This is a genomic window from Amycolatopsis pittospori (genome assembly GCF_013870525.1).
GTDB lineage: Bacteria > Actinomycetota > Actinomycetes > Mycobacteriales > Pseudonocardiaceae > Amycolatopsis > Amycolatopsis pittospori.
In genome coordinates, this window is record NZ_JACBXD010000070.1 from 1 (window position 1) to 41,505 (window position 41,505).

A 41,505-nucleotide genomic window follows, 5' to 3' on the forward strand; every position below is an offset into this window, starting at 1 on the left:
GAGACCGTCATCTTCGAGCCGGTCGGCGGCGGAACCGCGACCGAGGAACGCCCGCCGCCGGAACTGGGCAAGGGCGGCGTCGCCATCCGGACCGTCGGTGAACTCCTCATCACAGCGGGGCTCGTGGTGCTGCTGTTCATGGTCTACGAGGTCTACGTGACCGACCTGTTCTCCGCGGGCAAACAGTCCGAGGCGAGTTCCGAACTCGACGGCGACTGGTCGAAGGACCGTCAGGTGCAGCCGGAACTGGTCGACGGGAAGGCGTTCGCCCGGATCCACATCCCGACCTTCGGCGCCGACTTCAACTTCACCATCCAGGAAGGCACCACCGAGGCCGCGCTCGAGGTCGGCCCCGGTCACTACAAGGGCACCGCGCTGCCGGGCGAACCGGGCAACTTCGCCGTCGCCGGCCACCGCGTCGGCAAGGGCGCGCCGTTCAACGACCTCGACAACCTCAGCTCGTGCGACCAGATCATCATCGAGAACCAGACCGACTTCTACGTCTACAAGGTGCTGCCCTACAAGGACGAGGTCGAGGGCTGGGCCACCGGCAAGGGCGCCGACCCGAAATGCGCCCGGGTGGGGACGCTGCGCGACCCGAACGCCGTCGACGGCGGTGCCTACGGTGAGACCAACGGCCGCCGCATCGTGTTCCCGACCAAGGGCGACACGGTGAACCCGGTGCCGTACAAGGATCCGGAGATCCTGCCGAAGGCCGAGCAGGTCTCCCTGCTCACGCTGACGACCTGTCACCCGCAGTTCTCCGCGCGGGAGCGGCTCATCATCCACGCGGTGCTGACCCAGCAGGTGCCGAAGAACCAGGTCGCCACCTACAACGAACTGCTGCCCAAGCTCTCGGAGGCGCGCTGATGTACGGCTGGATCTGGCGGAAGCTCCCCGGTCCGTTCGCGGTCAAGCTGACGACGTCGATCGTGCTGGCACTCGGGATCGTGGCCCTGCTGATGTTCGTCGTCTTCCCGTGGCTGGAACCGCGCCTGTGGTTCAACGAAGTCGCGGTCCAGTAGAACGGTGCGATTCGGAGTATTCCTCGTCTCCGGCCGGTTCCCCGGTCAGGAGGACGCCGATGTCCTGCGCCGTTCGGTCGACGCCGCCATCGCCGCCGAACGGGCCGGATTCGACGACGTCTGGTTCGCCGAGCACCACTTCATGCCGTACGGGGTCTGCCCGTCGGCGATCACGCTCGCCGCGCACGTACTCGGCCGTACCGAACGGATCACGGTCGGCACGGCGGTGAGCGTGCTGTCGGTCGCGCATCCGGTGGCGCTCGCCGAACAGTGGTCGATGCTCGACGCGGTCTCCGGCGGACGGCTGCGGATCGGTGTCGGCCGCGGTGGGCCTTGGCAGGACCTCGAGGTGTTCGGCACCGGGGAGGCTCGCTACGAAACGGGGTTCGAGGAGAGTCTCGATCTGCTTCTCGCGGCGATGACCTCGAAGACCGTCTCGGCCTCCGGAGAGCACTTCGCGTTCCGTGAGGTGCCGATGGTGCCGCGTCCGCAACGGGCCCCTCGCCTGGTCGTGGCCTGCGGTGACGCCGGCTCGCGCGCGGTCCGGCTCGCCGCCGATCGCGGGCTGCCGATGCTGCTCGGCCTGCATGCCGACGACGACGTCAAGATCGAAACCCTTGCCGCGTACGGGGATTCCGCGGCCGAACACGTCTCGACGGTGATGTGCCAGGTCGGCGACGACGCCTTGGACGTCGTGCGGTCGGCGTTGCCCGGCTCCCTCAAGGAGGGTTTCGCCGGGCACGTGTACCTGAACGGCAAGCGGGGCCTGGACAAGGATCCGGTGTCCTACACCGACCGGCTGTGCGAGATGCACCCGATCGGCGGCGTCTCGTACTGCGTCGACAGGCTGGGAACGAGCATCCGGCGTACCGGGGTCTCCCACGTGATCATGATGGTGGAAGCGTCCGGTACGCCGGAGGGAACGCTCGAGAACATCGCGCGGATCGGCGCCGAAGTGCTGCCCGCGCTGCGTTAAGCCTCAGCAGTCACGCAGTTCCGGGCTCTGGTTCAGCAGTTGGCCGCGCACCGAGACGAACGCGCGGTAGCGGTCACTGTCCAGTTGGGACGTTTTGAACACGGCGACGCGGTGGCAGTTCTGGAACGCCAGCTTCACACCGAAGTGTCGTTCCAGCCCGCCGCGGATCGCGTCCGAGGCCAGCGCCCGCAGCAGCTGACCACGTTCGGCCTCGCTCGGCGGCGGCGTCTCGTTGTCGGCGAATCCGTCGGACGCGCCCTCGGCCTCCGCGATGACACCGGTGATCACGGTCCAGGCGTACGGCAGGGATTCCCGGACACAGGCGACGAATTCGGCGTCGGAGACCTCCCCGCGCTCGGCCTTCTCGAGCAGGGCGGGCGATACATCCAGAGACATCGAACCTCCGAGTGAGACACAGGTGAACGTGGGCCGTCTACCTGACTACCCACCCGCGGCCCGCGCCACAAGAGAAAACGATCATCATCACCACTTTGGCGGAAACGGCGGTCACTCCCAGCGAAAAACCTTGGCCGCCACTACACAACTGCCCACCGCGAAAGCCGCCAGTACGGCGAGCTGCAGCGGCTGGGCGCCGGTACCGGTCCAGGCGTCTTCGAGGGCTTTGACACCCGGCGGGACGTACGCGCCGATGTTCCGGATGACCTCGGGAAGCAGCGGACGCGGCAGCCAGACGCCGCCGAAGAACATGACCGGGATGTAGGCGATCACCGCGATCCCTCCCGCGGCGCGGCTGGTCTTGGCGACCGAGGCGGCGATCAGGCCGAGGCCGAAGATCGCGGCGGTACCGAGCACGAACGTCAGCAGGAAGCCGAGTGGGTCACGCGGGCTCGGGACGTCGAAGACGACACCGGCCGTCACGAGGAGGATGCCGACCCCGCCGACCGTCACGGCGACGTTGATGATCAGCTGTGCCACCAGCAGTTTGGCCGGGTGTACCGGGGTGGTGGAGAAGCGGCGGAGGATGCCCTGTTCGCGGTAGGACGCGATGATGCCGGGGATCGACTGCAGGCCCATCATGGCCATGGTGAGGACGATCATCGACGGTACCCAGGCGTCGAGGAAGCGCCCGCCATCCGCTGTTTCGCTCTGCGCGCGAATGGCGGGGATCGCCCCGAGCACAGCCGTGATAGCCGTCGGCAGGAGCAGTCCGGAGATGACGAGACCCGGCGTGCGGAGGGCGAGTTTCGTTTCGGTGATGGTGATCTTGGCGAGTGTGTTCATTTCTCGTCTCCCGTCTCAGTCGCGGCCGGTCAGGGTCACGAAGGCATCGTCCAAAGTGGATTTCCCGGCGCGGTCGCGGAGTTCGCCCGGGCTGCCGGTGGCGACCACGCGCCCGGCGTCGAAGATCGCGAGCCTGTCGCAGAGGCGTTCGGCTTCGTCCATGAAGTGCGTGACGAGCAGGACGGTGACGCCGGTGTCGCGCACCGCCTCGACGAGCTTCCAGGTGTCGCGGCGGGCATGCGGGTCCAGACCGGTGGTCAGCTCGTCGAGGACGGCGACCTCGGGGCGGCCGACCAGCGCGAGCGCGATCGAGACGCGCTGCTTCTGGCCGCCGGAAAGCTTGCCGAAGTACTTGTTCCGCTGTTCGGCGAGACCCAGCTTCGCGAGCAGGTCACCGGTGTCGGCGGGGTTCGCATAGAAGGAGGCGTAGAGGTCGAGTGCCTCGTGGACCTTGATCTTGTCCGGCAGGCTGCTCTCCTGCAGCTGGGAGCCGAGGCGCTGCCGGAGCACCGCGTGGTCCTTGCGCGGGTCGAGGCCGAGGACCGAGATGTCGCCGGAGTCCGGCGTGCGCAGCCCCTGGAGACATTCGACGGTGGTGGTCTTGCCGGCGCCGTTGGTGCCGAGGATCCCGAAGATCTCGCCCTGTTCCACGTGGAACGAAACGTCGTCGACCGCGACGTGCTCTCCGTAGGCCTTGCGGAGGTTGGTGACTTCGATGAGTGGCATGCGAAAAACGTTATGGCGCAAGGGATGTCGTCCAGAATGGCGCTGGAACCACAGGTCGGGTGGGCTTTTGCTCCCTCGGGAGTGGTGCTGGACCCACCCCGATCGGGAGCCTGCGGTCACTGTGTTCCGCCTGGTCGGTGGGGAAGACTTCTCGCATGATCCGGAAGTACCTCACCTCGGTGCGCCGCGGCTTCGTGCTCGCGGGGCTGGCGCTGGTCAGCTGGCTGGACCTGCTGCTCGTACTGGTGGGTTTCTGCCTGCTCTGCGTCGGTCTGGTCTTCGCCTTCACGCTGGCGCTCGAGGGAACGCGGCCGCGGGCCGCGCTGACCCGGCGGCTCGCTGGACGCTGGTGCGGGATCGAGGTCGCGTCGCCCTACCGGCCCGCCCCGCCCGCCCCCGAACGGGAGCGCGACGGCTGGTACCGCGACGGGAACAGCCTGTTCAAGCGGTCGTGGTTCCTTCGGCTGACGAAACGATTCGAATGGATCTCCGACGACCCCGCGACCGGCCGCGATCTCGGCTGGCAGCTGTGGAATCCGTTCGCCGGCCTGCTCCTCGTGCCCGCCGTGCTGCTGACCGGACCGCTTGCGCTGCACGCGTACGGGAGCTGGACGCGCTGGTGGCTCGGGCCTCGCGAAGCGCCTAATGGTGGAGAGGGCCGGCTCAAACGGCATCTGAAGGCTCTGGGATTCCAGATGGGCTTGTTCGGGCTTTCGGCCGCCCAGCTAGGGATGGCTGTCCCGATGCTGCTCGCCTTGATCTGGCCCGCGCCGCTGTTCCCGACGCTGGTCGTGGCGGGCCGGACCGTCACGGACACCTTGCGTCGCGAAGCCAAGAACTGGACCGGTGTCCGCATCGATCGCCCGTACCTGCCGGAGCCGCCGTTCCCCGCCCCGAGGGCGGACGGGATGTACCAGCACGGACGGCAGCTCTACGACACGCCGTGGTGGCCGGCGCGGCTGGGCCGGTGGCGCTGGGCCCTGCGTGACCCGGCGACCTGGCGTGACCTGGCGGGCGCGGTGGTCAACTCGGTCGTCCTGCTGCTGATGGTGGTACCGACGGCCGCCCTGGTGTTCCTCGGCTTTTGGGGCGTTCTGGCGCTATGGGTCTTGCGGCCGCTCGCGCAGTGGACGAACACTTCCTGGTCGACGACGCACTGGTTCTCGATGATCGGGCTGCCCGAGGCGACCACACATCTTCAGGCTCTCACGCTGACTCCGGTCGCCATCGCCGCTTTCCTGACCGGACTGGTCGGGACGCCATGGCTGGCCCGTCAGGGTGCGCGTTTCGCGAAGCTGCTGCTGGGGCCGACCGAGGCGTCGAGGCTGGCGCAACGCGTCGAACGACTGAAGCAGACGCGTACGGAGGCTTCGGTCGCGCAAGCCGCCGCGCTGCGGCAAATCGAGCGGGACCTGCACGACGGCGTCCAATCACGGCTGGTCGCGATGGGGATGAAACTGGGCGCCGTCGAAGCGCTGATCGACAGCGATCCGGCCGCGGCGAAACGCCTGGCCGCCGAACTCCGGCAGACGTCGTCCGAGACGCTGACCGAGTTGCGGCTGCTGGTGCGGGGGATTCACCCGCCGGTGTTGTCCGAGCGTGGGCTGAGTGACGCCGTCCGGGCGATGGCGCTGGACAGTCCGCTGCGGGCTTCCGTGAACGGTGTGGTGCCCCGGCTCGAAAAGCCGGCGGAGGCGTGCGCGTACTTCGCGGTCAGCGAGTTGCTGGGCAACGCGGCGAAGCACGGTGAAGCGCGACGGGTGTCCATTGAACTCGGTTACGACGAAGGAGTGCTTCACATCGAGGTGACCGACGACGGGAAGGGCGGCGCGAACGCGGCACGGGGAAGCGGGATTCGCGGGATCGAGCGCAGGCTGGGTGCCTTCGACGGTACTTTTGCTCTGACCAGCCCGCCCGGCGGGCCGACGAAGGCGTCCATGGAGATCCCGTGCCAGCTCGACCCCGATGTGTCGTCGCCGAAGACCAGTACCTCCTCCGAGACGGACTGACACATCTCCTGACCGCACACGGTTTCGACGTCGTCGAGGCCGTCGGGACCGGGCCGGAACTGGAGCGGGCGCTGCGCGAACACCGCCCGGACGTCTCCGTCGTCGACGTCCGGATGCCGCCGACTTTGACCGACGAGGGCCTGCAGGTCTCTTTGGCGGTAAGGCGAGACATCCCCGGACTGCCGATTCTCGTGCTGTCGCAACACGTCGAGCAGCTTTACGCGCGAGAACTGCTGGCCGACGGCGCGGGCGCGATCGGCTACCTGTTGAAGGACCGGGTCTTCAACGCCGACCAGTTCATCGACGCCGTGCGGCGCGTGGCGGGCGGCGGGACCGCGATGGACCCCGAAGTGATCGCGAAACTGGTGGCGGGCAACGCATCCGACCCACTCGCGGCGCTGACGCCGCGGGAGCGCGAAGTGCTCGAGCTGATGGCCGAGGGCTGCTCGAACGCCGCGATCGCCGGGCGGCTGCACTTCAGCGAGGGAGCGGTGGGGAAGCACACCGCCAACATCTTCGCGAAACTCGGCATTCTCGCTTCGGACGACACGAACCGGCGAGTGCTCGCCGTCCTGGCCTACCTGGGCTCTGGCGGTTCGTGATTCCCGCACCCGACTTCGGCGCCCAGGCACGCGAGTTCCGCCTCTGAGCACGCGAGTTCGCCACCCGGCCACAGGCTTGCCGTCCGCCCAATCACGCTTGCCGTCCGTCTGATCACGCATGTCGTCCGTCGGATCACGCGTGCCGTCCGGCCGATCACGCCGGCCCGAACGCCAAGAAGGACCCCACACCGTGGGGCCCTCCATGACGGTTGTCCACAACCGAGCCCGACTGTGGACAACCCAGTCTGACCAGCCTTTTCCCCGCCCCCGGCCGGTAGACTGGGTTCGGGGCCGCCCCCTGGGATGGGTGGGGGGCTGGGTAGGTGAGTTAAGAGCGGGAGATGCGGGTCATTTCGTCGCGTTCGACGACCTTGACGCGGTCACGGCCGTGCGGGGCGCCGAGGGACTTCTCGTGGGCGTCGAGTTTGCCCCAGCCGTCCCAGGTGGTGAAGGGGACGCCGCGTTCGGTGAGGAAACCGAGGATCGCGTCGGGGTCATCGACGGCCGGGGCCGCCAGGTTGTCGGCGTCGGCGAGCAGGCTCGCGATCGTTTCGGCCGCGTCGCCCTTGGTGTGGCCGATGAGGCCGACGGGGCCGCGCTTGATCCAGCCGGTCACGTAGACGCCCGGCACCTGGTCCTCGTCGATGTCCAGCACCCGGCCGGCCTGGTTCGGCACGGTCCCGGTGGTGTGGTCGAACGGGATCTCCGGCAGATGCGAAGACAGGTAGCCGACGGCCCGGTACACGGCCTGGACGTCCCAGTCGTGGAACTCGCCGGTGCCGCGCACGTTGCCGTCACCGGTCAGTTCGGTGCGTTCGGTCCGCAGGCCGGTCACGCGACCGTCCTCGCCGACGACCTCCGCCGGCGAGTGCAGGAAGTGCAGGTGAAGCCGCTTCGGCCGGTCGCCCTGATCGCGGATCGCCCATTCCTGCAGCGTCTTCACGACCATGTCGATCTGCTTCGACGCGCGCAGCGCGGCGATGCTGCCCTCGTCGAACTCGATGTCTTCCGGGTACACGATGACCTCGACGTTCGGCGAGTGGTCCAGCTCGCGAAGTTCGAGCGGCGTGAACTTCGCCTGGGCCGGGCCACGGCGCCCGAACACGTGTACGTCGGTGACGGGGCTGGCCTTGAGGCCCTGGTAGACGTTGTCCGGGATGTCGGTCGACAGCAGTTCGTCCGCGGTCTTCGCGAGGACTCGCGCGACATCGAGCGCCACGTTCCCGACGCCGAGGACGGCGACCGAGGTCGCGTTCAGCGGCCAGGTGCGCGGCACGTCCGGGTGCCCGTCGTACCAGGAAACGAAGTCCGCGGCGCCGTAGCAGCCGTCGAGGTCGATGCCGGGGATGTCGAGCTGCCGGTCGGCCATGGCACCGGTCGAGAAGATGACCGCGTCGTAGTACTGGCGCAGATCGTCGAGTTTGAGGTCGGTCCCGTAGTCGACGTTGCCCAGCAGCCGGATGTTCGGCTTGTCGAGCACCTTGTGCAGGGCGGTGACGATGCCCTTGATCCGGGGGTGGTCGGGCGCGACGCCGTACCGGATCAGCCCGAACGGCGCCGGCATGCGCTCGAACAGGTCGATCGTCACGTCTGCGTCGGACTTGTCGAGGATGTCGGCGGCGTAGATGCCGGCCGGACCGGCACCCACGATGGCTACACGAAGAGAACGGCTCACCCCTACCACGGTAAGTTAGGTTGCCCTAACAATCATTGTGATCTGGCGTACGGTCCACCTGGTGGGAGCCGCTAAGCTGGCGGTATGCGCGTGCTCGTCGTCGACAACTACGACAGTTTCACCTACAACCTGGTCCAGTACCTGGCCCAGCTCGGCGCCGACTGCACCGTCTGGCGCAACGACGTCGTGGAGATCGACAAGCTCGGCGAGTTCGACGCGGTCCTCGTCTCACCCGGCCCCGCGACCCCGGAACGCGCTGGTCAGAGCATGGACGTCGTCCGCAAATGCGCGGAATCCCGGATCCCGATGCTCGGCGTTTGCCTCGGCCATCAGGCCCTGGGCGTCGTCTTCGGTGCCACGGTCGATCGCGCCCCCGAACTGCTGCACGGAAAGACCAGCCGAGTCCACCATTCGGGAGCCGGTGTGCTCGCCGGACTGCCCGCGGAATTCACCGCCACGCGGTACCACTCGCTGACCGTTTTGCCCGAAACCATCGACGAGACCGTGTTCGAGGTCACAGGTCGCACCGAGTCCGGCATCGTGATGGGCATGCGGCACCGCGAACTGCCGTTGGAGGGCGTCCAGTTCCACCCCGAGTCCGTACTCACCGAAGGCGGGCACCGGATGTTGGCGAACTGGATGGCGTCGGCCGGGCACCCGGTCGCCGAGGCCACGGTCGACGAACTCGAACAGGCGACCCGCGCGCTGCAGAAGGCCGCTGCTGCGTGACTTCGCTGATCCGACTCGAAGGAGTCGGTAAGCGCTACGGCCGCGGCGAACCCGTGCTCGACGGCGTCGATCTCGACGTCCCGGCCGGTCGCGTGATCGGCATCCTCGGTTCGAACGGATCGGGGAAGTCGACGCTGCTCAGGATCCTCGCGGCGCTTTCCCGTGAGACCTCGGGAACCGTCGTCGGCAGTCCTCGCGTCGGCTACCTGCCGGACCGCTTCCCCGCCGGGCAGCGAATGAGCGCCAGGGCGTACCTGCGGCATATGGCCCGCATGGACGGCCTTGCCGACTTGTCGTCCATCGGGCCGCTGCTGGACCGGTTGGCGCTGGTCGGCGGGCCGGACGCGCCCTTGCGGACGTTGTCGAAGGGCAACGCCCAGAAGGTCGGCCTCGCCCAGGCCGTCCTCGCCGATCCGGATCTGCTGATCCTCGACGAACCCTGGTCCGGCCTGGACGTCGAGGCGCATACCGTGCTCGGCGAACTCGTCGCCGAGACCAGGGAGCGCGGCGCGAGCGTGGTCTTCACCGACCACCGCGCGGCCGCCGTGCACGCCCACGCCGACGACGTCTTCCGGATGGACGCCGGACGCCTGACCCGCGTCGAATCCGCGGCGAAGGCCGAAACGGCGACAAGGATCGTGCTGCACGGCGCCGGCGGCGACTGGGCGGCGGAACCCGGCGTCAGCCAGGCGGTGGCCGACGGCGAACGGGTCGTCCTGACCGTCGAAGCCGGGCACGCCGACGCCGTCCTGCTGCGTGCACTCAATCGAGGCTTCTCGGTCCGGGAGGTGGCGCCGTGCTCGCCGTGACTCGCTACTACCTCGCGCTCCTCGGCCACTCCCAGCGCTATCTCCCCGCGATCCTCGCCTATCTCGCGGTCAACACCGTGCTCTACACGGATCCGAAATCGCCGCTGCTGCCGCAATACGGGATCAGCGCGGGCTCGCTCCTGGTGGTCTCCTGCTGGCTGACCATCGCGATGCTCGACATCGAGGACCCGGTCCAGCGGCTGATCACCTTCAGCCACGCGCGCCGATGGCGGTCGATCCTCGGCGGCGCCACTCTGGCCGTCTTCGGTTGTGCCTTCGTGCTGACCCTCGTGACGCTGGCGTGGTCGATGATCCGCTCAGGCGGCTTCGACCTCGGCACTCTGGCGCTGGGAGCCGCCGCGCACGCGTTGTGCACGCTGTTCGGGATCGCGATCGGGCTGCCCTGCTCACGGCTGCTCGTCCCGCGCATCGGCTGGTCCGTGCTGGCGGCGATCTTCGCCCTCGCCGCCGTGCTCCTGGTCGAAGGGCTGCCGCTGGCGAACCCGCTGCTGCGCGCGCTGACCTCGGAGCAGCCGCTGGGTGGTCCGCTCGCGGTGGCCGTCGTGGCCGCGGTCGGCGCACTGCTCGTGAGCGTGACGGCCGTCGGGCATCTGTTACGCCGCAACGCCTGATGCCCCGCCTGATCGTGCTCAACGGCCCTCCGGCCTGCGGCAAGTCGACGCTCGCCCGGCGGTACGCCGACGACCGTCCGCTGACGCTGAACCTCGACATCGACAGGGTCCGCGGCCTCCTCGGTGCCTGGCAGGACGACGCCGCGAAAGCCGGCAGACTCGCTCGCGACCTTGCCGTGAGCGCCGCCCGGACGCACCTGACGGCCGGGCACGACGTGATCGTCCCGCAGTACCTCGGCCGCACGGACTTCCTGCGGCGGCTCGAAGCGCTCGCTGAACGGACCGGTGCCGAGTTCCACGAGATCGTCCTGCTCGACACCAAGGAGAACGCCCTCCGCCGGTTCGCCGACCGCACCCGTGCGGCCGCCGAACCCGAGCACGTCGAGGCGGCCGAGACGCTCAGGCGATCAGGTGGGCGGGACCACCTCGCCGAGATGTACGACCGAATCGTGGCGGTCGTCGCCGAGCGGCCGCGGGCGAAGGTCGTGCGGACCGACGCCGGACAGATATCTGAGGCTTACCAAGGACTTCTCGCGGCTCTGGGCTAGCTCGGGTCCGTGGCCACGCTTGCCGGGAGGGCGATCACCTTGACCAGCGGTGCGAGGTCGGTGAAGTCGGCGCCGTCACGGGTGACCAACGGAATCCGATGGGTCGCCGCGATCGCCGCGATGAGGAGATCCATCCGCGGCCGAGCCGCACCATGCACTCCGGCCGCCAGTTCGGCCAGGGTGATCGAACTGATGGCCGCGGGCGCGTCGGGTGCCAGCTCCTCAGGACGAGGTAGGGCGGGACCGCCGATGTGCCGGGCAAGACCGGTTCCGTCACTGCTCCGGCTCTTCGGTCCACGGTGCGGGTCGACATCCGCGAAGGGCCTCTGGCATGGAGAAGGGCCCCGCACGAAACCGTGCGGGGCCCTTCTCGTCAGCCGACTATCCTCCGTTACCCGGTAGGCCCGGGATGCCCGTCCGTGAGCTCGTCGTCGGCGTCTCGTCGCCTTCGACGATGAACAGCGTGATCGGAGCGTTCTTCGCGACCTTCGCACCGGCCTGCGGGTTGGTCTTGCTTACCTTGCCCGCGTCGTCCGGGTCACCGGACTTGTCGGCCTGCGTGTTGATCTGGCCCGACCAGCCCAGCTGCTGCAGCTGCCGGGTCGCCTGTTCCTCCGTCATGCCCTTCAGGTTCGGCATGTCGAAGGTGTCCTGGCTGCCATCCGACACGGACAGCTTGACCACACTGCCGACGGCGAGCTTGCCGCCGTTCGGGGTCTGGTCGATCACCGTGCCCTTGGGCTCGCTGGAACTCGTGGTCGTGACCGAGGGGCTGAATCCGGCCTGCTTCAGCCCGGCTTCCGCCTCCGCCTGCGTCTTGCCCTTGTAGTTCGGGACCGTCTTGAGTTCCTTGGACTTGCCGATGGTGATGTCGACCTTGGAACCCTGGTCGACCTCCGACTGCGCGGCCGGGTTCTGGGAGAGGACCTTGCCCGCCTGGTTCGGGTCGTCGGTCTCTTCCTCGGTGACGGCGCCGCGCTGCAGCCCGGCGCTGGTCAGCGCGGTCTCGGCGTCGGTCTGGCTCTTGCCCTTGAGATCCGGCGTCTTGACCTTGCCCGGCTTGTTGCCGATGGTCAGCGTGATCGTCTCCGAGGTCGGCGTCATCGCGCCTTCCGCCGGGTTGATCGCGATGACCTTGCCGATGGCGTTCTCGTCGCAGGCGGTCACGCCCTTGGCGTCCGGGACCCCGCAGACGACCGGCTTGATTTCCTGCTTGTTGAAGCCCGCGGTCCGCAGCGCGTCCCTGGCCGTCGCCTCGTTCTGGCCGACCACCTTCGGGATCGCCTTGCTCTCCGCGCCGGTGTCCTTGAAAGCACCCGAGAGCCACATGATCAGCAGCACCACGGCCGCCAGCGAGGCGACGATCCCGGCGATCAGCCAAGCGCGGCGCTTCTTCTTCGCGGCCGGGTCTTCGGCGTCGTCCTCGTAGTTGTCGTAACGCTGCGGCACCCGGCGGTCGGAGTCCATGACCTGGGTGCGCTCGTCCTCCGACATCACCATCGGCGCGGACGGACGCTGGCCGGACAGCGTACGGACCAGGTCCGAACGCATCTCCGCCGACGACTGGTAGCGGTTCGCCGGACCCTTCGCGAGCGCCTTGAGCACGACGGCGTCGAGCTCGGGCGCCACGGCCGGGTTGACCGACGACGGCGGGTTCGGGTCTTCCCGAACGTGCTGGTACGCCACCGCGACCGGGGAGTCGCCGGTGAAGGGCGGCTCGCCGGTGACGAGTTCGTACAGCACACAGCCGGCGGCGTAGACGTCGGAGCGTGCGTCGACGGACTCACCGCGGGCCTGCTCCGGCGAGAGGTACTGCGCCGTGCCGATCACCGCGGCGGTCTGCGTCATCGCGGACTGGCCGTCGTGCATGGCGCGCGCGATACCGAAGTCCATCACCTTGACGGCGCCGTTCTTCGTGATCATCACGTTCGCCGGTTTGACGTCGCGGTGCACGATGCCGTGCCGGTGTGAGAAGTCCAAGGCCGCGCAGACGTCGGCCATGACCTCCATGGCCCGCTTCTGCGACATCGGGCCTTCGGTCTTCACGATGTCGCGCAGAGTCCGTCCTTCGACGAACTCCATCACGATGTAGGGGAGCGGTCCGAACTCGGTGTTCGTCTCGCCGGTGTCGTAGACGGCGACGATCGCCGGGTGGTTCAGTGCCGCCGCGTTCTGTGCCTCGCGACGGAAACGTTCTTGGAACTGGGGATCCCGCGCCAGGTCGGCACGCAGGATCTTGATCGCCACCTCCCGGCCCAGGCGCACGTCGTGGCCGTGGTGGACCTCGGACATGCCTCCGTAGCCGAGCGTGTCGCCCAGCTCGTAGCGGTTGCTGAGCAGTCTTGGTGTGCTCATCTCTGCGTGCCGTTCCATTCCGTCCAAGGTGTGCTCATCATGCCTGGATTCGCTTGCCCGGGCCCGATCGATTCGGTCGGCACCGCGGGATACGCGGATGTCGGTTCCTGCCCCGCGGGCTTCTTGCCCGGTGCCGGTACCTGCTCACTCGTGTCCACGCCGCCCGGCTGCTGCGCGTTGCCCGAACCGACCAGTCTCGCGATCAGGAACGCTCCTGCCACCAGTACTGCGATCAGGATCACCGCGAGAAGTACCCACCAACCCCATTGTGGCCGCTTGCCCGGAAGTCTCCGGACGGCCATCGGGGGAGGGCCGGTGACCGGGTGCATCGCCGGATGCGATGCCGGGCCGACGGCCACCATCGGGTTCGCCGGCGAGTGCGGGCCGGGAGGCCCCTGTTGCGGCATCACCGGCTGACCGGTCCCGTAGGCGACGTTGACCAGACCGGACGGCGTCGGCAACGGGAGTCCCGCGCGGACGGCGGCCACCGCCGCCGCGAATTCGCCGCCGCTGTTGTACCGCTGTCTCGGATCCTTGATCAGGGTCGCCTCGATGACCGCGCGGGTACCCGGCGGTACGTCCGGTGGGAGCGGCGGCGGCATGTCGCGGATGTGCATCATCGCGACGGTGACCGCGTTCTCCGACAGGAACGGCCGGTGCCCGGTCAGGCATTCGTAGCCGCAGACGGCCAGCGAGTAGACGTCGCTCGCCGGTTCGGCGTTATGCCCGAGCGCCTGTTCGGGGGCGATGTAGTGGGCGGTGCCCATGACCATGCCGGATCTCGTCACCGGTGCGGCGTCGGCGGCCTTCGCGACGCCGAAGTCGGTGATCTTCACCTGGCCCGCGGGGGTGACCATGATGTTGCCCGGTTTGACGTCGCGGTGCACCAGACCGGTTTCGTGCGCCGCCTGCAGCGCGTTCCCGGCCTGTTCGAGGATGTCGAGGGTGCGCTCGGCGTTCAGCCGTCCTTCGCGCGAGATGATCGCGGCCAGCGGGTCGCCTTCGACGAGCTCCATCACCAGGTACGCGATGGACAGCTCGTCGGCGACCGTCTCGCCGTAGTCGTGCACCGCGGCGATGCCGGGATGGTTCAGCGAGGCCGTCATCCGGGCCTCGGTCCGGAACCGGTGCAGGAACTCCGCGTCGCCGGACAGCTCCGCCTTGAGGATCTTGACCGCGACAGTCCGGTCCAGCCGGGTGTCGCTGGCCTGCCAGACCTCGCCCATCCCGCCGACGGCGATCCGGTTCGTCAGCTTGTACCGGTCGGCCAGCAGCTGACCCGAGGACAGCATCCGCTATCCACCCCCGAGCATCGCGTTGACGGCGGCGCGGCCGATCTCCGCGGCCACGGTGCCACCGGTCGCTTCGAGCCCGCGGTTACCGCCCGACTCGACGATCACCGAAACGGCGATCTTCGGGTCCATCGCCGGCGCGAAGCCGGTGTACCACGCGTGAGGCGGGGTGCTCTTCGGGTCGTTGCCGTGTTCGGCGGTGCCGGTCTTGGAGGCGATCTGGATGTCGGCGCGTTTGCCGGCACCCTTCGTGTTCTCCTCCGACGCCAGCATCATGTCGCGCAGGATCGCGGCGTTCGCGCTGGAGAGCGCGGCGTCGCCGGTCAGCTCGGTCGGCGTGTAGTCCTCGATGGTCGACAGGTTCGGTGCCAGCAGCGACTGCACGAGCTGCGGCTTCATCGCCATCCCGTTGTTCGCGACGGTCGCCGAGAGCAGGCAGTCCTGCAACGGCGTCAGCCGCACGTCGCGCTGCCCGATTCCGCTCTGGAACAGCGACGGCTTCGAGTCGAGTGGTCCGAGGGTGGAGCCCGCGACCCGCATCGGCACGGTCAGATCCTCGCCGACGCCGAAGTTCTTCGCCGTCGCGTTCATCTTGTCCTTGCCGAGCTCGCCCGCGAGTTCGGCGAAGGGCACGTTGCACGAGTACCGCAGAGCGTCGGCGAAGGTGCTGCCCTTGCACGTCGCGCCGCCGTAGTTCTCCAGCGTCGTCTGGGTGCCGGGGAGCTTCACGTTGGGCGCGGTGTTGATCTGCATGTCCGGCTTCTTGCCGTCTTCGAGCGCGGCCGCGGCCGTGATCAGCTTGAACGTCGAACCGGGCGGGTAGGTCTCCGAGATCGCGCGATTCAGCATCGGCTTCTTCGGATCGTCCTTCCACTGCGACCAGGCGGCGATCTGCTCCTTGCCGACGTGCGAGGCGAGCTTGTTCGGGTCGTACGACGGCGTCGAGACCATGGCCAGGATGCGCCCGGTCTTGGGCTCCATCGCGACCACCGAGCCGGTGTAGCCCTTCTGCGTCATCAGGTCGTACGCGGCCTTCTGCACGGCCGGATTGATCGTCAGCCGCACGTTGCCGCCGCGCGGGTCGCGGCCGGTGACCATGTCCGACAGACGCCGGACGAACAGCCGCGGGTCGGAGCCGTTGAGGACGTCGTCCTCGGAGCGCTCCAGCCCACCGGAGCCGTAGTTGATCGAGTAGTAGCCGGTGACCGGCGCGTACATCGGACCGTCGGCGTAGGTCCGGATGAACTTGTACTTGTCGTTCGACGGGTCGACCTTCGCGAGCGCGGAGCCGTCGGGGGTGACGATCAGGCCGCGCTGGCGGGAGTACTCCTCGTAGAGCACGCGCAGGTTGCGCGAGTCCGTGCGGTAGTCGTCGGCTTTGACCACCTGGATGTAGGTGGCGTTGGCCAGCAGGAGCACCACCATGACCAGCATGGCGACACCCACCTTGCGGAGCGGGGTGTTCACGAGGCGCTCCCCTCACCGTTCGCGGACGGCCGCTGGACCATCACCGTGTGCGCTTCGGCGATCGGCGCCTGGGGTTGCTGCGGCTTCGGCCGCACCGCGGGTTTGCGGGCGGCGTCGGAGATTCGGAGCAGGAGGGCCACCAGGATGTAGTTCGCGAGCAGTGAAGAACCACCGCGGGAGAGGAACGGTGCGGTGATCCCGGTGTTCGGGATCAGGTTCGTGACGCCGCCGACGACGACGAAGATCTGCATGACCATGGCGAACGCCAGGCCACCGCCGAGGAGTTTGCCGAAGGTGTCGCGGACCGCGAGCGCGCTGCGCATCCCGCGCATCGCGAGGATCAGGTACAGCATCAGCATCGCGGCGAGCCCGATGAAACCGAGTTCCTCGCCGATCGCGGTGGTGATGAAGTCCGTCTTGGCCTCGGGCACCATGTCCGGCCGCCCGGCGCCGAGGCCGGTCCCGCCGACCCCGCCGGTGCCGAGCCCGAACAGGCCCTGCGCGACCTGGTAGCCGCCGCCGTCGTCGTTGTAGGTGGCGAGCGGGTCGATCCAGTTCCGCACCCGCTGCTGGACGTGCGTGAAGAGGTTGTAGGCGATGATGCCGCCGACGGCGAAGAAACCGACGCCCAGCACGACCCAGATGACCCGCTCGGTCGCGACGTACAACATCATCAGCGTGACGCTGAAGAACAGCAGCGACGTCCCGAGGTCCTTCTCGAACACCAGCACGCCGAGGCAGGCGGCCGCCGCGATCAGGATCGGGCCGAGGTCACGGGCGCGGGGAAGTTCGACGCCGACGATCTTCTTGCCCGCGACCATGAACAGATCGCGTTTCGCCACCAGGAACGAGGCGAAGAAGATCATCAGCAGGATCTTCGCGAACTCACCGGGCTGGATCGAGAAGAACGGCAGCTTGATCCAGACCTTCGCGCCGTTGACCTCGGACAGGGACGACGGCAGCACGGCGGGCAGCGCGAGCGCCACGATGCCGACCAGACCGCAGGTGTAGCCGTAACGGGTCAGCGTGCGGTGGTCGCTGATCACGATCAGCACCACGACGAACAGCACCAGCGAGATCACCGTGAACAGCACCTGCTTGGTGACGTCCGGTGTGTACTCGTCGCCGCGCTGGACGGCGCGTTCCGCCAGCGCCAGGTCGATCCGGTGGATCATCACCAGGCCGAGCCCGTTGAGCAGCGCGACACACGGCAGGATCACCGGATCCGCGTACGGCGCCCAGCGGCGGACCGCCAGATGCGCCACCGTCAGCACCCCGAGGTAGGACAGCCCCAGCCAGATGATCGAGCTGGTGAGCTCCTGCTCCTGGTTCGCCTCCACCAGCACGAGCGCGATGGTGACGATGAAGACGGCGAACGCCAGGAGGACGAGCTCGGTCCCGCGCCGGGTGGGCAGCTCGCGCGGAGGATTCGTGGCGAACTGGGCCGAAGCCGGATCGGCGAGCGGCGTGCTCATCAGTTACCGCCCCCTGGTGCTGCCGTGGCCGGCGTCGAGCAGTCCCTCCCCGCTGGCTGGTTCGCCGAACTCGGCGAGGCGGGGGTAGAAGGGGGAGCCGCCGACGAAGACGCCGGTGGCGGCGGCGACGCGGGAGGCGTGGAAGTCGAGCTGGTGGCCGGCTTGCAGTCGGCCAGCTGCTTGTGCGGACGCAGGAAGTCGTCGATGTACTTCCGGGCGTCGTCGAGATTGTCCTTCTTGACGCCGTTCTTCACCGCGATACGCGCGTCCTCCTGGAGAGCGGGCACCAACAGCTTGTCGGTGCACAGCCCGCCCGGCGGACACGAGCCCTGCTCGTAGGAGTGCAGGTCGATGCCGAGGATGCTGCCGGGGACGCCGCGGTAGATCACGACCTCCTCGCCCGCGCCCTCGCCGACGTAGTACTGGCTCAGCACGAAGTACCGCGTGGCGATCGCCGCCGCGGCCAGCACGATCAGGACGACCACTGCTCCCGCCAGCCAGCGAAATCGCCTCCGGCGCTTGACCTTCGGGTCCTCCTGCTGGGGCTGGACCTCGGGCCGCGGCTGCGGCGCGGGCTGGGTCAGCGCACGGGCGCGGGCCGCGGGGGAGTCGCCCTGGTGGAACTCGTCACTGCCGTCCCCGGCGGCGCCGCCCACGATGGGCGCGTCCTCACCGAAGTCGACGTCGACGACGTCGGCGATGATCACCGTGACGTTGTCCGTGCCGCCGCCCTTGAGCGCCAGCTCGATCATCCGGTCCGCGCAGGCCTGCGGATCCGGGATCTGGATGGCCTCGGCGAGCGTCTCGTCGCTGACCATGCCGGACAGACCGTCCGAGCAGATCAGGTAGCGATCGTGGGCGCGGGCTTCGCGCACCGTCAGGCTCGGCTCGACCTCGTGACCGGTGAGCGCCTTCAGCAGCAGCGACCGCTGCGGGTGCACCGCGGCCTCTTCCGGCGTGATCCGGCCCTGTTCGAGAAGTTCGTTGACGAAGCTGTCGTCCCGCGTGATCTGCGAGAACTGGCCGCCGCGCATCAGATACGCCCGCGAGTCGCCGACGTGCACGACACCCATCCGCGAACCGGCGAACAACACGGCGGTCAGGGTCGTGCCCATCCCGTCGAGGTCCGGGTCCTGCTGGACGAGCTCGGCGATGGCCGCGTTGCCGTTCTGGACGGCCTCGCGCAGCTGAGCGAGGAGATCGTCGCTCGGATCGTCGTCGTCGAGCGGCGCGAGAGAGGCGATGACGACCTTGCTGGCCACTTCACCGGCGGCGTGGCCGCCCATACCGTCGGCGAGGGCGAGCAGGCGGGGACCGGCGTACACGGAGTCCTGGTTGCTGGAACGCACCAGGCCCCGGTCGCTGCGAGCCGCGTAGCGGAGGACGAGAGTCATGGGCGAAGCTCGATCACCGTTTTGCCGATCCGGATGGGGACTCCGAGCGGGACCCGGAGGGGTGCCGTGACCTTAGCCCGGTCGAGGTACGTCCCGTTCGTCGAGCCCAGATCTTCCACGTACCAATCCTCCCCGCGCAGGGCGATCCGGGCATGCCGGGTCGACGCGTAGTCGTCGTCCAGCACCAGGGTCGAGTCGTCGGCGCGGCCGATCAAGATCGGCCTGCCGTCCAAGGCGATCCTGGTGCCTGCCAGCGCGCCATGGGTCACCAGCAGCTGCTGCGGCGACTTCCCGCCGCGCGGCTTCTTGTTTTCCTTCTTCTTGCGACCGAACGTCGGAACGGCGACTCGCAGCCCGGAGGCCGCGTAGAGGTCCGAACGGACGACGCGCAAGGCAGCGAACACGAAGAGCCAGAGCAGCACGAGAAAGCCCACTCTGGTGAGTTGAACGACCAGCTCTGGCACTTGTTGTGTCCGCTCCCGTTTCTCCTGTACGCCGCGGAGAGCCCGTGCCGTCCGGGATGGTCGGCTCCGAACGGCCTAGCTCTCCGCACGACCTGAAGTGCCGATCCACCGCAGGTCCCGCACCGCAATTCTGCGGTACCCCCTCCAGACGCCGCCGGTCAGCCCTGCGTACGGAACACGAGAGACGAGTGGCCCACGCGGATCACGTCGCCGTCGGCGAGCTGCCAGGTCTGCACCGGGGTGCCGTTCACGGTCGTCCCGTTCGTCGAACCGATGTCCGCGAGCGTCGCGCTCTGGCCGTCCCAGGTGATCTCCAGATGACGACGGGAGACCCCGGTGTCCGGGAGCCGGAAGTCGGCGTCCTGGCCACGGCCCACGACGTTCCCGCCCTGCTTCAGCGAGTACGAACGGTTCGAGCCGTCGTCCAGCTGCAGGCTCGCGGCGAGCTGACGACCGGCCGCCGGCTGGCCGCCATAACCGCCACCCTGCGCGTACGGGTCCGCGGCGGGCTGGCCGTACGCCTGCTGGCCGCCGCCGTACTGGTCGTAACCCGGCTGCTGCGCCTGCCCGCCGTACTGGTCGTACCCGGGCTGCTGGGCGCCACCGCCGTAACCCTGGTCGTAACCCGGCTGCTGCTGGCCGCCGTACTGGTCGTAGCCAGGCTGCTGCGCCCCGCCGTAACCCTGGTCGTAGCCGGGCTGCTGCTGCTGGCCGCCGTACTGGTCGTAGCCAGGCTGCTGCGCGCCGCCATAGCCCTGGTCGTAGCCGGGCTGCTGCGCCCCGCCATATTGGTCGTAACCGGGCTGCTGGGCGCCGCCGTAACCCTGGTCGTAGCCGCCCTGCTGCTGGCCGCCATAACCCTGGTCGTACCCGGGCTGCTGCTGGCCAGCCTGCTGTCCGTAGCCGTACTGGCCCTGCTGCTGGCCGTACGGGTCACCCTGGTCGTATTGGCCGTAGCCGGGGGGCTGGCTCATTGCTGGGTCTCCTGCGTTGCTGGGTCGTGCCGACCGTGACGAACCTTCGGCGCCAGGGGGAATGACGTCGGGATCGACGGACGAACGGGTCTTGAACTGTCCAGTATGCAGCGCCTCGTTGCGCTCGAGCGAAACTACGACGTCACCATAGGTGTCCCAACCGTGCTCGGCGAGGTGTTCCTTGACCGCCTCCGCCAACACCGACGTGACCCGCCGCTCGTCTCCGGCCATGCGCTCGTGATCAGCCTGCCCCAACGACACGATGTAGTGGTTGGGAGCGAGCTGTCGACCACCGGCCAGCTCACGAACGTTCTCCTCGCTCTCGCGCTCAAGCGCCACCGCCACTTCCTGAGTGACGACGTTGCCACCGAACATGCGCGCGAAGGTGTTGCCCACAAGATTCTCGAGCCGCCTATCAAAGCGCTCTACGCGGCCCACCGGGCAACCTCCTCACACGTGTGCTTCCCCTGCGATCCTATCTGGGTACGGCCAGTCGGACACGGCCCCCGGTGAAACCCGTGAAACCAGCCTGCTACGCTTTGCGAGCTGTCAGAGAATGAAGCACTCGGGCGAGTGGCGGAATGGCAGACGCGCACGGTTCAGGTCCGTGTGTCCGAAAGGACGTGAGGGTTCAACTCCCTCCTCGCCCACTCTTGTTCGAAGGCCCCTTCGCTCCGCGACGGGGCCTTCTTTCGTGTGGTCGTCGCTCGTCGGCTCCCCGGGGGCCGAGCCCCCGGACCCCCACGGTGCGTGGCGTGGCGGTTGGCAGGTGGGTTCGGTTCGGGCAAAGTCCGGGCAAAGAAAAGACCCGGCCGGGGCCGGGTCTTTTCTTTGTTCTGTGGGTCAGTTCACGCCGATCAGGTCGACCACGAAGATCAGGGTCTCGTTCGGCTTGATGACGCCGCCGGCGCCGCGTTCGCCGTAGGCCAGATGCGGCGGGATGACCAGCTGTCGGCGGCCGCCGACCTTCATGCCCGCCACACCCTGGTCCCAGCCGGGGATGACCTGACCGGCGCCGAGGCCGAAGCGCAGCGGCTCGCCGCGGTCCCAAGACGCGTCGAACTGGTCGCCGGTCGAGTGCGAGACGCCGACGTAGTGCACCGAGACGGTGTCGCCGGACTTCGCCTCCTGGCCGTCGCCGACGGAGATGTCGGTCTTCTCCAGGTCGGTGGGCGCGGGCCCCTCGGGGCGGTCGATCTGGGGCTTTTCCAAAGACATGTCCATAAGCTACATCCGCTGGTCCCGGGTCCGCAGGGCGAGTGTTCCGCCGAACGGTGGCAAGAACGCGAATAGTCTTCACAAATTTGGATACCCGTGGGTAGTGTGCGCCTCGTCACTCTCCGACGACGGAGGTCTTTCATGCGACGAGGCATACGGGTCCTGACGACATTGGCGGGGCTGACGCTGGTGGCGGGAACCGTTCCGGCAGTGCAGGCGAACGCGGCGGAATCCCCGGCGAACTCCGTCGTGGCGGCCGCGCTCGACGACTACTGCGGCGGCCAGTGTTCCGACATCCTGCCGCCCGGCACCAAGGGCAACGCCACCCTCGCCGAGATCCTGGCGAACAAGGCGCTCGGTACCCGGCCCGCGCATTCCGCCGATCAGCTCGGCAGGTACGCCTCGCTCGCCGACGGCTACAAGACGCTGACCACCGACAAGATCAACCAGTTCTTCAACGACGCCTCGTTCGGCGTCCCGTCCGGCCAGGTCGAGAGCACGATCAAACCGCGTGCGGACGTCACGATCACCCGCGACAAGGCCACCGGCGTTCCCCGCATCGTCGGCACGACGCGGCCGGGCACGATGTACGGCGCCGGATACGCCGCCGGCCAGGACCGGCTGTGGCTGATGGACATCATGCGCCGTGTCGGCCGCGGCCAGCTGACCTCGTACGCCGGTGGCGCGCAGGGCAACCGCGAACTCGAGCAGAGCTTCTTCGCGTCGGCGCCCTACACCGAACAGGAACTGCAGAAGCAGATCGACAACGCCGCGGCGAGCGGCCCGCGCGGCGCGCAGGGCAAGGCGGACGCCGAGGCCTACGTCCAGGGCGTCAACAAGTACATCTCCGATTCGCACAGCGGCCGCTACTTCCCCGGCGAGTACGTCCTCACCGGGCACGTCGACGCGATCACCAACGCCGGGACCATCGAGCCGTTCAAGCTGACCGACCTCGTCGTGCTCGCCGCGGTGGTCGGCGCACAGTTCGGCGCCGGCGGTGGCGGTGAGGTGCAGAACGCCATCGCGAAGATGGCGATGCAGGAGAAGTACGGACTGGAGCAGGGCGACAAGGTCTGGAAGAGCCTCCGGTCCGAGGACGACCCGGAGACCGTCAAGACGCTCCACAATGGACAGAACTTCGACTACGGCAAGGCCCCGGCGAATCCGCAGGGCGCCGCGATTCCGGACAAGGGAACGGTTTCCGGCCAGCAGCTGGTCTTCGACCCGACCGGTTCGGCCGGGACGGCGACGCCCGCCAAGGTGGACGTCTCCGCGCCCGACGACCAGAAGGCCGTCCGCGGCATCTTCGACGACGGCGTCCTGCCCGGCAACATGCTCAACGAGAAGCACGGCATGTCCAACGCGCTGGTCGTGTCCGGCGCCAAGACCGCGAGCGGGCACCCGGTCGCCGTCTTCGGCCCGCAGGCCGGCTACTTCGCGCCGCAATTGCTGATGCTGCAAGAACTTCAGGGGCCGGGCATCAGTGCGCGCGGCGCCTCCTTCGCGGGCATCAGCATGTACGTGCTGCTCGGCCGCGGTAAGGACTACTCGTGGAGCGCGACGTCGGCGTCGCAGGACATCACCGACACCTACGCCGTCGAACTGTGCGAGCAGAACGGTTCCGCGCCGACGAAGAACTCCGGCTTCTACCGCTTCCGCGGCCAGTGCCTGCCGTTCGAGATCGTCGAGCGCAAGAACGCCTGGAAGCCCACGATCGCCGACGGGACGGCGGCGGGTTCGTACACCCTGCGCAGCTTCCGCACGAAGTACGGACCGGTGACGAGCCGGGCGCTGGTCGGCGGCAAGCCGGTCGCGTACGCGTCGCTGCGGTCGACCTTCCAGCACGAGATCGACACGATCATCGGTTTCCAGAAGTTCAACGACCCCGACGCGATCAAGTCCGCACAGGACTTCCAGGCCGCGGCGGCCGACGTCAACCAGACCTACAACTGGTTCTACGCCGACTCCCGCGACGTCGCGTACTTCAACTCCGGCTCGAACCCGGTCCGCAATCCGAACGTCGACCCGGCCATGCCGGTGAAGGCCGACGCCGGATTCGACTGGCAGGGCTGGAACCCCGACGGCAACCTCGCGAACTACACGCCGTCGTCGCAGCATCCGCAGTCGGTCAACCAGGACTACTACATCAGCTGGAACAACGCGCAGGCAGGCGGCTACGCGGCCAGCGGCGCGGACAAGAGTTCCGTGCACCGCGGTGATCTGATCGACGCACGGGTCAAGAAGATGATCTCGAATGGCACCAGGGTTACGCGGGTGAACCTCACGCAGGCCATGGAAGAGGCGGCGCTCGCCGACCTCCGTGCCGAGAAGGTGCTGCCGGAACTGTTCAAGGTGATCGACAAGGCGCCCGTGACCGGTCCGGCCGCGGACGCGGTGGCGAAACTGAAGACGTGGCTCGCCGCCGGCGGGCTGCGCTCGGAGACGTCGCCCGGTAGCAAGGCCTACGCGAACGCCGACGCGATCCGCATCATGGACGCCTGGTGGCCGCTGCTGGTCAACGCCCAGTTCAAACCCGGCATGGGCGACGCCGCCTACGCCGCCATGGTGGGTGTGCTGAAGATCAACGAGTCGCCTTCCGGCTGGCAGAACGAGGTTCCCGGCAAGCACGTCGGACAGTCGCACGCCGGTTCGTCTTATCAGGCCGGCTGGTGGGGCTACGTGCACAAGGACATCCGGTCGGTCCTCGGGCAGAACGTCGCCGGTCCGCTGCCCGTGAAGTACTGCGGAGGCGGTGACGTCACCGCCTGCCGCCAGGTGCTGCTCGACTCGCTGACGCAGGCGGCCGCGCAGCCCGCCAACACCGTGTACCCGGGTGACGGCGACTGCGGCGCGGGAGACCAGTGGTGCGCCGACACGATCATCCACCGGGCGCTCGGCGGCATCACGCAGGACAAGATGAGCACCCAGAACCGGCCGACCTTCCAGCAGGTCGTCGAGTTCCCGGCGAAGCGCGGCGACAACATCGCCAATCTCGCCACCGGCCGCTCGGTCAGCGCGAGCAGCCACGAGACCGGTTGGTACAACTCGCCGCCGTCCAACGCCATCGACGGCAACGCGACGACCCGCTGGGCGAGCGACTGGAGCGACGACCAGTCGATCACCGTCGACCTCGGCTCCGTGCAGCGCGTTTCCCGCGTGATGCTGCATTGGGAGTCGGCGTACGGGAAGGCGTACAAGGTGCAGGTCTCGTCCGATGGGACGAACTGGCGGGACGCGGCGTCCATAGTGGAGGGAGACGGCGGGCAGGACAACGTCGCCTTCGAGGCCGTGGATGGCCGTTATGTACGGATGGCCGGAGTCCAGCGCGGCACGAAGTACGGCTACTCCCTCTACGAATTCGAGGTGTACGCCCACTAGCGGGGCGACGGTTACGGTGGCGGGGTGAACACGAACGACTGGTCACCCCGCACCCTCGCCGTCGCCGCCGGACGCCCCGAAGGCCCCGGTGAGCCGCTGAACGTGCCGATCGTCGCGGCCAGCACCTTCGACGCCGGCGCCGATCGCGCGTATTCGCGCGAAAACGGCACGCCGACCTGGGAAGCGCTGGAGGCCGCGATCGGCGCGCTCGAAGGCGGGCACGCCACCGCGTTCGCCTCGGGGATCGCGACGCTCAGCGCGGTGGTGGACACACTGAAGGTCGGCGCGAAGGTCTGCGTCCCGACGTTCAGCTACGCCGGATCCCGCGGACTGCTCGCGCACGCGCACCGCACCGGCCGCGTGGTGGTCACCGAGATCGCGCCGGACGACACGGACGCGTGGGTCGCCGCCGCGGACGCCGACCTGCTCTGGCTCGAATCCCCGACCAACCCGACCCTCGACGTCATCGACATCGAGACGATCGCCGCGGCGGCGAACGGCCTGGTCGCGGTGGACAACACGTTCGCCACCCCGCTCGGTCAGCGGCCGCTGGAACTCGGCGCGGACATCGTCGTGCACAGCGCGACGAAACTCATCGGCGGCCACAGCGACCTGCTGCTCGGCCTGACGATCGCGGCCGACGAAGCCGTCGCGAAGGAGCTGCGCGACGCGCGCACCAGGATGGGCGCGACGCCGGGAGCGCTCGAAGCGTGGCTCGCCCTGCGCGGCCTGCGGACGCTGCCGGTCCGGCTGGCCGAGCAGACGCGCACGGCCGCCTTGCTGGCGGCGCGGCTGCTGGACCACCCCGCGATCACCCGGGTGCGGTATCCGGACTCCGGCACGATGATCGCGTTCGAACTCCCGGACGCCCAGATCGCGGACAAGGTCATCGGATCGCTGCGGCTGATCCGCGCGGCCACCAGCCTCGGCGGCGTCGAGAGCCTGGTCGAGCGGCGGGCGTGGCTCGCGGGCGACGCCCATGTGCCCGCCGGACTGGTCCGGTTCAGCGTCGGTCTCGAAGATCCGGAAGATCTCTGGACGGATCTGGCCTCGGCGCTCGGCTAGCGCCTTAATCTGGAGCGCGTGGAGGAAGCGAAATCGCCCCGGATGCTCGGCCGGTTGCTGTGGGGCCTGTTCTGGCTTCTGGTGATCGGCTTCGTCGCGATGGTCGCCGTCGGCCTGCTGGCCGAGTTCGTGGCGACCGGTTGCCCGGCCGATCAGGTCTGGGTCTGTGCCGCCGAGAACCGGACCTTCGCCACTTTCATCCCGGCGATCGGATTCGGTCTGGGGCTCCTGGTCGCGGCCGTGGGCGGCGGCCGGGCGGTGCGACGGCGGACGTCTCCGAAGCCTTGGCTGGCCATCTCGGGACTTCTCGGCGCGGCTTCCGTCGGGGTGGCCTTGTACCTGGTGTTCTAATCGTGATCTTCGGGTTGCCGACCGCCGAACTGCGGGCCGAAATGGTCACCACTTCACCGTCGAGTACTCCGAAAGTGTGAACCGAGCGGTAACAACGGACGCAAGGTGACGCACCGCAAGCGGCTAGCTGCGGAAATGTACTGGGATTGAATGGGGATCCGCAGGAAGACGTCGATTCGGCCGCGGAAACCGGTGGTTTCGCGACCTCCGGCCGAAGAGGAAAAAATGCTTCCGCATGGCGGCCGTTCCGGCCGTATGGGTGTTAACATTCCTTCGTCGCCGCGAGGATTTCCCTTCTGTTGAGCGACTTCCGGGCCCTTGTATCGGCCAACTCCCACTCCTCGTTACCGGTTTTCCCAGTGGTTTTTGTCACTGGCAATCCACTACAGCCGACCTGCGATTTTCCGGCAGTATCGCGCTGTCACCCGAACGTGGGATTTTCCCCTGGGTGGTCGCATGGTGGGGGTCACCGTGCGTTGCGATGCTTTTCTCACTGGGAGATCACTTTGAAGAAGACGTTGGGCCGCCTCGCGGGTGCGGTGCTGGCCGGCGCCGTCATCTCGCTGGCCGTCTCGCCTGCCGCCATGGCGCAGACCGAGACGACGACCACGCCCCCCTCGACTCCGACCGAAACCTCGACCGAGGTTCCGGGGCCGACCTACACCGGTGGTCCGGTGACCACCGCTCCGCCCGAGTCGAGCACTCCGGAATCGTCGTCGCAGCAGCCGACGCCGACCAGCGGCAAGCCGTCGGAGACCTCCGGCAAGCCGACTCCGACCAGCTCGGCGTCGCACACGCCGACTCCCTCGCCGGAAGACCCCTACGTCGACAACGTCGGCGCGGGCTACATCGGTGAGAACGGTGTCGGCGCGCTCGTCATCGCCTGCCAGTCGGGCGAGCCGGCGAACGTCTCGGCTCCGGACTTCGACACGCAGTACGGCAACCAGGCCGAGGACGACGGCCGCTACTGGATCTACATCGTGAAGGTGAAGAAGTCCTTCAAGGGCAACTCCAGCACCTTCTCCTGGACCTGCGACGGCAAGGCCGGCAAGGGTGACATCGAGTTCGAGTCGCCCATCGGCGGCGGTTCCGGCACCCCGGGCAAGCCCGAGAAGCAGGTCAAGTACGCCCCCAAGGGCGGCATCGAGACCGGTTTCGGCGCCACCGCGGCCTGATCGATGTCGACGAAGTTCCTGAAGCAGGGCGGCCGCGCGGTCGCGGCCGCCCTGATCCTTTCCCTCGCGCTGACCGGCTGCGGTTCCGACGAACCCGCGCCCGCCGCACAGCAGGCGCCGGCGGAATCGACCGTTCCGGTCACGAAGCCGTTCGCGGGTACCCGGCCGACGAACGTGAAGATCCCCAAGATCGGGGCCGAGTCGAACCTGATCGCGGTCGCGATCAACAAGGACGGCAAGATGGCCGTCCCTTCGGCGAAGAACCCGATGCAGGCCGCCTGGTACCAGCTTTCGCCGGTGCCCGGTGACGTCGGCCCGGCGATCGTGCTCGGGCACGTCGACGGCAACAAGCAGCCGGGCATCTTCTACAAGCTCAAGGACGTCAACCCGGGCGACGAGATCCTCATCGACCGCAACGACGGCAAGAGCCTGAAGTTCGTGGTCGAGAAGAAGGACCAGATCCCCAAGGACCAGTTCCCGCAGGACGCGGTCTACGGCAACACGGACAAGCCGCAGCTGCGGCTGATCACCTGTGGCGGTGCCTTCGACAAGGAAGAGCACAGCTACAAGGACAACATCATCGTCTACGCGAACCTGGTCGCCTGACGAACGAGAAGTGCCATGAACGGCCCGTTACTTGCGAAATTTGCAAGTAGCGGGCCGTTCATTGCGTCTCGGGACCGCTCAGCCGACACCGGCGGCAGGGAACGGGAATCCGGTCGGAGCGGCCGCGTCGGTGTCGACCCACCGTCGCATCCCCGCGTCACAGGCCGCGTAACCCCAGTTGATCAGCCGTTCCTGCAGCACTTCCGGCAGTTTCGTCAGCCGGGTCGGCGTCTCCGCCAGTGTGTGCGTGAGCTCGACGGGCGCGGGCAGCGCGTCCGGCAGCTCGAAGTTCTCGAGGTCCACGTAACTTCCCCAGTAGGTGCCCCTGAAATCCTTCTCCACATAGGACTTCAGCAGGGCGCCGCGCCGCAGTTCGCGGACCTGGTTGTCGATGACGTCGAGTACGCGCAGCAGCTGCCTTCCCCAGTCGCGTTTGACGTTCGGGGTGATCTTCATCCGCTTGCCCGCGTCGCTGACCAGCACCGTCGCGTGTCCTTCGACGGGGTCGAGACCGAGGTTGTCGTAGACGCCGGCGTCGCTCAGCACGATCTTCTTGCCCGCGGCCGAGGAAAGCGGGTCGTGGAGCACGACCGGCGAGAGCATCGGCGGGAACGCGGACGACGCCGCCACCGCGGTGGCGAGCGGGATGTTCCCGTGCGGTCCGTTCTGCCGGAAGAACCACCACAGCGCGCCGTCCTGGAGGTTGGTCGCGGTGAACACGAACTGCGGGCCACCGGGATCCAGATCCTTGAGGCAGCAGTCGCCGAACAGGTGTTTCGCGTACACCCGCGCGAGTTCCTCACCGGCGCTGCGCCACGGCATGGCCATGGCGCGCAAGGTGACCGGGATGTCCAGTCGCGTCCGCGCAAGGTTCCGGACCGGTGCGACGACCTCGTCGTAGAAGTTGTTCGCGGCCCCGTTTTCGAACTTCAGATCCGACCACGCGTGCGCGAGCACACCGGCCGCGATCGAGCCGCCGGAGACGCTGGAGAACGTCGAGATCTTCGACAGCCAGCCGAGTTCGTTGAGTCGCCACAGGGCTCCGGTGTGGAACAACATCGCGCGATAGCCGCCACCGGACAGCGCGAGACCGACACCCTGACGTGCGCCTGAAGGCTCAATGGCATCCCCCACCCGAGTGAGTGTAGGGGGATCACGCAAGGAGCGGCCGCAAGAGACGCCGTTGCTCCTCTGGGATGTACTCGGCGTAGTTGTCATACAGAGCTTGCTTCGCGAGCCGTGACGCGAGTTCGCCGTCGGCGTCCCGGATCGCGCCCAGTACTTCCTCGTGGTGGGTCAACCAGTTGCGCATCAACGCCGTCCGGTCGTCGGCGTGTTCCAGTTTGTCCTCGATGAGTTCCAGCACGACCCCGCGGACGACCTCACCGCTGATCACCAGCAGCGGATTCCCGGTGGCGCGGGCGATGGCCTCGTGGAAGGCGACGTCCGCGTGGCTGAACTCGTCGAATCCCTGGGAAACCGCGGCCCGCATCGCTTCCAGCGCCGCGTCCAGTTCCGCGAGATGGTCTTCGGTCCTGAGCTGCGCGGCGAGCAGATGTGCGGAACCGTCGAGCACCATGCGGAACTGCAGCAGTTCGGAGAGGCCGATGTGGTCGGCGCGCGCCAGCCGGTGCATCGAGCGGTGCAACGCGGCGGGCGAGGCGGCCAGGACCTCGGGGCCACGCGGATCTCCGGGCCGCGAGCGGATCATTTCCGCCGCTTGGAGTACCCGCAGCGCTTCCCGCACGGTCGAGCGGCCGACGTCGAACTGCACCATCAGCTCGCGTTCGCTCGGCAGCCGGTCGCCGGGTTTGATCCGGCCGCTGAACACGGCTTCCTCGATCTGCTCGACGACCCGCTGGTACGCGCGGACAGGGGCGACCGGCTCGAATTCCATCTTGACCCTGCCGTCTCGTCTGGTTTACTGGTCAGACCAGTCTACCGGTCAGGGGGCAGGATGAAAGTCCGGATCCACGCGGCGGCACTCGTTCTGCTGCTGGTGACGTCCGGCTGCTCCGCCGGATCGAGCGCCACGGTGGCCAAGGATCCCGGCACACTCGCGGTCGGTTACACCGCCGAGCCGGCGAACTTCGACTTCACCCGCACCGACGGAGCGGCCATTCCGCAGGCCTTGCTCTACAACGTGTACGAGGGTTTGGTGAAGCTCGACGCGGACGCCAAGATCGTGCCGCTGCTGGCCGAATCGTGGACGGTCTCCCCGGACGGCAGGACCTACGACTTCAAGCTCCGCAAGAACGCGAAGTTCAGCAACGGTGCGCCGTTCACCGCCGAGGACGTCAAGTTCTCGCTGCTGCGCGTGAAAACCGACTGGACGGTGTCGATCAAGTCCACAATGGACGTCGTCGACCGGGTCGACGTCGTCGCGCCGGACCACGCGCGTGTGGTGCTCGGTAAGCCCAGCAATGGCTGGCTGTTCAGCCTCACCAGCCGCCTCGGCGCGATGTTCAGCCCCACCGGCGTCGCGGATCTGGCGAACAAACCCGTCGGCACCGGGCCGTACACCGTGTCTTCGCGCCGGCGCGGGGATTCGATCGTGCTGAAGGAGAATCCCTCGTATTGGGGCCGGAAACCGGCGTACTCCACGGTGGTCCTCAAGTACATCAAGGATCCGACGGCGCTCAACAACGCCCTGCTCAGCAACGGGATCGACGTCATCTCCGCGATCACCGTGCCGGATTCGATCCCGCAGTTCCAGAGCGACGACCGGTTCACCGTCGTCGAGGGCACCACGAACAGCGAGGTCACACTCGCGTTCAACAACGCCCGTCCACCGCTGAACGACGTCCGCGTCCGGCGTGCGCTGTCTTACGCGATCGACCGGAGGGCGTTGCTGGACACCGCTTGGGCCGGTCGCGGAACGCTCATCGGCAGCATGGTCCCGCCGACGGACCCCTGGTACGAGGATCTGTCGAACGCGTATCCGTTCGACCCCGCGAAGGCGAAAGCGCTGCTCGCCGAAGCCGGACAGCCGAGTCCGTCCCTGCGGCTGAGGATTCCGAACCTGCCGTACGCCGTCTCGGCCGCGCAGGTGGTGGCGTCGCAGCTGGCGGACGTCGGGGTCACCGCGACGATCGAGCCGCTGGACTTCCCGGCGGTCTGGCTCAAGCAGGTCTTCACCGACCGCGATTACGACCTCTCGATCATCCAGCACGTCGAGGCGCGCGACATCGTGACCTTCGGGAAGCCCAAGTACTACTGGGGTTACGACAGCAAACCCGTGCAGCAGAACCTCGCGAAGGCCGACAGCGGGACGCCGCAGGACCAGGCCGACACGATGCGGCAGGTCGCGCGGCAGCTGTCCGAAGACGCCGCCGCGGACTGGCTCTTCCTGTTCCCCAACGTGATCGTGGCGAAGAACAAGGTGACCGGGTTCGTGCGCAACCAGGTCAGCGAGTCCTTCGACCTCACGGGATTGGCGCCGCGATGACGGTCAAGGTTCTTCGCCGCCTGGCGATCCTCGCGGCCAGTGTGCTGGTCGCGTCCATCGTGGTGTTCCTGTTCATGGCCGTCCTGCCCGGCGATCCCGCGCAGGTCGCGCTCGGCGTCAACGCGACACCGGACCTGGTCGCGAAGACCCGCGCCGAATTCGGCATCGACAGGCCGTTGGTGACGCAGTACTTCGACTGGATCGGCGGTGTCCTGCAAGGCGACTTCGGCCGTTCGTACGTCACGCGCGAGGCGATCGGCCCGGCGCTGGCCGACCGGCTCGGCGTCACGTTGTGGCTGGTCGGCGCCGGAATGCTGGTGGCGTTGCTGATCGCGGTCCCGGCCGGGACGTTCGCCGCGGTGCGGCATCGGAAGGCCGACGGCACCGCGGTTTCCGGGCTCTCGCAGATCGGCGTCGCGATCCCCGCTTTCCTCGCCGGCATCATCCTGGTGCAGATCTTCGCGGTGCAGTTGCGCTGGCTGCCCTCCGGTGGCTGGACGCCGCCGGTGCAGGATCCCGGCGAATTCCTCCGCGGTCTCGTCCTCCCGGCGTTGTCGCTCGGTCTGGTGCAGGGCGCCGTGCTCACCCGCTACGTGCGGTCCGCGGTGCTCGACACGCTCGGACAGGATTACCTGCGCACCGCGCGGTCCAAGGGACTTCAGCCGTTCCAAGCGCTGTTCCGGCACGGTCTGCGCAACGCCGCCGTCCCGGTGGTGACGGTGCTCGGCCTGCAACTCGCGACACTGCTGATCGGCGCTGTCGTCGTCGAGCGCGTGTTCGTGCTGCCGGGCCTGGGAAGCATGCTGCTGGATTCGGTGGCGTCGCGGGATCTGCTGTCCGTGCAGGGAATCGTGCTGGTCCTGGTGGTCGGCGTGCTGCTGGTGAACTTCGTGGTCGACGTCCTCTACACGGTGCTCGACCCGAGATTGCGGGGTTCCTGATGCGCGATCGCAGCCTCGTCATCGGCGGCGTCCTCGTCGCCCTGATCGTGCTCGCCGCACTGCTTTCGTTCGTCTGGACGCCATTCGATCCGGTGAAGATCGACTCGGCGCACCGGCTACACGACTTCAGCGGCTCGAATCTCCTGGGCACGGACAGTTTCGGCCGTGACGTGCTCAGCCAGATCATGGTCGGCGCGCGGACGACGTTGTACGTCGGCGTGGTCGCGGTCGGGATCGCCGCGCTGATCGGGACGCCGCTGGGCATCCTCGCCGGGATGTCGTCGAAATGGCTCGGCGAGTTCGTCATGCGCGTCAACGACCTCGTGCTCGCGTTCCCCGCACTGCTGCTGGCGATCATGTTCGGCGCGGTGTTCGGGGCGGACACGCTGACCGCGATGGTGGCCATCGGCATCGCGACCATCCCGTCGTTCGCGAGGATCGCGCGTTCGGGAACGCTGCAGGTGATGAGCAGCGAGTTCGTGCTGGCCGCGCGGTCGGCGGGCCGGTCGCGGCTGAACATCGCGGCCCGGCACGTGCTGCCGAACATCTCCGGACTGCTGATCGTGCAGGCGTCCGTCTCGTTCGCGATCGCCGTGCTCGCGGAGGCGGCGTTGTCGTTCCTCGGCTTCGGCACCCGGCCGCCGACGCCGTCGTGGGGCCGGATGCTGCAGGAATCCCAGGTGTTCCTGACCTCGCACCCGCGGCTCGCCCTCGTTCCCGGCGTCGCGATCGCCATCGCGGTCCTCGGCTTCAACCTGCTCGGGGACGGTCTGCGCGATCGTCTCGACCCCCGATTGGCGGCGCGGCTATGACCTTGGAAGTCCAGGGCCTCGGGATCGCCGGCCTGGTCCGCGACGTCTCGTTCGGCATCGCGCGTGGCGAGCGCGTCGGGCTGATCGGCGAGTCCGGCTCCGGGAAGTCGTTGACGGCGTTGTCGATCATGGGGCTGCTGCCCGAAGAACTCGCCGCCTCCGGCTCGGTGAAACTCGAAGGCCGCGAACTCCTCGGCGCGCCGGAGCGGGAACTGTCGCGGTTGCGCGGCAACGACCTGTCGATGGTGTTCCAGGAACCGATGACCGCGCTGAACCCGGCGATGCGGGTCGGCGCCCAGGTGGCCGAGCCCCTGCGGATCCATCGTGACGGCCGGAACCATCGCGCGGCGGCCGAGGAACTGCTGGACTCCGTCGGACTGCCGGGGACTTCCCGCGCGTACCCGCATCAGCTGTCCGGCGGGCAGCGGCAACGCGTCGTCCTCGCGATCGCCCTGGCCAACGACCCGAAGCTACTGATCTGCGACGAGCCGACGACCGCGTTGGACGTCACCGTGCAGGCGCAGATCCTGGAGCTGATCCTCGACGGCGTCCGCGAGCGGGAGAGCGCGCTGCTGTTCATCACGCACGACCTCGCTGTGGTGGCGTCCGTCTGCGAGCGGGTGCTGGTGATGCTGGACGGCGAGATCGTCGAGTCCGGCACTACGCGCGACGTCCTCACCGCGCCGAAGCACGACTACACGAAGAAGCTCTTGGCCGCTTCGGATCTGGAGGCGAGCCGATGATGATCGAAGTAAAGGATTTGGAACGCCGCTACGGTGCCCATGGCTTCTCGGCGGGAAAGAATGCCTCGAAGCGGCGCCGCGATGTGCACGCTCTACGAGGGGTTTCGTTCGACGTCGAGGCTGGTCAGCGCTTCGGCATCGTCGGAGAGTCGGGCTCGGGGAAGTCCACTTTGGTCAGATTGCTGGCCGCGCTGGACAAGCCGACGGCGGGCAGCGTCTCGTTCCAGGGCAAGCGCGTCGACACCTTGCCCGAACGCAAACTCGGCTTCCTGCGGTCGGAACTGCAGATCGTCTTCCAGGATCCGATGGGTTCGCTCGATCCGCGGATGCGGGTGCGCGACATCATCTCGGAGCCGTTGGGCCGACGGGATCCCGCGCGGGTTTCGGAGCTGCTGCAGGCGGTCGGCCTGCCCGAAGACGCCGCCGGTCGTTATCCGCACCAGTTCTCCGGTGGGCAGCGGCAACGGATTTCGATCGCCCGCGCGCTCGCGCCGAACCCGAGCGTCCTCATCGCGGACGAGCCCGTGAGCGCGCTCGACGTCTCGGTGCGCAAACAGATCCTCGATCTCTTGGCGTCGCTGGTCGAGCTGTATTCGCTGACCCTGATCTTCGTGTCGCACGACCTCGGCGTGGTGCGGCACGTCTGCGATCGGGTCGCGGTGATGCGACGCGGGGAGATCGTCGAGATGGGCGACGTCGACCAGGTCTACGACGCGCCGGAGCACGAGTACACCAGGGAGCTGCTGGCGGCCGCGCCGAATCTGCGGACCGAACTGGCGCGCTTGAGAGGGGGCGACGATGCTTAGACCCGAAGTACTTTCTCCCGCTGACGGTCCATGGGAGCAGTATCCGGAGGGACTGCCGATCGGCGACGGTTGGTTGTCCACTGTGGACGATATTCCGGTGATTTTTCCATACGATGGCAGCGAGATCGGTCGCGCGCCGGTCGGGACGCCGGAGCTGGCCACACGCGCGATCGACGAGGCCGTCGCGGTGTTCAAGCAGGTCGCGGCCCTGCCTTCGCGCACACGACGTTCACTGCTGAACGATGTCGCCGCCGCTTTGGAAGCGCGGCGCTCCGAGTTCGAGCGGCTTCTCGTCCTGGAAACCGGCAAACCGCTGGTCGATTGCCGTGTCGAGGTCGCCCGCACGATCGTCACCTGGCAGGCCGCCGCCGAAGAGGTCTCGCGGCTGCACGGCGAGACGGTGCCGCTCGACCTGCTGCCGTCGGGCGACGGGCTCGTCGGGTTCTGGAAACGTAAGCCGATCGGTGTCGTCGTCGGCATCGCGGGGTTCAACTATCCCTTGCTGCTGGCGTCGCACAAGATCGCGCCCGCCATCGCGGCCGGCTGCCCGGTGGTGGTGAAACCCGCGCCCCAGACGCCGCTCGCGACGTTGTGGCTCGTCCATCTGGTGCGGTCGCTGACCGACGTGCCGGCGATGGTCCAGCTGGTCACCGGCGACGCGGCCGTCGGCTCGGCGCTGGTCACGGACCGGCGCGTCGGCGCGGTGTCGTTCACCGGATCCGCGCTGGTCGGACACCGGATCGCGCGCGACGCCGCACCCACGAAGACGTTGCTGGAACTGGGTTCCAACGCCGCCCTGGTGGTCACCGGCGACGCGGATCTCGACGCGGCCGTGGACGCCGTGCTGCGCGGCGGGTTCTACGCGTCCGGGCAGGCGTGCATCTCGGTGCAGCGGGTGCTGGTCGTCGAAGCGGTCGCCCAGGAGTTCACCGAAAGGCTCCTGGCGCGGCTCGGCGAGGTCGTCAGCGGTGATCCTCGTGACGAGCAGACGCGCGTCTCCGCGCTGATCGACGCGGGGTCCACTCAGCGCGTCCAGGAATGGGTCGACAAGGCGACTTCTGCGGGTGCGCGGCTGGTCGGGGGCGGAGCGGACGGAACGGTGCTGCGTCCGGCGGTGCTGCTCGACGTGCCCGACGGCCTCGAATGCTGGGACGAGGAGATCTTCGGTCCCGTCGTCTGCATCCGAACCGTGGCAGGAGTGGACGAAGCGTTCGACGCTGTCAACGCGTCGCGCTACGGCCTGCACGCTTCCGTGTTCAGCACGTCCTTGAAGACGGCGTTCCGCGCGCTCGACGAGTTGGAGGTCGGTGGCGTCGTGGTCAACGAAGTACCCGGATTCCGGTCCGACACCATGCCGTATGGCGGCGTGAAGGATTCGGGGATCGGGCGGGAAGGGCCGCGGTTCGCGGTCGAAGAACTGACCGTGACGAGGATGGCGGTGCTGCGACCGTGAGCTATGAGAACCTGTTCCGCCTCGACGGACGGCGGGCCGTGGTGCTCGGCGGCGGCAGCGGCATCGGCCGCGAATCAGCCCGGGCGCTGGCCGCGCACGGCGCCGAAGTGATCGTCGCCGACCGCGATGTCGCCGCCGCCGAGGAAACCGGCGCGGGGGAGACCTACGAGATCGACCTGCTCGAAGACGGCGCCGCCGCACAGGCCGCCGCGGAACTCGGCGAGATCGACGTCGTCGTGCTGACGGCCGCGACCAACGTACGCAAACGGTTGCTGGAGTACTCGCGCGAGGAATTCGACCGGGTGATCGCGCTGAACCTCGGTGCGACCTTCGAGGTCGTCCGCGCGTTCGGCGCCGGGATGGTCGAGCGGGGACGCGGCAGCATCATCGGGTTCTCGTCGATCCGCGGCACCACCGTCGAGCCAGGTCAAGGCCCGTACGCGGCGACGAAAGCCGGTCTGGTGCAGCTGTTCCGCACGGCCGCGGCGGAGTTCGGTCCGGCCGGGGTGCGGGTCAACGCGATCGCGCCCGGCGTCGTCGAGACCCCGCTCACCGCGCAGATCAAAGCGAATCCCGCCTGGTACGACGCCTACGCGACCAAGGGCGCGCTCGGCCGCTGGGCGCGTCCGGACGAACTCGCCGGCGCCGTCGTGTACCTCGCCTCGGACGCGTCGTCGTTCGTGACCGGCTCCGTGATGGCGGTGGACGGCGGCTGGACCGCGGTCGACGGCCGCTTCGAACCGCCCGCGACGTAAGGAGCCTCGCTGTGCCGGAGTTGCCCGATCTGACCGCCGTCGAACTGGTCGCCCAGTATCGAGCCGGGACGCTTTCGCCGGTCGAGGTCACCGAAGCGGTCCTCGCGCGCATCGAGGCGCGAGAACCCGAACTACACGCGCTGTACGCGTACGACCCGACAGGCGCGCGCGAGGACGCGAAGGCATCCGAAAGCCGCTGGCACGCCGGTGAGCCGCTCGGCCCGATCGACGGCGTTCCCTTGACGCTCAAGGAGAACATCGCGACCCGCGGCACGCCGGTCCCGCTCGGCACGGCCGCGACGTCGCTGGCCGCCGCGTCCGAAGACGCCCCGGCGGGCGCTCGCGTGCGCGAATCCGGCGGCGTCCTGCTGGGCAAGACGACCATGCCGGACTACGGGATGCTGACTTCCGGGCTGTCGAGTTTCCACACCGCGTCGCGGAATCCTTGGGATACCGCGAGGACGCCCGGCGGTTCCAGCGCGGGTGCCGGTTCGGCGGCCGCCGCGGGTTATGGCCCGCTGCACGTCGGGACGGACATCGGCGGCTCGATCCGGCTCCCCGCCGGCTGGTGCGGACTGGTCGGGCTGAAGCCGAGTTTCGGCCGGGTGCCGGTCGATCCGCCGTTCCTCGGTCGCGTCGCCGGGCCGATGACGCGGACCGTCGCCGACACCGCGCTGCTGATGAGCGTTCTGTCCGGTGTGGACGGTCGCGATCACCTTTCGCTGCCGCCCGCCGAACTCGACTGGATGGCGCTCTCGTCCGAGGTCAAAGGCCTGCGAATCGGGCTGCACCTGGATCCGGGCGTCGGCCTGCCGGTGCTGCCGGAAACGATCGCCGCGGTCACCGAAGCCGCGCGCGTGTTCGAGGCCGCCGGAGCCGTCGTCGAGTCGGTTTCGCCGTTCCTGCGCCGCGAAATGCTCGACGGCCTCGACACCTTCTGGCGCGTCCGCGCCTGGTCGGACATGTCCGCGCTGCCCGAAGACCGCCGCGCGAAGGTCCTGCCGTACATCGCGGACTGGGCCGCCGGCGGCGCCGACGTCAGCGGCGTCGACGCCTATCGCGGCTTCGCGCAGATCGACGCCATCGCCGTCGCGACCCTGCGGGAAACCGAACGTTTCGACGTCGTCCTGTCGCCGACCTGCCCTGTCACGGCCCCGCCCGCCGACTGGCCGTCGCCGACCAACGACCCGCGCCGCCCGTTCGAGCACATCGCGTTCACCGTGCCGTACAACATGTCCGGCCAGCCCGCGGTCTCGATCAACTGCGGCTACACGAGCGACGACCAGCCCATCGGCCTCCAAATCAGCGGCCGCCGCTTCGCCGACCTCGACGTCCTTCGCACCGCTGCCGCCTACGAAACCCTTCGCCCCACGCCGCGCCCCTGGCCCTGACCACCCCCCCCGCATTTAGTCCTCTGAATGCGGTACATGCACACGCAACCACCGCATTCAGAGGACTAAACGCGTTACTTGCCGATCGTCTCGGCGAGCGCCAGGATCCGCCGTGCGTTGTCGACGTGCAGGTTCTCGATCATCCGCCCGTCCACGGTGACGACGCCCTGTCCGGCCGCCTGCGCCTCTTCGAACGCCGAGATGATCTTCCGTGACCGCGCGATCTCTTCCTCGGACGGCGCGAAGACGCGGTTGCACGGCTCCAGCTGCGAGGGGTGGATCAGCGTCTTGCCGTCGAAGCCGAACTGGCGTCCCTGCAGGCATTCCGCCTCGAAGCCTTCGAGGTCCTTCACGTCGTTGTAGACGCCGTCGAGGATCGCCTTGCCGGTCGCGCGTGCGGCCAGGAGTGCCAGCGAAAGCCCGCCGAGCAGGGGCGCGCGGCCGGGGACGAACTCGGCGTGCAGTTCCTTCGCCAGGTCGTTCGTGCCCATGACCAGCACGGTCAGTCGCTCGGAAGCCGCCGCGATCTCCTCGGCGTGCAGCATCGCGACCGGGGTTTCGACCATCGCCCAGATCTTCGTGTGGTCCGGCGCGCCGCCGAGTTCCAGCGCGCGCTCGATGTTGTGGACCTCGGCGGCGGAGTTCACCTTCGGCACGACGACCGCGGCGGGGCCGGCCTGTGCGGCGGCCCGGAGGTCGGCGTCGTGCCATTCGGTGTCGAGGCCGTTGACGCGGATGGTCACCTCGCGCTTGCCGTACTCCTTCGACGACGCGGCAGCGCAAACCCGCTCACGAGCCGCTTCCTTCGCGTCGGGTGCGACGGCGTCTTCGAGGTCGAGGATGAGCCCGTCCGCGTCCAGCGTCTTGGCCTTCTCCAAGGCTCTTTCGTTGGCGCCGGGCATGTAGAGGACGGAACGTCGGGGGTTCATGCGGAAGCCTCCTTGGTGGCGGCGTCGTACGCCGCGGCGAGTTCGGGGTCGTCGGCGGCCAGGGCGTCGGCGAGTTCGGCGACCACCCGGCACTGCTTCACCGAGGCGTCGTCCTGCATCTTCCCGTCGATCATCACGGCACCGGTGCCGTCACCCATCGCGGCGATCACGCGCCGCGCCCAAGCCACGTCCTCGGGAGAAGGCGAGAACACCTTCTTCGCGATGTCGATCTGCACCGGGTGCAGGCTCCAGGCACCCACGCAGCCGAGCAGGAACGCGTTGCGGAACTGGTCTTCGCAGGCCACGACGTCGCGGATGTCGCCGAAGGGCCCGTAGTACGGCAGGATCCCGTTCGCCGCGCAAGCGTCGACCATTCGCGCGACGGTGTAATGCCACAGGTCCTGCTGGTAGGTCGTGCGTCCCTGGTTCAGGTCTTCCCCGGTCGGGTCCGTGCGCACCAGGTAACCGGGGTGCCCACCACCCACCCGGGTGGTCTTCATCCGCCGGCTGGCGGCGAGGTCGGCCGGGCCGAGCGAGATGCCCTGCATCCGGGGGCTGGCCCCGGCGATCTCCTCGACGCATCCGACACCGCTGGCGGTCTCCAGGATCGCGTGCACCAGCAGCGGTTTCGTCAGCCCTGCTCGCGCTTCGAGCTGCGCGAGCAACCGGTCGACGTAATGGATGTCATGCGCGCCTTCGACCTTCGGCACCATGATCACGTCGAGTTTGTCGCCGATCTCGGTGACCAGCGTGATCAGGTCGTCGAGTACCCACGGCGAGTCGAGGCTGTTGACACGGGTCCACAGCTGCGTCTTGCCGAAGTCGTTCGCCTTCGCGATGGAGACGAGCCCGTTCCGAGCGGCCTCCTTGCGGTCGGCGCGCACGGCGTCCTCGAGATTCCCGAGCAGGACGTCGACCTTCTTGGCAAGATCCGGGACCTTGGCGGCCATCTTCTCGTTGCCGGGGTCGAAGAAGTGGATCATCCGCGAAGGAGGCACGGGGATCTGGCGGAGCGGTTCCGGCGCCCCCACCGCGAGCGGGGCGAAGAAATCCTTCGGCGAACGCATCGTTCCTCCATCGCAACGGGCTATGTGACCGACGAGTAACCCTAAACCCGGAAGGTGGGGAACCGCTGCGGCGCAGCTCACCTCCAAGCAGACACGATCGGGAATCGCGGAGGAATCTGTGGACGACTGGGCCTTGCCGGGTTTCACCGAGCTGGGGTCGCTGGGCGAGGGCGGTTTCGGCCGCGTCGTACTGGCGCGTCACGACGAATCCTCGCAGGTCGTGGCCGTCAAATACCTCTACGCGCGGTTCGCGGCCGACCCACAACGGCTGGCGGAATTCCGCCATGAGGCGCAGATCCTCAGCCGCGTTTCGGGGCCGCATATCGCCCGTCTGCACCAGTTCGTGGAGACCCCACAGGGGGCCGCCATCATCATGGAAGCGGTTCACGGGATTTCCCTGAAAGAGGTCCTGAGCCGCCAGGAGAAGCTCGAACCCGAGGCCGCGCTGGCCATCCTGAAGGGTTCGCTGCTCGGACTGGCAGGCGCGCACGCCGCGGGCACCGTCCACCGCGACTACAAACCGGCGAACGTCCTGGTCACCCGTGAGGGGCAGAGCAAACTCGTCGACTTCGGCATCGCCGTCCTGTCCGGGCAGGCCGGGGTCGCCGCGGGCACGCCCGCGTACATGGCACCCGAACAGTGGGCGGGCGCCGTCGCCACCCCCGCCACCGACGTCTACGCCGCCACCTGCGTGTTCTTCCAGTGCGTCGCCGGGCACCGGCCGTACGAGGCCGAGCAGACCGAAGTGCTGCGCACGCTGCACGAATACGCGCCGATCCCGTTCGGCGAGGTACCCGAGCCGGTACGCGACCTCATCGCGCGCGGCATGGCGAAGGACGTCCAGCAGCGTCCGGCGGGCGCTGCCGAGTTCGTCGTCGAACTGGAGACGTCGGCGCGGAAGGCGTACGGCGAAGACTGGGAGCGCAACGGCTGGCACTGGCTCGCCAAGGGCGCCGGTGTCCTGGTCGCCCTG

General features: G+C 68.3%; 40 protein-coding genes and 1 tRNA gene. 24 read left to right on the top strand and 17 right to left on the bottom strand.

All coding sequences use genetic code 11. From position 1 onward, the window contains the following. The 3 genes from H5J31_RS29865 to H5J31_RS29875 all read left to right on the top strand — a co-directional run. A partial coding sequence (locus H5J31_RS29865) for a class E sortase (protein WP_236005470.1) occupies positions 1-870 on the top strand: 870 nt, incomplete at its 5' end. Beyond that, positions 870-1,025 (top strand): hypothetical protein, encoded by a 156-nt coding sequence (locus H5J31_RS29870; protein WP_181775998.1) that lies wholly within the window; start codon positions 870-872, stop codon positions 1,023-1,025. The genes H5J31_RS29865 and H5J31_RS29870, both read left to right, overlap by 1 nt. Before the next feature lie 4 nt (positions 1,026-1,029). Further along, on the top strand, positions 1,030-2,001 hold the full coding sequence (locus tag H5J31_RS29875; RefSeq protein WP_181775999.1) for an LLM class flavin-dependent oxidoreductase: 972 nt from the start codon (positions 1,030-1,032) through the stop codon (positions 1,999-2,001). 3 nt (positions 2,002-2,004) lie between these two features. On the opposite strand, the gene H5J31_RS29880 is transcribed toward H5J31_RS29875, so the two are convergent. The 3 genes from H5J31_RS29880 to H5J31_RS29890 form a co-directional block, all read right to left on the bottom strand. Next, positions 2,005-2,397, bottom strand: coding sequence for an SCO5389 family protein (locus tag H5J31_RS29880; RefSeq protein ID WP_181776000.1), 393 nt, complete (start codon positions 2,395-2,397; stop codon positions 2,005-2,007). Positions 2,398-2,508: 111 nt separating this feature from the next. Then, positions 2,509-3,243, bottom strand: a complete 735-nt coding sequence (locus tag H5J31_RS29885; RefSeq protein ID WP_181776001.1) for an ABC transporter permease — start codon at positions 3,241-3,243, stop codon at positions 2,509-2,511. 15 nt (positions 3,244-3,258) lie between these two features. Then, entirely contained in the window at positions 3,259-3,969 is a 711-nt protein-coding gene (locus tag H5J31_RS29890; RefSeq protein WP_181776002.1) for an ABC transporter ATP-binding protein, read from the bottom strand. Positions 3,970-4,124: 155 nt separating this feature from the next. On the opposite strand from H5J31_RS29890, the gene H5J31_RS29895 reads away from it, so the two are divergent. Further along, the gene (locus tag H5J31_RS29895) at positions 4,125-5,978 is read left to right on the top strand and encodes a sensor histidine kinase (protein ID WP_181776003.1); all 1,854 of its coding nucleotides are present in this window, start codon (positions 4,125-4,127) and stop codon (positions 5,976-5,978) included. Next, positions 5,918-6,580 carry a response regulator transcription factor gene (locus H5J31_RS29900; RefSeq protein WP_181776004.1) on the top strand — a complete coding sequence of 221 codons (663 nt, stop codon included), beginning with the start codon at positions 5,918-5,920 and terminating at the stop codon, positions 6,578-6,580. Before H5J31_RS29895 ends, H5J31_RS29900 begins: the two co-directional genes overlap by 61 nt. 328 nt (positions 6,581-6,908) lie before the next feature. Here the strand turns inward: H5J31_RS29900 and H5J31_RS29905 are convergent, their stop codons facing one another. Further along, positions 6,909-8,228 (bottom strand): FAD-dependent oxidoreductase, encoded by a 1,320-nt coding sequence (locus tag H5J31_RS29905; RefSeq protein WP_181776033.1) that lies wholly within the window; start codon positions 8,226-8,228, stop codon positions 6,909-6,911. Positions 8,229-8,339: 111 nt separating this feature from the next. Here H5J31_RS29905 and H5J31_RS29910 point away from each other — a divergent pair, with 111 nt between their 5' ends. From H5J31_RS29910 to H5J31_RS40010, 4 genes are read left to right on the top strand one after another with little or no spacing between them, the layout of a single operon-like run. Continuing rightward, the gene (locus H5J31_RS29910) at positions 8,340-8,984 is read left to right on the top strand and encodes an aminodeoxychorismate/anthranilate synthase component II (protein WP_181776005.1); all 645 of its coding nucleotides are present in this window, start codon (positions 8,340-8,342) and stop codon (positions 8,982-8,984) included. Continuing rightward, positions 8,981-9,793 carry an ATP-binding cassette domain-containing protein gene (locus H5J31_RS29915; RefSeq protein ID WP_181776006.1) on the top strand — a complete coding sequence of 271 codons (813 nt, stop codon included), beginning with the start codon at positions 8,981-8,983 and terminating at the stop codon, positions 9,791-9,793. The genes H5J31_RS29910 and H5J31_RS29915 overlap by 4 nt, the downstream gene beginning before the upstream one ends. After that, a complete protein-coding gene (locus H5J31_RS40005) occupies positions 9,781-10,425 on the top strand; it encodes a hypothetical protein (protein ID WP_328701649.1) in 645 nt (214 codons plus the stop codon). The genes H5J31_RS29915 and H5J31_RS40005 overlap by 13 nt, the downstream gene beginning before the upstream one ends. Continuing rightward, a complete protein-coding gene (locus tag H5J31_RS40010) occupies positions 10,425-10,973 on the top strand; it encodes an AAA family ATPase (protein WP_236005471.1) in 549 nt (182 codons plus the stop codon). The genes H5J31_RS40005 and H5J31_RS40010 overlap by 1 nt, the downstream gene beginning before the upstream one ends. On the opposite strand, the gene H5J31_RS29925 is transcribed toward H5J31_RS40010, so the two are convergent. From H5J31_RS29925 to H5J31_RS29960, 8 genes are all read right to left on the bottom strand, one after another. Beyond that, on the bottom strand, positions 10,970-11,107 hold the full coding sequence (locus tag H5J31_RS29925) for a type II toxin-antitoxin system VapC family toxin (protein WP_181776008.1): 138 nt from the start codon (positions 11,105-11,107) through the stop codon (positions 10,970-10,972). The two genes, H5J31_RS40010 and H5J31_RS29925, sit on opposite strands and share 4 nt — an antisense overlap. A 247-nt stretch (positions 11,108-11,354) precedes the next feature. Further along, entirely contained in the window at positions 11,355-13,328 is a 1,974-nt protein-coding gene (pknB, locus tag H5J31_RS29930) for a Stk1 family PASTA domain-containing Ser/Thr kinase (RefSeq protein WP_181776034.1), read from the bottom strand. After that, entirely contained in the window at positions 13,325-14,620 is a 1,296-nt protein-coding gene (locus H5J31_RS29935) for a protein kinase domain-containing protein (protein ID WP_181776009.1), read from the bottom strand. Before H5J31_RS29935 ends, pknB begins: the two co-directional genes overlap by 4 nt. A gap of 3 nt (positions 14,621-14,623) precedes the next feature. Then, on the bottom strand, positions 14,624-16,087 hold the full coding sequence (locus H5J31_RS29940; protein WP_181776010.1) for a peptidoglycan D,D-transpeptidase FtsI family protein: 1,464 nt from the start codon (positions 16,085-16,087) through the stop codon (positions 14,624-14,626). After that, positions 16,084-17,562 carry an FtsW/RodA/SpoVE family cell cycle protein gene (locus H5J31_RS29945; protein WP_181776011.1) on the bottom strand — a complete coding sequence of 493 codons (1,479 nt, stop codon included), beginning with the start codon at positions 17,560-17,562 and terminating at the stop codon, positions 16,084-16,086. Before H5J31_RS29945 ends, H5J31_RS29940 begins: the two co-directional genes overlap by 4 nt. After that, positions 17,562-18,956: a PP2C family protein-serine/threonine phosphatase gene (locus tag H5J31_RS29950; protein ID WP_181776012.1), complete on the bottom strand. Its 1,395-nt coding sequence runs from the start codon at positions 18,954-18,956 to the stop codon at positions 17,562-17,564. Before H5J31_RS29950 ends, H5J31_RS29945 begins: the two co-directional genes overlap by 1 nt. Next, on the bottom strand, positions 18,953-19,420 hold the full coding sequence (locus H5J31_RS29955; RefSeq protein WP_007030429.1) for an FHA domain-containing protein FhaB/FipA: 468 nt from the start codon (positions 19,418-19,420) through the stop codon (positions 18,953-18,955). The genes H5J31_RS29950 and H5J31_RS29955 overlap by 4 nt, the downstream gene beginning before the upstream one ends. Positions 19,421-19,578: 158 nt before the next feature. Then, positions 19,579-20,832, bottom strand: a complete 1,254-nt coding sequence (locus H5J31_RS29960) for a DUF3662 and FHA domain-containing protein (RefSeq protein WP_181776013.1) — start codon at positions 20,830-20,832, stop codon at positions 19,579-19,581. A gap of 129 nt (positions 20,833-20,961) precedes the next feature. Here H5J31_RS29960 and H5J31_RS29965 point away from each other — a divergent pair. Beyond that, positions 20,962-21,044: transfer RNA gene (locus tag H5J31_RS29965), tRNA-Leu, on the top strand. A 193-nt stretch (positions 21,045-21,237) separates the two neighbouring features. On the opposite strand, the gene H5J31_RS29970 is transcribed toward H5J31_RS29965, so the two are convergent. Then, positions 21,238-21,612: an FKBP-type peptidyl-prolyl cis-trans isomerase gene (locus tag H5J31_RS29970; protein ID WP_181776014.1), complete on the bottom strand. Its 375-nt coding sequence runs from the start codon at positions 21,610-21,612 to the stop codon at positions 21,238-21,240. Between the two features lie 141 nt (positions 21,613-21,753). Between H5J31_RS29970 and H5J31_RS29975 the strand changes: the two genes are divergently transcribed. The 5 genes from H5J31_RS29975 (at position 21,754) to H5J31_RS29995 (ending at position 28,187) form a co-directional block, all read left to right on the top strand. Then, positions 21,754-24,990 carry a penicillin acylase family protein gene (locus H5J31_RS29975; protein ID WP_181776015.1) on the top strand — a complete coding sequence of 1,079 codons (3,237 nt, stop codon included), beginning with the start codon at positions 21,754-21,756 and terminating at the stop codon, positions 24,988-24,990. A 24-nt stretch (positions 24,991-25,014) separates the two neighbouring features. Next, on the top strand, positions 25,015-26,055 hold the full coding sequence (locus tag H5J31_RS29980) for a trans-sulfuration enzyme family protein (protein ID WP_181776016.1): 1,041 nt from the start codon (positions 25,015-25,017) through the stop codon (positions 26,053-26,055). An 18-nt stretch (positions 26,056-26,073) separates the two neighbouring features. Beyond that, entirely contained in the window at positions 26,074-26,406 is a 333-nt protein-coding gene (locus H5J31_RS29985; protein WP_181776017.1) for a hypothetical protein, read from the top strand. A 506-nt stretch (positions 26,407-26,912) separates the two neighbouring features. Then, positions 26,913-27,581, top strand: coding sequence for a hypothetical protein (locus H5J31_RS29990; protein ID WP_181776018.1), 669 nt, complete (start codon positions 26,913-26,915; stop codon positions 27,579-27,581). A gap of 3 nt (positions 27,582-27,584) precedes the next feature. Continuing rightward, the gene (locus tag H5J31_RS29995; RefSeq protein WP_181776019.1) at positions 27,585-28,187 is read left to right on the top strand and encodes a class F sortase; all 603 of its coding nucleotides are present in this window, start codon (positions 27,585-27,587) and stop codon (positions 28,185-28,187) included. Between the two features lie 78 nt (positions 28,188-28,265). Here the strand turns inward: H5J31_RS29995 and H5J31_RS30000 are convergent, their stop codons facing one another. Further along, complete coding sequence (locus H5J31_RS30000) at positions 28,266-29,309, bottom strand: patatin-like phospholipase family protein (protein ID WP_181776035.1); 1,044 nt, start codon at positions 29,307-29,309, stop codon at positions 28,266-28,268. Positions 29,310-29,340: 31 nt separating this feature from the next. Next, positions 29,341-30,084 (bottom strand): FadR/GntR family transcriptional regulator, encoded by a 744-nt coding sequence (locus tag H5J31_RS30005; protein WP_181776020.1) that lies wholly within the window; start codon positions 30,082-30,084, stop codon positions 29,341-29,343. A 60-nt stretch (positions 30,085-30,144) separates the two neighbouring features. On the opposite strand from H5J31_RS30005, the gene H5J31_RS30010 reads away from it, so the two are divergent. The 8 genes from H5J31_RS30010 to H5J31_RS30045 are packed head-to-tail and all read left to right on the top strand — an operon-like array spanning position 30,145 to position 38,536. Further along, complete coding sequence (locus tag H5J31_RS30010) at positions 30,145-31,635, top strand: ABC transporter substrate-binding protein (RefSeq protein WP_181776021.1); 1,491 nt, start codon at positions 30,145-30,147, stop codon at positions 31,633-31,635. Then, positions 31,632-32,576, top strand: coding sequence for an ABC transporter permease (locus H5J31_RS30015; RefSeq protein WP_181776022.1), 945 nt, complete (start codon positions 31,632-31,634; stop codon positions 32,574-32,576). Before H5J31_RS30010 ends, H5J31_RS30015 begins: the two co-directional genes overlap by 4 nt. Further along, positions 32,576-33,388, top strand: a complete 813-nt coding sequence (locus tag H5J31_RS30020; RefSeq protein ID WP_181776023.1) for an ABC transporter permease — start codon at positions 32,576-32,578, stop codon at positions 33,386-33,388. Before H5J31_RS30015 ends, H5J31_RS30020 begins: the two co-directional genes overlap by 1 nt. Then, positions 33,385-34,131 carry an ATP-binding cassette domain-containing protein gene (locus H5J31_RS30025; protein WP_181776024.1) on the top strand — a complete coding sequence of 249 codons (747 nt, stop codon included), beginning with the start codon at positions 33,385-33,387 and terminating at the stop codon, positions 34,129-34,131. Before H5J31_RS30020 ends, H5J31_RS30025 begins: the two co-directional genes overlap by 4 nt. Beyond that, positions 34,128-34,937, top strand: coding sequence for an ABC transporter ATP-binding protein (locus H5J31_RS30030; protein WP_181776025.1), 810 nt, complete (start codon positions 34,128-34,130; stop codon positions 34,935-34,937). The genes H5J31_RS30025 and H5J31_RS30030 overlap by 4 nt, the downstream gene beginning before the upstream one ends. Next, positions 34,930-36,390 carry an aldehyde dehydrogenase family protein gene (locus H5J31_RS30035; protein WP_181776026.1) on the top strand — a complete coding sequence of 487 codons (1,461 nt, stop codon included), beginning with the start codon at positions 34,930-34,932 and terminating at the stop codon, positions 36,388-36,390. The genes H5J31_RS30030 and H5J31_RS30035 overlap by 8 nt, the downstream gene beginning before the upstream one ends. Further along, entirely contained in the window at positions 36,387-37,145 is a 759-nt protein-coding gene (locus H5J31_RS30040; protein ID WP_181776027.1) for an SDR family NAD(P)-dependent oxidoreductase, read from the top strand. Before H5J31_RS30035 ends, H5J31_RS30040 begins: the two co-directional genes overlap by 4 nt. A gap of 11 nt (positions 37,146-37,156) precedes the next feature. Beyond that, entirely contained in the window at positions 37,157-38,536 is a 1,380-nt protein-coding gene (locus tag H5J31_RS30045) for an amidase (RefSeq protein ID WP_181776028.1), read from the top strand. A gap of 74 nt (positions 38,537-38,610) precedes the next feature. On the opposite strand, the gene H5J31_RS30050 is transcribed toward H5J31_RS30045, so the two are convergent. Then, complete coding sequence (locus H5J31_RS30050; RefSeq protein ID WP_181776029.1) at positions 38,611-39,465, bottom strand: HpcH/HpaI aldolase/citrate lyase family protein; 855 nt, start codon at positions 39,463-39,465, stop codon at positions 38,611-38,613. Then, complete coding sequence (locus H5J31_RS30055; RefSeq protein ID WP_181776030.1) at positions 39,462-40,532, bottom strand: HpcH/HpaI aldolase/citrate lyase family protein; 1,071 nt, start codon at positions 40,530-40,532, stop codon at positions 39,462-39,464. The genes H5J31_RS30050 and H5J31_RS30055 overlap by 4 nt, the downstream gene beginning before the upstream one ends. 118 nt (positions 40,533-40,650) lie before the next feature. Here H5J31_RS30055 and H5J31_RS30060 point away from each other — a divergent pair. Continuing rightward, a partial coding sequence (locus H5J31_RS30060) for a serine/threonine-protein kinase (RefSeq protein ID WP_181776031.1) occupies positions 40,651-41,505 on the top strand: 855 nt, incomplete at its 3' end.

What these genes read in the sequence shown, in the direction of transcription:
- pknB (WP_181776034.1), bottom strand. Translation starts at nt 13,328, where the DNA reads ATGAGCACACCAAGACTGCTCAGCAACCGCTACGAGCTGGGCGACACG.
- H5J31_RS29995 (WP_181776019.1), top strand. Translation starts at nt 27,585, where the DNA reads ATGTCGACGAAGTTCCTGAAGCAGGGCGGCCGCGCGGTCGCGGCCGCC.
- H5J31_RS29870 (WP_181775998.1), top strand. Translation starts at nt 870, where the DNA reads ATGTACGGCTGGATCTGGCGGAAGCTCCCCGGTCCGTTCGCGGTCAAG.
- H5J31_RS29910 (WP_181776005.1), top strand. Translation starts at nt 8,340, where the DNA reads ATGCGCGTGCTCGTCGTCGACAACTACGACAGTTTCACCTACAACCTG.
- H5J31_RS30035 (WP_181776026.1), top strand. Translation starts at nt 34,930, where the DNA reads ATGCTTAGACCCGAAGTACTTTCTCCCGCTGACGGTCCATGGGAGCAG.
- H5J31_RS29975 (WP_181776015.1), top strand. Translation starts at nt 21,754, where the DNA reads ATGCGACGAGGCATACGGGTCCTGACGACATTGGCGGGGCTGACGCTG.
- H5J31_RS29925 (WP_181776008.1), bottom strand. Translation starts at nt 11,107, where the DNA reads ATGGATCTCCTCATCGCGGCGATCGCGGCGACCCATCGGATTCCGTTG.
- H5J31_RS40010 (WP_236005471.1), top strand. Translation starts at nt 10,425, where the DNA reads ATGCCCCGCCTGATCGTGCTCAACGGCCCTCCGGCCTGCGGCAAGTCG.
- H5J31_RS29895 (WP_181776003.1), top strand. Translation starts at nt 4,125, where the DNA reads ATGATCCGGAAGTACCTCACCTCGGTGCGCCGCGGCTTCGTGCTCGCG.
- H5J31_RS29880 (WP_181776000.1), bottom strand. Translation starts at nt 2,397, where the DNA reads ATGTCTCTGGATGTATCGCCCGCCCTGCTCGAGAAGGCCGAGCGCGGG.
- H5J31_RS29935 (WP_181776009.1), bottom strand. Translation starts at nt 14,620, where the DNA reads ATGCTGTCCTCGGGTCAGCTGCTGGCCGACCGGTACAAGCTGACGAAC.
- H5J31_RS30055 (WP_181776030.1), bottom strand. Translation starts at nt 40,532, where the DNA reads ATGCGTTCGCCGAAGGATTTCTTCGCCCCGCTCGCGGTGGGGGCGCCG.
- H5J31_RS30030 (WP_181776025.1), top strand. Translation starts at nt 34,128, where the DNA reads ATGATGATCGAAGTAAAGGATTTGGAACGCCGCTACGGTGCCCATGGC.
- H5J31_RS30020 (WP_181776023.1), top strand. Translation starts at nt 32,576, where the DNA reads ATGCGCGATCGCAGCCTCGTCATCGGCGGCGTCCTCGTCGCCCTGATC.
- H5J31_RS30025 (WP_181776024.1), top strand. Translation starts at nt 33,385, where the DNA reads ATGACCTTGGAAGTCCAGGGCCTCGGGATCGCCGGCCTGGTCCGCGAC.
- H5J31_RS30005 (WP_181776020.1), bottom strand. Translation starts at nt 30,084, where the DNA reads ATGGAATTCGAGCCGGTCGCCCCTGTCCGCGCGTACCAGCGGGTCGTC.
- H5J31_RS30010 (WP_181776021.1), top strand. Translation starts at nt 30,145, where the DNA reads ATGAAAGTCCGGATCCACGCGGCGGCACTCGTTCTGCTGCTGGTGACG.
- H5J31_RS29950 (WP_181776012.1), bottom strand. Translation starts at nt 18,956, where the DNA reads ATGACTCTCGTCCTCCGCTACGCGGCTCGCAGCGACCGGGGCCTGGTG.
- H5J31_RS30015 (WP_181776022.1), top strand. Translation starts at nt 31,632, where the DNA reads ATGACGGTCAAGGTTCTTCGCCGCCTGGCGATCCTCGCGGCCAGTGTG.
- H5J31_RS30050 (WP_181776029.1), bottom strand. Translation starts at nt 39,465, where the DNA reads ATGAACCCCCGACGTTCCGTCCTCTACATGCCCGGCGCCAACGAAAGA.
- H5J31_RS29885 (WP_181776001.1), bottom strand. Translation starts at nt 3,243, where the DNA reads ATGAACACACTCGCCAAGATCACCATCACCGAAACGAAACTCGCCCTC.
- H5J31_RS29890 (WP_181776002.1), bottom strand. Translation starts at nt 3,969, where the DNA reads ATGCCACTCATCGAAGTCACCAACCTCCGCAAGGCCTACGGAGAGCAC.
- H5J31_RS29945 (WP_181776011.1), bottom strand. Translation starts at nt 17,562, where the DNA reads ATGAGCACGCCGCTCGCCGATCCGGCTTCGGCCCAGTTCGCCACGAAT.
- H5J31_RS29970 (WP_181776014.1), bottom strand. Translation starts at nt 21,612, where the DNA reads ATGTCTTTGGAAAAGCCCCAGATCGACCGCCCCGAGGGGCCCGCGCCC.